Here is a 57,671-nt window from a genome sequence, read left to right on the forward strand (position 1 = left end):
GGGGTCGGATGGTCCTTACATTGGGGGACCCGTGGTGCAAGCCGTGCGCAGTTTGTTACCTCATCAGCGCTGATGAGGTATCAAACTGCGCACGGCTTGAACTCACACTCCCTACGACGACGGCGCCCCTCACCTTCCGCGCGGAAGGTGAGGGGCGGCGTCGTCGTGAGTGAGGTGTGGGCCAGTGGGTTACTTGCCGGCCATCAGTTCACGCATGAGCTCAGCGGTTTCGGTGGGGGTCTTGCCCACCTTCACACCGGCAGCCTCCAGGGCCTCCTTCTTGGCCTGCGCGGTCCCGGAGGAACCGGAGACAATGGCGCCGGCGTGGCCCATGGTCTTGCCCTCCGGTGCGGTGAAGCCAGCCACGTAACCGGCCACCGGCTTGGTCACGTTGGCCTTGATGTACTCGGCGGCACGCTCCTCAGCGTCACCACCGATCTCACCGATCATCACAATGCCCTCGGTCTCCGGGTCAGCCTCAAAGGCTTCCAGAGCATCAATGTGGGTGGTGCCGATCACGGGGTCGCCGCCGATTCCGATGGCGGTGGTGAAGCCCAGGTCACGCAGCTCGAACATCATCTGGTAAGTCAGGGTGCCGGACTTGGAGACCAGGCCCAGTTTGCCCTTGCCTGTGATGTTGGCCGGGGTGATGCCCAGCAGGGACTCCTCCGGGGAGATGATGCCGGGGCAGTTGGGGCCGATGATGCGGGTAGTCGGCTTGCCATCGGCACCGGTCTTGGCCTTGGAGTAGGCCCAGAACTCGGCGGAGTCCTGTACCGGGATGCCTTCGGTGATCACAACCACCAGCGGGACCTCGGCATCAATGGCTTCGATCACGGCGTCCTTGCAGAACTTGGGCGGAACGAACACGATCGAGGCATTCGCACCGGTGGCCTCAACGGCTTCGGTCACGGAGCCGAACACGGGCAGTTCAACGTCGTTGCCGTCCTGGTCCTTGTGCGCCACGGTGGTGCCGGCCTTACGGGCGTTGACGCCACCCAGCACATTGGTGCCGGCTGCGAGCATCCGGGCGGTGTGCTTGGTTCCCTCGCCGCCGGTGATGCCCTGAACGATGACCTTGGAGTCCTTGTTCAAAAAGATGGACATGAGTGTTTCCTCTACTTTGTCTTGTGTGAGTCCGGCGGGGATCAGTTGGCGGCGGCAGCCAGTTCGGCTGCCTTGTCCGCGCCACCGTCCATGGTGTCCACGGAGGTGACCAGCGGGTGGTTGGCCTGCTCCAAGATCTGGCGGCCTTCCTCCACGTTGTTGCCGTCCAGGCGCACCACCAGGGGCTTGGTGGCGGAGTCGCCCAGGATCTCCAGAGCCTTCACAATGCCGTTGGCCACCGCGTCACAGGCGGTGATGCCGCCGAACACGTTGACAAAAACGGACTTGACGTCCTCATCACCCAGGATCACGTCCAGACCATCGGCCATGACCTCAGCCGAGGCACCGCCGCCAATGTCCAGGAAGTTGGCGGGCTTGACGCCGCCGTGGGCCTCACCGGCGTAAGCCACCACATCCAGGGTGGACATCACAAGACCGGCGCCGTTGCCGATGATGCCAACCTGACCGTCCAGCTTGACGTAGTTGAGGTCCTTTTCCTTGGCCTTGGCCTCCAGCGGGTTCTCCGCAGCCTTGTCCACCAGACCCGCGTGATCGGGCTGGCGGAAGTCGGCGTTCTCATCCAGGGAGACCTTGCCGTCCAACGCCAGGATCTGACCGTCTCCGGTCTTGACCAGCGGGTTGACCTCCACCAGGGTGGCGTCTTCCTTGGTGTAGACCTCGCCCAGCTTGACCAGGACGGGGACAACCTTCTCGGCCGTCTCGGAATCGAACTTGGCCTCGGTGACGATCTGGCGGGCCTTTTCTTCGGTGATGCCCTCATTCGGGTCCACCTCAACGCGGGCCAGCGCCTCCGGGCGCTCCACGGCCAGCTGCTCGATCTCCATGCCGCCTTCCACCGAGCACATGGCCAGATAGGAACGGTTGGCACGGTCCAGCAGCAGGGAGAAGTAGTACTCCTCGGCAATGTCTGCACCCTGGGCGATCATCACGCGGTGCACGGTGTGGCCTTTGATGTCCATACCCAGGATCTGCTGTGCGTATTCGTACGCTTCATCAGCGGTCTTGGCGACCTTCACGCCGCCGGCCTTACCGCGGCCGCCCACCTTGACCTGTGCCTTGACGACCGTGACGCCGCCAATCTTCTCTGCGGCTTCCTTGGCTTCTTCTGCGGTGGTGGCCACGTATCCCTGCAGCACGGGAACCCCGTGCTTCTCGAAGAGATCGCGCGCCTGGTATTCAAACAGGTCCACGGGTGAGAGTCCTTCTTCGTCGAAGTTTGTTGGCCGCTGCGCTACCCGGCAGCGGCCGTGTTCTCAAGGGTGCAGTGACAGCCGACTTCCCCGGCCGTCACTTCAGGTGACACTTCAGGGCATCACAAACGCACTCCTCGATAGCCAACCTTAACGGACTATTGGCCACAACCGGGGCTCGCCCACATCAGCTGCAGCCGACATGACAGCACACTGGTGAGACGCATGGGCCAAAACTTGGTTGACTGTCCCTTATGCAACCAGCGGAGCAGCACGCACACCCCACCCCGGAACGGGGCCGGGATGGCATCAATGCTCCCCGGGGCCGCACCGCGGGTAGGCGAAACGCTGCTCCCCGACGACGACGCCAGGCCTCCTCCGCCCGACTGTTTCTGGCCCTGCTGGGTTGCGCAGTGCTGGCCGCCATCCAACTTCCCGTCGCGGGAGTTCCCGATGTCCTGGATCCCCCCGGACGTCTGTGGAGCCTGTGGCCGCAGACCATCACGTGGGTGGTACTGGGTGGCATCTGGTTGGCTGGCGCGCGCAGTATCTATCGGGCACTGGAACGGGCCACCCACCGGGCTGAGGTGTTTGAGGGAGCCAGCCCACCGCCGTCGTTGATGGAGGACCACCGGCACGTGGCTGCGGCCCTGTGGTTTGGTGTTGCCGCGGTGCTGTGCGCTGTGATTCTTCCGCCCATGCTGGTGGGGCAGTGGACGCTTCAACCGGTCCAAATGTGGCAGGGACTCTACGGAACCTATGGGATGACAGGCATTGTGGCCGCGGTGGGACTTTTGGCCTATCACTGCGGATTTGCCGTACTGACAGCACTGGCTTTGGCCACCACCCAGTCCGCGGCGGAGTCTTTGACGTCCTCCCAGGTGCTGAGCAAGATTCCCGTGGGTGGCCTGCTGGTAGGTCTGGTGGCTGCCGCCTACCAGAGTGTGACCGGTGGATGGCCGCTGTTTGTGACCACCCTGATTTCTTTCCTCCTGGTGGGTGCGGTGCACCTGCTCACCGGGCGACGTCTGCGGTGGACAGCCCCCGCCACAGCTCTGGTGTTGGTGTTCCTGTAAGGATCAGTCCGCCACCTTGGACAACGGTGCCGAGCGCACCAGCAGCCGTTTTTCCTCTGCACCGGCCCCGGAGCCAAAGCGGACCTTGGCAATCACTTTGTCCCCTGAGCCTTCCAACTGGATGACCGTGCCACGGCCAAAAGTTTTGTGATCCACCTGCTCCCCCACCGTCAGGGCAAGCACTTCACGCTCAGGTTCAATACGGCCGGCCTTTTGCCTGCCACCGGCACCCATCCGCTGGAATCCCCCGGCAGCCCCACTGGCGGCACCGGCGCCCCACCAGGAGCCGGACTCGCCACCACGGCGTCCACCGCCGCCGTACGTTCCAGAGCCACCAAAAGCACCTGCCCCGTAGGATGCCGAACCCCACCCACCGGGTGCGGAAGAGCCCTCACGTTCCCAGTGCACCAGTGGGCTGGGAATCTCCTCCAGGAATGGACTGGGCGGGTTGTACTGGGACTGTCCCCACTGCTGGCGCATCTCTGCACGGGTCAGATACAGCCGTTGCCGAGCACGGGTGATCCCCACGTAGGCAAGCCGCCGTTCTTCCTGCATCTCCTTGTCATCGGTCATGGAGCGTTGGTGGGGGAAGATCCCGTGCTCCATGCCGGTCAGGAACACCACGGGAAATTCCAGGCCCTTGGCGGTGTGGAGCGTCATCAAGGTGACCATGCCCGCGTTCTCCGGGTCCTGAGACGGGTCCGGAATTTGATCCGCGTCTGCCACCAGTGCCACGTGTTCCAGGAACTCCGGCAGACCGGCATTGGGATTTTCACGTTCGTATTCGCGGACCACGGCCACCAATTCGGCCAGGTTTTCCACGCGCGATTCATCCTGCGGATCATCCGAGGTGCGCAGTGCCTCCAGGTAGCCGGTCTGCTCCAAGACGGCTTCCAAGACCGCCGCCGGGCGGTTGCCCTCCGCCACCGTGGTGAGGTCATCCACCAGCTGAACAAAACCCTTGACCGCGTTCACCGAACGTGTTGCCATGCCCGGAGCCTCATCAGCGCGACGCAGTGCCGCCATGAAGGAAATCCGTTCACGGTCTGCCAGCGCGCTGACAGCACCCTGCGCGCGGTCCCCAATTCCCCGTTTGGGTTCATTGAGAATGCGGCGCACCGTGACTTCATCATCCGGGTTGATCAGGGTCCGCAGGTAGGCCAGGGCATCCTTGATTTCCTTGCGCTCATAAAACCTGGTGCCACCCACCACGCGGTAGGGCAGGCCCACGCGCATCAAGATTTCCTCCAGGGAACGTGACTGCGCGTTGGTGCGGTAGAACACCGCAATGTCACCCGGCTTCACCTGGTGTTCGTCCTGGAGTCGGTCAATCTCCTCCACAATCCAGCGAGCTTCTTCATGGGCGGATTCTGCCGCGTAACCCACAATCTGGGCACCGTCCCCGGAAGAAGTCCACAGACGCTTGTCCTGACGCCCGGAGTTCTTGGCTATCACGGCGTTGGCCGCAGTCAGAATGGTTTGGGTGGAGCGGTAGTTCTGCTCCAGCAGCACCGTGCGGGCATTGGGATAGTCCTTCTCAAAATCCACGATGTTGCGGATGTCCGCCCCGCGGAAGGCATAAATGGACTGATCGGAGTCACCCACCACGGTGAGCTCTCCCGGTGCCGACGCAGCTGTGCCGTGATCCTCAGCGGTAGCGCCACCCACAATCTCCTTGACCAGTGCGTACTGGGCGTGGTTGGTGTCCTGGTATTCGTCAATCAGCACATGGCGGTAGCGGCGACGGTAGTACTGGGCGATTCCGGGGAAGGCCCGGAGCATGTGGACGGTCTGGGCAATGAGGTCATCAAAATCAAGGGCGTTGGCGGCCCGCAAGCGTTCCGTGTACCCGCGGTACACCGCAGCCACAGCGGACTCCCACGGGTCCGTGCCGGAGGCTCGGTTCAGATACGTTTCATCATCAATGAGCTCATTCTTCAACCCTGAGATGGCGTGCTGAATGGCCTTGGGGGCAAACCTTTTGGGGTCTAACTCCTGCTGTTTGGCAACAGCTGTGATCACGCGCAAGGAGTCAGCCGAGTCATAGATGGAGAACGTGGATTTCAGCCCGATGGAGGTGGCTTCCCGCCGCAGAACCCGCACGCAGAACGAGTGGAAGGTGGAGATGCTCATGGACTTTGCTTGTGAACCAACCAGCTCCACCACGCGTTCGCGCATTTCCGCCGCAGCTTTGTTGGTGAAGGTGATCGCCAGGATTTCCCCGGGGTGAGCGCGGCCCGTTGCCAGCAGGTAGGCAATGCGGTGGGTGAGCACACGGGTTTTGCCGGAGCCTGCACCAGCCACGATCAGCAGCGGTGACCCCGCGTGCTCAACCGCCTGACGCTGGGGTTCGTTGAGTCCTTCCAGCAAAGCGGCTGGATCTGCGGACACGGTTGATGGACCGGTCTGATCCATTCGAGGGGATGCAGCGGCCACTGAAAGCAGGGGGTTGTCCGTGAGGAAATCCATGATCCCCGCAGTTTACGTGGGCCCGCAGACATCACACGGGGGCCACCTCCACGTGATGGCGTCCGTTGTCATCCACCGCCCACAACTCGCCGTCGGCCACTTCCACCAGGTAGGGACGTTCCAGGCGGATTCCGTCCTCAAAGTCGATCTGGTCCTCCGTGAGCTCTGGGCCCCCCGCCACGGTGCGCACCTCCATGGATTCCTGGTCCAGCACCCTGATGGCTTGATTTCCCGTATCTGCAATCACCACGGAGCCGTCGTAGAGAATGTTGACCGATTCCGGTGCCAGTAACTTGGCGTGTTCCGCCTCCCCGTCCTGGAACCCTGAACCGTGCTTGCCGATCACCGTGACCACGTGAGGATCGCCGTCGACCTTGTCTGTGTCAAAAGTGAGGTAACGCAGGGAAGAGGAATCCCGGTCCACCAGCCAAACGCGGCCGTTGGAATCCTCCACGGTCCCGCAGGTCCCCGCGAACTTGGCGTGGGCAACCTTGCCGTCCCGCCGTCCCGATTCTCCGGTTCCGGCGAACTCCACCAGTGCGTTGGTGTAGGCATCCCACCGGAAGAGTTGGTTGCGTTCCGGAACTGCCACCACGGCTGCCAAGAGTTTGTGTGACCAGGTGACATCCGAAATCTGCGCACCGTGCAAGACGGACAAGTCAATGTGACGGCGGACGGTCTTCCAATCGTCTTCGTACAGGGTGAGTTCCCCCTGGGAGAGCCGCAGAAGCAGTCCCTCCGGGAGGCCGATCGACAACTCCACGGTGCACCTCCAAAGCATCACGTGCGAGCCCCGTTGCTCGCCCGGTCCCGCCCGGCAGAGTCCCGTTCGGGATGTGACCCAGCTTACTCGGTTGCGTCTTGGGCGCCCCGTCACCTGGCCGACCACCCATAATGGAGCCATGGGTTTGACGCGTGCGCAGAAGATCAAAAAATACGGGGTGAAGGCCGGTGAGGCACCGGTCGGCAGCCGCGATCTGCGGAGTGCCCCGAGCCCCGCTGCGTCCCCACGCAGCACGGAGCTCCCCGCTCCCGAACCCACCAAGACCAAACGCCAACCCGGGATCCTGATTGCCGTGATCATGATCATTGGGGCCCTGCTCATGTTCTACGTCAACGTCCTGATCCTGCCCGAGTTCGCAGCTTTGGTGGCAGATGGCCACGGCGTCCCGGAGCTTCAGGTCACCGGATACAGCCAGGAATGGATGGCGGAATTCGCCCGGATCATTGGCGACGACGGCGCCCAGCTCTACGCCTCCGTCCACTGGACCACAGGCCTGCTGGCACCGCTGGTCATGGCCGTGGGGTGGGGCCTGTTCCTGGTGATCTATGCCAAGCGCGGCTATGAGCGCATCAGTGGGTTGGTGGCCACGGGACTGTTCCTGGCTGTGAGCCTGGTGGGGAGTGCCGTGGTGGATGCCGCCGTGGCCACTCCCACCAACGCAGCCCTGGTGGCGTTGTCTTCCGTGCTGATCTCCACCCGGTGGGTGTTGCTGGTGGTGCTCATGTTCGTGACCTTTGGGATCTTCCTCCGCAAGATGCGCGAGCGCCTGCAGAACTTTGATCCTGTGGCTGCCAATCAGGAACGCAAGCGGAAGTTCGGACGTAGGTGAGCCGCCGACACCAGCCATGATTCGCCGCGCAGTCTCAGAAGGGCGGGGGATCATCCTGGCTTGGTGGCTCCGCGCACGGTTCATGGTCACCGTTGCCTGCGCCCACCAGCCATCGAGTGGTGGCAGGAGTTGGCGATCCTGGAACAGTTCGGCGCACCACCCCCGTTGGCGATTTCCACTCCAGCACACCCGTCCCCGGTGGAGCAGCTGAATCAACTACTGCGTGAACTATCCAGGTACCGAGTGCTGCGTCTGGGTCGTGTTTGATGCGGTGATGGTGCCTGCACAAATGGCCCAGATTCTGGAGATCCGTGGTGCCACCGTTCTCCCAAGCAACTGTGTGGTCAAGGTCGCAGTTGGTGGCCTGGCGCCGGCACCCCGGGAATCTGCAGGTTTCATCCCGAACAGCCAGCAGACTGCGCAAGCCGGCAGGCACACGATAGGTGGACCGCCCGTATTCTGTGACCACCCCTGAGTCCGGGTGGGTCAGCAATCGCCGCCAAGATCCAGCACCAGCCGCGATCCGCAACGCATCCACCGTAGAAATGGGCCCGTATCCCACAAGGTTTGCTGCGCTCTGACCATCCGGGACATCGGCTGTGATTGATGCCCGGGACATGATTACCTCATCACGCCTCTTAGAGCCCCCGCACGCCGGGGCAACAGGTGCCGGATGGTCAGCCAGGTCGCCGTATGCGGGGTCCGCTGCCGCAGAACCAACGGCAGCGGACAAGGCAGGTGCAAGTTGAGGATCGTGAGCAACCAGTTCTATGGCGGGCACGGTGATCGAAACTTGCCCCCTGATACCTCGCGGAATCCGGGACCCTTCAGGAAGTTCGCCATCCATCAGGAGGTCACCCAAGACTTCGGCTCGCTTTTCACCAGTGCATCTTTGGGGATCATCCAGGGTTTGGGCCAGAGCATTGACACGCGAGACCACTGCGGTGGCGGTGGCGGCATCCAGAACTGCTGTGAGCCTGGCCAGGCCATCATCCTCCGGGGACATCCAGACATCCCGCTGTTTAAGGGCCACGGCACACGCCCGCTGATGGGCCGCAGCCCCCATGCGTGCACGACGCCGCCGCGCAAACGCCCCCAACTGACTCGCTGTCACGTGTGGCGCACGGACGATCATCTCCTTGACCAGTTTTGCTGCCTTGGTTTCAACCTCTACCTCCGTGCAGTCCATGGGCAATTCTCCGCCGACCAGGACAGCCTGTTGCATCAACTGATCATGGCGCTCGGTGGTGGGCACCTGCTCCACCAATGCGCGCCACTCTTTCAGGACCAAACTGGCCTTGGACCACGTGATCTCCCCACGTTCCAAGCCCGTCAACACATCCGGAAGGTCTCCAGCGAGCACCAGCGCTTGTTCAACCAGTGCGCGGGCGGTGCCTGCCGGAAGCATCAGGGCAACACCAACCTCTGCAGCAACATCACGGAGCACACTCTTCTGAGAGCTTTCGGCCAAAGCTGAGGCAACATGAGCGGAATGTACGCGCGACGATTCCCCCAATGTCCACGGAGTTGTTTTCAACATCAATTCACGGGCCTGCGCACCGCGAGATTTCAGAGCGACGGCATAGAGACGCGCAACATTGCGCAGTAAAAATCCACGGGCAGCTGATTCCGCTTCAGCATTCCGTTGAATTTCCCCTACGATCCCTGCCGCCGTAACCCCTTCCAAGAAGGTCAGGTCATGGGTTTCACTCGGCATGTCAGCAGAGGCGCGAGCCGCACGTTGTGCAGCTTCCTCACCGAACTCTCCACTGATTTGACCGTCCATGACTTCAGACTTTCATGGGGGTCAGACAACACAAGCTCGTTTTGCGGCCTAAATGGCAGTCCTCGTGAGAATATTTTTCTCACGAATGGATAACTTGATGAGATCTAATACGACTCAAGCAACCCATGGCACCCAACGGCACCGACCCCGTTCAAAGCGCTCACAACGTGGGAACGTCCGCCAACAACCTTTGGGTGTACTCGTGGGTGGGGGCCTCCAAGACCTGATCCACCGGCCCGGAGTCCACGATCACTCCTTGATTCAGCACCAGGATGTGATCCGCAATGTGCCGCGCCAGCGTGATGTTGTGCGTGACGAACAACAACGCCAGACCGCGTTCCTCCCGCAACTGATTCAGCAGCGCCACAATGGATGCCTGCACGGAAACATCCAACGCTGAGGTGATTTCATCACAGACCAGCACGTCAGGTGCGTTGACCAGTGCACGGGCCACGGCAGCACGCTGGCGTTCACCACCGGAGAGATCCCCCGGCCGACGATCATAAAAACTGCGACCCAGCCGCACCGCGTCCAGTGCCTCCTCCACCGCACCACGCCGCTCCCGCGCGGGCAGTTTGCCACTCATCTCCAGCGGCACGGTCAGGGACTGCCCAATGCTGCGGCGCGGATTCAGGGATGAGTACGGGGACTGGAACACATACTGCACGGCCTGGCGCTGATCATTGGTGCGCTTACGGGTGGAGGCAGCCAACTCATGGCCCCGCAAGGCAACACTGCCCTGGTAGTCCTCAATCAAACCGGCCACGCACCGTGACAGTGTGGTTTTACCGGACCCGGATTCTCCCAGCACCATGGTTGACTGCCCAGGTTCCAGCGTGAAATTCACACCTTGCAAAATGGTGTTCTGCCCGTAGGACTTCTTCAGGTCCGTGACGCGCAGCAGCGGTGACGGAGCACCACCTCCCACAGACGACGACGGCGACTCACCCGCCACCGTCCCGGACAGCTGGGCGCCACGCGCAGTGTCCAGCTGTGGGTCTACCCCGTCCACCACGGGCATCTGCCCGGTGTGCGCAAGCTGTTTGCGGCCCGCCAGGTCTGGCACGGCGTCCAACAGCTTCCGGGTGTAGGGGTGTTGGGGCTGAGTCAGGACTGCCTGCACGGAGCCTTCCTCCACCACGTCACCGCGCAACATCACAGCCACCCGGTCCGCCAGTTCCGCCACCACTGCAAGATCGTGAGTGATGTAGAGGCTGGCCACGTCATGCTGACTGGTCATGGCACGGATGGTCTCCAGCACGTGGGATTGAGTGGACACGTCCAAACCGGTGGTGGGCTCGTCCAGGATCAGCACCTCCGGAGTCATGGCAAAAGCCATGGCAATGCCGATCCGTTGCTGCTGACCTCCGGAAAGCTCATGGGGCCACCGCCGCTGGTAGGCCGCCGTGCTCGGCAGTCCAACGTCCTCCAGCACTTGGCTCACCCGGTGAGCGCGGTCTGCAGAGGACGCCCCAAAGCCGTGGATGTCCAAGACTTCCCGGATCTGCTCGCCCACCCTCATGGCCGGATTCAAACTCAACGCAGGATCCTGCGGAATGTAGGCCACGCGGGTTCCCCGTAGGGCACGCAGTTGCTCCTGCCCCAGGGCGGTGATCTCAATCTCCGACATCGCATCCGCTGCTGCATGACGCTGCTTGGAGTCTTCATCCGCTCGGGGTGTGGCAGAGGCAGCCAGTTCCTGGGCTCGGTCCGTCAGCACCGTGATCTTTCCGGAGGTGTAGCGCAGCCCAGCCCGGAAATGTCCCAGACAGGCCAATCCAGCAGTGGTTTTGCCCGATCCGGACTCCCCCACCAGCCCCAGGATTTCTCCGCGGCGCAGTTGCAGATTCACGCCATGCAAGATTTCTGTCCCACCTACGGTGGCCACCCGCAAGTCATCCATGCGTAGGGCAAGGTGGGGCGTCGTCGTCGTGGCCCAGGGTGCGGAGGTAGCGGCGGCGGGGCTCATGCGGACTCCACGGTGGTTGATGCGGTGGCTCTGGCAATGGCATCTGCCAGGAGGTTGGTGCCCACCGTCAAAATGGCTATGGCGATCACCGGCAACAGCACACCCCAGGGCTGGATGCTCAGGGCAATGCGGTTTTCGTTGATCATCAGACCCCAGTCCGCGGTGGGCGGCTGCATGCCCAATCCCAGGAAGGACAGGGAGGCAATGGCCCCAATGGAATACGTCAGGCGCAGGCCGGCCTCCACACTGAGGGGACCGGTGATGTTGGGGAAAATTTCGCGCGCCAGAATACGGGTTCGCGGCACTGCATACATTTCAGCGGCCCGGACGTAATCCTCGTTGACCACACCCAGCGTGGCCGCTCGGGCCACCCGGGCAATGCGCGGGGCGTGAGTCAGCCCGATCACTGTGACCAGAACCCACCCGGCAGGGCCCAACACCACAATGGCCAGCAGGGCCAACACCAGCTGCGGGAAGGCCAAGACGACGTCGTTGAGGCGCATGAGCACGGAATCCGTCTTGCCACCGGCGTATCCGGCGATCATCCCCACAATGCAACCGACCACCATGCCAAGGGCTGTGGCCAGCAGCGAGTAGGCCAACAGGAGCAGGCCACCGGCCAGGAAGCGGGAGGCCACGGAACGGCCCAGGTTGTCCGTGCCGAACAACCCCTCGGCTTGGAACGGCCGCCCCACAAACTCCGTGGGGCCATACCCGGTGATCACCGGTGCCAGCAGCGGTCCACACAGGGCCAGCAGTACGATCACGGCGGTGAGAACCGCGCCCACCTTGCCCTGTTTCTGAGCCCACACGCGGCGCAGCAAAGAGGAAGGGCGGGTGACGGTGGCTTGCGTGCTGCTCATGCCGCGCTCCTGAGCTTGGGGTTGGCCAGAATGCCCACGATGTCCGCCAGCAGATTCACCACAACGTAGACCGCCGCAATGATGATGGAGATGGCCTGCACCACCTGCACGTCCCGGTAGGTCACGGCGTCAATGAGTGCCTGACCAATGCCCGGATAGCGGAACAGGTACTCCACCACAACGACGCCGCCGGCCAACCACGCCAGCTGAATGGCCACCACTTGGGCCACCGGACCGATGGCGTGCGGTAATGCGTGACGCAGAATCACCCGGCGTTCGGGCACACCTTTCAATCTGGCCATTTCAACAAATCCTGAATCCATCACCTCCGCCATGGTGGCCCGCATCATGCGGATGATGTACGGGATCACCACGAGCGCCAGGGTCACGGTGGGCAGGATCAGTTGGGTTGGCAGTTGCCACACCTGCTGCCCAGGTGGGCTCATGGTCACGGCCGGCAGAATGCGGAACGCGGAGGTGGCGAACAGCGTGACCAGGGCAATGCCGATCACGAACTCCGGCAGTGCAGCCAGTGCCAAGGTGGTCCAGGTGACGGCTTGATCGGCACGTTTTCCGCGATGCAAGGCAGAGAAGATTCCGATGGCAAGGCCCACCGGCACCGCAACCAAGGCCGCGCAGATCATGAGCACCAGGGACGCACTCAAGCGATCCCCCAGCAATTCCGCCACCGGTCCGCCCGTGGACGTGGACGTCCCAAAGTTTCCGGTGAACAAACCGCCCAGCCACAGGAAGTACCGTTCCACCGGGGAGCGGTCCAGGTTCATCTCCGCCTGGAGGGCCGCAATACGTTCCTCAGTGGCCTGCTGGCCCAGGATGGCCCGCGCGGGATCACCGGGCAGTAGCAAGGTGGCGGCAAAAACCACCACAGATACGGCCAACAGGATGAACACACTGACCAGAAGGCGTTTGAGAACCAGTTTGGCAATCATAACACTTCCCCCAACCACACCCGGCGGAACGTGTAGCCGGACAGCGGCAGCCCCGTGGAGTTCTCTTCAAGTCCCAGGACATAGCGCTGGTAGGCATCCACCTGGTTGGCAAAACCCCAAATGATGTACCCGCCACGGTCGTAGAGCATTTCCTGTGCCTGTTGAATAAAATCCCCCCGGAGGTCGGCATCCAGTTCCTCCTGGGCCTGATCGACCAGAGCGGTGAACTCCTCATCCACCCAGGCGGTTTCATTGAATGGCGCATCTGCCGTGGCGCAGTTGCGGGCCTGCGGGATGAAGTTGCGGGTGTACCAGAAACTCTGGGCAAAGCTCCACTGCAGATACTGTTCGCCAAAGAAGGTGGTGGTGTCCACCCTGCGGATATTCACCGTGATCCCGGCTTCCCTGGCCTGTTCGGCAAACACCTGTGCCGCTTCCACCACACCGGACTGGATGGGTGCGGTGACCAGTTCCACCGTCAGACCGTCCGGGTGGCCTGCCTGAGCCAGCAGTTCCTTGGCTTGAGCAATGTCCTGCTCCCGCTGCGAAAGCTCCTGCGGGTAGAACGGATCAAACGGAGAAAACATGTCATTTCCCAGTTCCCCGTTGCCGGAAAGCACCTGCTCGATCATCTGCTCACGGTCCACGGCAAGGCGAAAGGCTTGGCGCACCCGAACGTCGTCGAACGGCGCCACGTCAACGCGCATGGTGAACGGCAGCCACATTCCCGTTGGGGAGTTCAGCACCGCCATGCGTTCATCCGAGTTCAGAACGTCCACCAAGGACAGCGGGATCTGGCCCACGCAATCCACCTGGCTGGAGAGCAGCGCGTTGATGAGAGCATCCGTGTCATTGAAGTTCAACAGCTCCACTTCATCCAGATGAGGCGACTGGCCCCAGTAGTGCGGGTTGCGTTCCAGCGCCGTGGATAGCCCCGCTGTGAAACTCTTGAGCTTGAACGGGCCGGCGCCGATCGGGTTGGCCGGGTCATAACCCCGGGGCACCACACCCATGGAGTACTGGGCCAAGGAGTCATCCAAGATGGCATTCGGCGCGCTCAGGTAAATCCTGACGGTCCGGTCATCCACCGCTTCCGCCCGGTCAAAGGTGGAGAGGTTGGAGGCATTCGTCTTGGGGTCCGCCGGATCTGTGACCCGCTCGAAGGTGAACACCACGTCATCTGCCGTCAGATCAGAGCCGTCGGAGAACTTCAGATTTTCGCGCAGACGGAGGGTCCACACAGCGCCGTCGTCGTCGGGCTCCAGGGACTCGGCCAAGCGGTAGGCGATCTGGTAATCGTCGTCGCGCTCCACCAGAGGTTCGTAGAGGTTGATCACGCGCGCTGCGTCACCGGAGTTGACGGGGATGTGGGCGTCCAAGGTGTCAGCGGAGGAGCCGCCGGTCAGCCCCACGCGCAGGGAACCACCGGTGGTGGGCGGGGCGCTGGTGTCGACGTCGAACCCCGCCGTGGTGGAGCAGGCGGTCAGTGCACTCAGTGTGCCCAAGCCCATGACGCTTGCCAGCACCCGCCGTCTGGGAATTGGAGACCTCCCCCACGGCTGCAGTCCAGATCTGTCAGTCATGGAAGGTCCTTCCGAGAACATTTAGTTTCATTGCCGCTCCAGCCTCTGCGGCCGGTGCAAGATAGTGACTCGCCCCAACCAGCGAGCGTCTTCATTGTGGCGTATCTAACAATGCTTAGGGGTTCAGGGCAAGCCACAAGGCGGTTCGTCGGTCACAATCCGGTCCGCCCAGACAGAAAGTGCTAGGCCATGGCGCAGCAACAGATTCAGGTTCGGCAAGAATCAGCGGAGGACGCCGACGCCGTGCGCACCGTTCTTTTGTCAGCTTTTCCCACCGCGGAGGAGGCTGATTTGGTGACGGCATTGCGTGCCGATGCCGCGTGGCTTCCGGAGTTCTCCCTGGTGGCAGAGGCTTCCGAGAGCGTCATCGGACATGTCCTGATGACCCGCTGCACCGTTGATGGCCAACCTGCACTGGCGCTGGCGCCCGTGAGCGTCTTGGAGAAGTTTCAGCGTCAGGGTGTGGGCACGCAGCTTGTGGAGGCTGTTCTGGAAGCAGCCCGGGCTGCCGGTGAAAACACCGTGGTGGTGGTCGGGCACCCGGAGTACTACCCCAGATTCGGCTTCCAGCGAGCCAGTGACCACGGCGTGACCGTTCCGGTTGATGCCCCGGATGACGCCGTCATGGTCCTGGCGCTGAGTGATGAACCGATCCCGGCAGGCATGGTCGGCTACGCGGAGGCCTTTGGGCTCTGAGCCGCGGCACAGTCATCACGTAGGAAGAGAAAGTGCTCCCCCACTAGACTCAAAGCAAACGTGCTGCAGCGGTTCGATCGGCTAGAAACGGTGCGGAACTATGCAAAGCTGGGTATCCGCGACGGCGCCACGTCCCCGCGGGAGGACGACTCAGAGGTCGTCACAGAGCCAAACAGACCGCCTGGAACGCCTCCCACGCCGAAGAACTAGATGCTATTAGAACCGCGGAGCCCAGCGGTGAGAACGTCCGCTCCATCGCCGAGCGGTTCGACAAGCACCGGAGCACTGTGTGGCGCTACACAAAAGGTATTTGATAGACGGAGCACCCGAGCCACGCCGGACGGGTACGGACGGCCTGCGACTTATGTACTACTCACGGGAGGGGTACTGCGGGGAGTTGTCCTCTGCGATGTCCTGCTCTTCACGCTTGAACGCATCCCAGAGGAGATTCGCGACGATTACGAGAGAAAGCGCAACGTAAGCAAACGCACCAGCGCTAGCTCCACTCAGTACCCAGCAGATGACCCTCATGTACAGCCGTGAGGAGGCCGTCACCTCAACGTTTGCAAGCACGAAAACAGCAGCAGTAACGATCACTGACATGACCAAGGAGACGAGCACATGAGCACCTGCCTCATTGAGAGCGCGAACTTTTACGCGTTCAACCTCTCGGTTCCGGTGGAGGATGCGTTCGCGCCAGGAGACTATCTGAGCGAACGCTCCGATCAGCGCCGCAGAGAGCAGCGCAGCCCCTGCGAGAAGCTGGTCCGCGTGCTTCAGTTCTACCTGAAAAACGATCATCCCAACGAGAACGACCCCAGGAATCCCGAAGAGCAAGATTCGCGACCACACATCGCTTGTCTCGCTACCGACGTCCGCGCGACGCATGCGCAAGCCATCGAGTAGTCCGTTGATCAGCGGTCTGGGATCAAAACGCGCAGACACTCTTCAACCTCATCCGGATCGATCGGATTGAGATGGAGTCCATCCTGCATAGCGATCGTGTGCAGTCGTGCTGCAACCTGCTCGTAGTAGAACTTAATGCCAGGTGATCCATCTGAAACTGGGTAGGTGAACACGTCCCGCAGGGTGTCAACTGCGATCGTTGTAGTCTCGTTGGAAGCACTTCGGATGCTGAGCGACACCTCGTCATAGCGATCTCCTTCGTGCTCGTCTAGAAGGTTCTCCGACTCAAGCAAAGCAGAGACCTCCGACACTCCCTCTTTAGTGCTCGTAGCGTCTCCGCGCCTCTTGCGCCCCATCCAAGTGCGCCCAACCTGCGGTGCGATCTCGCGTTGCTTGTCGTCTACAAGACTGATCTTGAGTGTCCTGCCGACGCGGTCGGGCTCCCCTCCGCGGTTCGATCCAAGCCTGCTCGTGAACGTGGCTGACGCAGACTTTGCGCCCTGAAGAATCTCGTCAAGGAATGCGTTGTCAGAGGCCTGGTTCGCATCGAACAAGAGACGAGACTCTGGCCGCCTCGTTGGCAGTGGGTGGCGTGCAGTCTTGGCTGCTTCACGAAGGACCTCCTGAGCAACACGGCGCTCATTTTTCCATACGATGCCCTCTTGAGTGAGCATCGACAGGAACCTCCGGAGTCCATCGCGTCGGTGCGCGGTTTGGGCCACGATGACAAAGCGGTTTGCGGTCTGTGGCGAGAACACAAGTGTGATCAGGTACGGCCGCTCTGCTGACCTGTCCGCGATGTTCATAGCCGGTTCGACCGGGTGCGTGGCGAAGCCGTGACTTCCGGTCTCTCCGGTCGCGATCTCGAGATGAATCACTTCCTGGTTGACGACGACCGGCGCTGACATCGTTGCAGTCTGAGTTGGTTTGTCCGGCTCGCCGTCCTTGGGCGCTCGCGGAGGGAACCGCATGGTGCCTTTGGCGTGCAATCGCTCGATTAGTTCCAACGTCTCGTTGCGAACACTAGAAGACGACGAACAGTCGAGTGGGGTCTGATCCTTCTTACGATTCGAGTACGCTTCGACGATGAAGACCCGGAAACCATAGGCGCGCGGCATAGCAGCATCATATCGAAACTCATAGACTTTCCGAGGCCTGGACTGATTGGGAATGCCGCCGACATGACCGAGGCGGCCCAGGCCATGTCGTCTCGCAGTCATCTATAAACCAGGTTGCTCGCTGACTTCCACCGGTAGCGCCAAACAGTGAAGAACGGCCCGCCACGGACGGCTACTCGTATTTGAGCTGGAGCCTGGGGTTGCTGCCAATCACGTTGACCGACTTCCTGGCTCTGCTGAGTGCTACATAGAGCTGTCTGGGATCGGTGAAGTTCTGGACGTTCGCGATGATGACGTGGTCGAATTCCAGACCCTTCACCAACAGAGTCCTGGAAGCGACGCGCTTTCGATTGCCTCGCCCGCCGTGACGTAGCCGGTCTCGGATGATCGCCAGGCCTTCCTGCGGAGAGGTTCCTTCCTCAATGCTCCTCTCGACTGCACGGAACGTATCATCCCAGGCTTCTTGTCGGTAAAGAGTCGCTCCCGCTACTGCTCGGATCGCGGCAGCCGACATACACAGCTGGCCGTACGTCGGATTCGTTACTAGACAGTCAAGAGCAGTCTGCACCGAGGTCAGTCCCTTGCGCTTCAGATCTGACACCAGTCGCCCCCGCTCAAGCCGCCCCTTCACTGTTTTATCTAGACCAGATAGACCGACAAAACAGCTCTTGGCCACGTCAACGAGCCACGAAGCGAGAAGCCCGTTTTCAGCCGGAAGGTTAGCAAGATGATTGGCCATGAAACGCCCGGCCATGTCTTCCATCACGGCATACGAACCACCGAGACGACTTGCATGGTTCGCAACTTGTGGCGGCAACTTGTCCAGCAGAACAACCGACTCACGGTTGTTCGATAGACCATGCGCTGCCTTGTTAACCGCCTGCACAGCAGTTCTGCAGTCACTCTGGCGCCACTCAAGCCCGTCGACGGAGTGCGCCGAAAAGTCGAACGATCCTCCGTCGACCAAGGACGGCCGAGTATCAAGTAGCCATTGCCCGAGCGCAACGTTGTGGTCGCGCCAGCGCTGCGGAACGTGCGGCACAAGCTTCGGTGCGAAGTGAGGCAATACATGAGCATCCCAGTCCATCAGAGGGTGTTTCTTATCGAACCCAAAGATGGCTTGGAGACGATCGCCCAAGATCACAGTTCGAGGCACGGCCTGGGAGATTGCGACTACTAATTCGTGTTGGTCGATCGTGCAGTCCTGGTACTCGTCCACAAAGAGATAGTCGAAGCTCACTGCGTGAACCTTGCGAACCGCTGCTGCCTGAGCAACTACGGCTGCACCATTGACGTATGCCCCTGAGTCGTCCCAGTTAGGGACTTCAGGCACATCAATACCAGCAAGTCCTGGATACGACCTTGAGAGCGTGAACGCCCAGCTGGTGACTGTCTCGACTCGCGCTGCGTTCAATGGGACGCCGAAGCGCCGCAATCGCTTACGTATGGCGTCAACACCGGCGTTGGTGTGGGTCAAGACGAGTGACCGCTGCCCTTTCCCTCCTGCCGTGGCGACGCAAGCTGCCAGAAGCTCGGTTTTGCCGGTTCCGGCGGGCATCTCTAAAGAGCATGGAGCTGCGGCAATGACCTCGGCAGCCAACCTGCCCAGTTCGTCACTACCCATTTGTGTCACAAGGTTCTGCGGCAGCAGCTAAAGCTGGAGTCCCGTACACGAACGTCTTGATCTGGTTGAGCCTTGTGAATACGGCTGTGAGGTTCGGGGAGGTGGACCGTGCTAACACCCATTCTCCCAGTGCGCGTCCGGCATCGACGTCCTTAAACCAGCCTCGTTTGATCGCCGCGAGAGCTACAACGTAGCGAGCATCCTTGATCCCGTATGTCTCGAGCCAGTCCAAGACCGTTAGGTTCCTGACTTGCACCTTCCCCCGGCTGTTGATGTCGTCAAGCACCGTGCTTTCAGCCCCCCGATGTTCCACACCGAGTGAGATAAAGGCTTGAAGTTCATCCGCATCGAGCTGGGAGCAGATCTGCGATTCGATGCAGTGGCCATCTTCCCAACGGATAATGGTTGCGCCTGCTTGCTGGGCTTTGAGCACATGAGAGTCGGCTGTTCGTACATCGTTGTCAATCAGAGCCAGCACCGAACACCCGAGTGGAGCCATCGCCTCGGCCCGGTTAGCAGCCTTTTCGCCGCCGTTGCCGTCCTGAATGGCTAAGCCCTCGCCGGCTGAATTCGCAAGTCCCCTTGTGACGCGTTGCTGGTCCCACATATCGAAGCAAGCCATCAAGACACCATGTTCAGTCTTCCCCTCGCCGATGACCACTTTGCGTGCTAGTAGTGAAGAGGGAACCGCTCGCCGGAGAGCCTGCATTACTTCACCCGCCCCGCCGAGCGGGGTAATCTTCACTGCACCATTCGATGCCTGCACTATAGATAGGCTCTCGATGGGAGCTTGTTCGACCACCACTGGAGAGTGTGTGGTCACGAAGACCTGAGAGTACGGATTTTTGTTGAGGTAGTTGAGCAGCCGAACAGCGCGGTGTGGTTCGAGGCCGCTCTCCAACTCGTCGATCACCGCGATTGCACGTTCACCCGCCGCCATCTGCTGTACGGCCAAGCTCACTAGTCGGCGGCTACCGAGACCGTAGGCCATGAGCGGAACCACAGCTTCGTAGAGAGCTAGGTTGGCTCCCATCCCGGAGCGTGAGGCATCAAGTCCAGCACGAATGGCCTTGAAGTCGCTTCCTCCAATCTCGTTGGCGTGGTCCTGGACTTGTTTAACCAACTCGTTCAGCGCAGGGCTGTCGTGTCCGTTGAGCGCTTCGCGGGCAGCTCGCTCTGCGGCGGCCAAAGCCTCCCGCTCTCCGCCGTCTTTCGCCGACATCCGTCCCAGAGCTGATGTGCGACTCCAACGCAACTGAGTATCAGTTCGGTCATCAATTCGGAAGGTCGAGAAGCCACGGCGCTGGCTGGAAGTGATCCTTCGACCTTCACCATCGGCGCGCATAATTTCCCACTGTGGCTCGAGGGATTCGTCCACAGATAGGCACACGACGAGACATGCCTCAAGACCGTCCTCTGGTTCCTGATGAATCTGGCCGTCAGATGCGAGGCCGCTCTGCCAGAAACCGAACGTATCGTCTTTGAGGAGCAGTCCAGGAACGTCGGTCACGATGGCCTTGATCTGGATCGGCTCCGAGGTATCGACACCGTGAAAGTCAAGGTCTGAGAAGGAGACGTTCCAGCGGTCACCAAGCAATAGATATATCGCTTCGAGAATCGTGGACTTGCCACTGTCTCCCGGACCGATCAGGGTGATGAGGCGCTGGTTGTTCGGTAGGGTCCAGTCGAGCTTCTTGAGGCCGCGAAAGTTCTCGATGCTGAGTCGACGGACCTTCATTGTTGCTCCCCAATCTCCTCCACGCCGTCACTGGCGCAAGTTGGTTATTACCCTGGAACCTCCGTTCTAAGGTTAGCCGGGCAGCCTGACAACGTAACTGAAAGCACGACACTAGCCAGACATATTTGACGGCTCATGGCGGTTGGGTAGCGCCAAGACCTACAACCTGCTGGCTAGTCTTGAAATATCGCGTGGCGGCTGCCCCTCGACGTCAGCGGTCCGGCGAGTGACCTGGTTGGCGCGGGCCTGAGCTTGCGCGCTCGGCGCTGCGGGCATCGTCATGATCAACAGTGGTCTCCGCACCATACTGGACCGCTGCCTAATATGGGCGAGTCGCGGCCTGGTGTTCGCGACGTCTGTCATCCTGGCGAGCCGTGCAGAATGCGTTGCCTTCATCCGGAAAGAACGGCTTAAGGTCGCTGCGCTTTCGGTTGATGCAGCGGAACCACTCAGCGCGATCCGCGGGGTCAATGAACGTCTCGCGCTCGTCCTCGGAAGTGAGAGGGACGGGCTCTCCGCCGAGTTGAACGACTTGACCACCTACCGCTACACGATCCCCATGAGCCCGAAGGTCGAGTCACTCAACGTGTCAGTCACCGCCGGGATTGCTCTCTACGAACACAGCTTCCGGTAATGGCAGCAAGTTTGACTGTGGCTCTGTGGCCCGACAGCTCTCACCGATATCGTTTCAGAGCTGCCAGCACTTCCAAAAAGTGCCCCCGAATGGATTCGAACCATCGACACCGGCTTTAGGAGAGCCGTGCTCTATCCCCTGAGCTACGGGGGCAACGCGGACCATCATACGGCCCACTTGACGCAGCCCAAGTCACGCACCGGCGCGGGCCGGATAGATTGACCACCATGCCCGTCTACATCGACCCTCCCCGCTGGCCCGCCCACGGCACCGAGTTCTCCCACCTGATCTCGGACACGTCCTTGGTGGAACTCCATACCGCCGCTGAGCGGATAGGTCTGTCTCGCCGAGCCTTTGACCGCGACCACTACGACCTCCCCCGCGAGCGCTACGACGACGCCGTTGCCGCCGGAGCCATTGAGGTGGATGGCAAGGAGTTGGTACGGATCTTGGTGGCCTCCGGGCTGCGGATTCCTGCGGCGAGGCGCAATGACAAGGTATTGACGGCGCTGCGTCGTCGTTGGAACACAGCTGTGGGTGACACGGAGCCGTTACAGCGGTTGCGGGAGACGCTGCTGGCGGGGTGGGGCGAACCGCACCGGCACTATCACGACCGCACGCACCTGCTGGCCACGCTCACAGCGTTGGACGACCTCACGGACGGGCAGCCACCGCTGGAAGTGGCCCTGGGGGTTTGGTTCCACGACGTCGTCTACGAAGGCCAAGCCGGTGCCGATGAAGAAGCCTCAGCCCAGTTCGCGGAAACCACCCTGCCACAGGTTGGAATGGAGGAGGCCACCACACAGGAGGTGGCGCGGCTGGTGCGGATGACCGCCCACCACAACCCCGCACCGGATGACACCAACGGGGCGTTGCTCTCGGACGCCGATCTGTCTGTACTGGGCAGTGAACCTGCCCGCTACGCCGATTACGTGCGGCGGGTGCGGGCGGAGTATCCACAGGTTCCGGAGTACGAGTTCGTTCACGCTCGGCTGCTGATCCTGGAGCGGTTGGACCCGGCCGCCATCTACAAAACTGAACGCGCCCGCACCCTCTGGGGCCGGCAGGCGCGGGAAAACCTTGCGGTTGAGATCGACGAGCTGCGCCTGGGCTCGCTGGCCCGTGTCCAGGCGCCGGACTGGTGCAAGGTGCTGCCGATTGTGGGCGTCTGCTTTGTCCGGGACGGGCAACTGCTCACGGTACGCAAGCGCGGCACCCGCATGTTCATGCTGGTGGGCGGCAAGATCGAGCCGGATGAGTCCCCCACAACCGCCGCGCTACGGGAGATCCGCGAGGAAGTGGGGCTGTCCCTGACCGCCGCCGATCTGGAGTCCCTGGGCCAGTTCTCTTCCCCAGCCGCCAATGAGCCCGCCACCTGGATTGACTCCACAGTTTTTCTGGCCCCGGCACTTTCCGCAGCACAACACAACAACGACGACGCCGCTAACCCGCTGCCCCTGACCGCCCAAGCGGAAATTGCTGAACTGCGTGAGCTGGACCTGGCACCGCAAGCTGTGAAGGAGGCGGAAGACACGCTGGCCCCTCTGGTCCGCCGGCAAGTGCTGCCACTGCTACGCAGGCGAGACAGCCGCTTCTGGTCTGCGCACTGCGGGCCACTGGGGCCCTACACCCTGGAGACTGAACCGCAGTCCTGAGCTAATACCGCGCGCGGTGCTGACTCAGCTGCGTGTATTGGGGCCGGAGTCCTTGGGCTTGCGGCGGTACAGGACGGCCGCCACCACCAGACCCACCAGAATGCCCACGCCACCTGCAACGGAAACCCACATGGCGGCATGGCCCAGCGGAATGGACATGAGCAACCCGATGATCACTCCCGGGACGGCACCGGCCACCATCCCCACCGCCAGGTAGGTGTACTCCTGATCGGCGCGGGTGCGCGAGGAGGCGCTGTAGTCACGCGGGGGCTGGGCGGTGGGTCGGTTGTTGGAGGCCATGACTCCACACTATCCACCCCGGTTGATCCCCGTAGGGGCCACGTTGCCCATGCCACACAGCTGCGGCCTGCCAGGGACGGTCAGCACAAAATCACCGATAGGTGTAAAAACCATCCACAGGCATGGCATGGATGGAATGCACCACCGTTCCCTCCTGCGGATTGAGCGCAGAAATCATCTGATCCCCGCCCAGGTAAATCCCCACATGGCTACCACCGTTCTGAGACACCAGATCCCCCGGTTGTGGTGTGGCAGTGGGAGTGGCTGCTGCGAACTGGTCCCAGGTGACCCGTGGAATCGTGATGCCGTTCTGGGCATAGACCCACTGCGTGAAGCCCGAGCAATCCCAGGCCATGTAATCGGTTCCACCCCACACATAAGCCCCGCCCAAGCCTTGATGGGCAGTATCCACAAGAACCGCATCGGAGACCGCATTCGATGCGGGACTCTGTGCGGCAGAGGCCGGCGGTTCCGCAGGTGGAGCAGCTGGGGAAGGTGTTTGTGGTGCAGACACTGCGGGCAATTCCCCGCCGAATGGGGCGGCGGCCACTGCCGCCAGGTCCCCCATCCCCGGATCGGTCACTGCAGCAGGACTTTCCCCCGGACTGGTGCTGGTCCACAAAGCCGTGGGAGTGGATTGCACAGTCAGGCCGGGGTCCGCTGTGTCCGTGCTACGGGCCGGGGCCCCAGGTGTGGCGGAACTGCTGGTACGCCCATCGGCATAGACAAACGTGACCACACCGTCAGCATTCGTGGACCAGGAAAAGGTCCAGTTGTTTGCATCAGCGGCAGCACGATCAAAACCACTGTCATCCGGAACGGTCCCCGTCACCGTGGCCCAATCCGGGAACTCCACGGGTGCCGCTTGGGCCGGCGCCACGCTGAAAGTGGCAGCACCCACAGCACCCAAGCCCAGCATTCCGCCCACCCACCATGGATGTTTGACCGGCCCCCAGGTGGTCAAGACACCAGATTTACGCTCCGCGCGCCCATCTGCCCCGGGGGCGGCACCACGGGACGGGTGCAAGGAACTGCCGATGGTGGTGTCACTGGGCGGTGCAACAAAGCACCAGCTGGTGGCGCCCACGGCCGGGAGATTCAGAGTTCGGCGGGATGGCACGGTTTGACGGGATGGTTCAGCTTGGTGGGCTGGCGCGGTTTGACGGGCTGGCACAGTTTGGCCGAGCGGCAGAGTTTCACAGGGCGGCATGGCTGAGTCCTTTGGCAGTTCGGGGTGGCTGCGCTGCCACCCGGGCGGATCAATGCCTCACACGCTAGGCCGTGGCATTTTCTGGACCGCCCCAAGCAGCTCCTCAAACAACCTTTTGATAGCCCCGAGTTGATCAATCCACTCTGCGACCCGCTTAAAACTCACTCAATAAAGGTCACGCCTCAGCCTGTGGAGGGCCCACCGACCCGCAGCACGTCGTCACCAGGCACAGGCACACGGGTACACAGGTACTGCTTCAGGAAAACTTCAGACCTGGGTCACACACAGGGCCTGCGCCACCTTGTTAGACACGCGCACCTGCGCCCCGGCCTCGGAGGTGTCTGCACGCTGGATGACCACCCAGTCGTCGTCGTCAAGCTCGGCGGTGAATGCCGCGCCGGTGAGCACCCCAGCCTCTGCCAAGGCGGGTACGGATTCGCCATCCGCTTGCACCACCTCCGGCACCCCCAGCAGAGTGAATGGCCCCGTGGCACCATCCCTCAGCATGGTCAGTAGGCGTGGCAGGTTGGCCAGCGCTCCGGACGGTGCAGCCAGGAGAGCGTTGATGGCCGTCTGCTCGTCCTCGGCAGTCAAACCATCCAGGCCCGGGATGGGCATGCCGTACGGGGAAGCCTCCGGAGCGTCCAGAAGAACCATCAGACGGCGCTCCACGTCTTCGCTCATCACGTGCTCCCAGCGGCAGGCTTCGTCATGCACTTGGGAGAGCTCCAGCCCAATCACATCTGCCAGCAGGCGCTCCGCCAAACGGTGCTTGCGCATGACCTTGACGGCAGTTTCCCGGCCGTCATCCGTGAGAGCAATCCGGCGGTCCGGCAGCACGGTCAACAAACCGTCGCGTTCCATGCGGGACACGGTTTGGGAGACCGTGGGACCGGAATGATCCAGGCGTTCCACAATGCGAGCGCGCATGGGAGGGATACCCTCCTCCTCCAACTCCAAAACGGTGCGCAAGTACATCTCCGTTGTATCAATCAGATCAGTCACGAACTTCTCCTGCACGCGTTGGGGGAATCGGCCAATGAACAGTGGTGCATTCATCCGGGTGGAACGCATGTGCTGCGATGAGCCGCAAGATGAACGGACACAGCCTAACCAGGCGCCGTGGATTCATTGTATCTGCCTGCTCGCGGGCGCACTTGTCCACCGCTGGTGGTGGCTGTCTGCCCGCGCTGGTCACGCAGCCAACGGAACCGGTCAACGCAATCCGCGGCATGCACCCCACTGGTCGGCTCCCGGGTGGGGCACAATGGCCGCAGGAGTTAACGCATCCTGCGGTACACCCGGGGATGCCCTCCACCTGCCACGCGGCTGCGCTCTGATTGCAAAGCCCACCTGGTAGTACCCCATACAGCTCACGTCCGATGAACTGTATGGGTACTGTCCCTGTTGAATCGTCTGATTGATCCCGCTCGGAGGCCTCTGTTGTCGCGTCCCATCTCCATCCCCGACCACATGCTCCCTGCCGATGGCCGCTTTGGTTCCGGCCCGTCCAAAGTCCGGGAGGACCAGGTAGGTGCCCTGGCGCGGGCCGGACGCAATCTTTTGGGGACTTCCCACCGACAAGCACCGGTCAAGGACATGGTGGGCCGCATCCGCAGCGGCTTGGGTGAGTTTTTTGAGCTCCCGGACGGTTACGAAATCCTGCTGGGCCTGGGCGGTGCCACCACGTTCTGGGATGCCGCGGCTTGTGGGCTGGTCAACCGCAAAGCCCAGCACGCCACGTTCGGTGAGTTCGGCGCCAAGTTTGCCGCAGCCACCCATAAAGCTCCGTTCTTGGAACCGTCCACCATTCGCACCGCGGAGGCCGGCACCCGTACGGATGTGGTGGCGGAAGACGGGGTGGATGTCTACGCCTGGCCCCACAACGAAACCTCAACCGGCGTCATGGCCCCCGTACGCCGCCCGGACGGTGTTGACCGCGCCCAACCTGGCACTGATGATCCGCTGATTCTGGTGGATGCAACCTCCGCTGCCGGCGGCACAGCCGTGGACATCTCCGAAACGGACGTTTATTACTTCTCCCCGCAGAAAAACTTTGCCTCCGACGGCGGCCTGTGGTTCGGTGCGTTCTCACCGGCAGCCATTGACCGTATCCAGCGCATTGCCGCTTCCGATCGGTGGATTCCGGACTCCCTGTCCCTACAGGCGGCGGTGGAGAACTCGCGCAAGAACCAGACCCTGAACACCCCGGGATTGGCCGGACTGGTCATGTTGGATGACCAGGTGCGTTGGCTCAACGAACAGGGCGGCATGACCTGGGCCGCAGCACGCACCAAGGAGTCCTCTGACCGGGTCTATGCCTGGGCGGAGGCGCAAGATTTCACCACTCCGTTCGTAGCCCGCCCGGAGGACCGCTCCACCGTGGTGGCCACCGTGGATTTCAACGACGACGTCGACGCCGCCACCATCAGCTCAGCCCTACGTGCTCACGGTGTGGTGGACATTGAGCCCTACCGAAAGTTGGGCCGCAATCAATTGCGGATCGCCACCTTCAGCGCAGTGGAGCCGGACGATGTCTCCGCGCTGCTGGCCTGCATCGACCTTGTCGTCGAACAACTCTGACCCGTGGAGATCGCGGCACTCTTTGGGGAGATCCCCCTTGGCGTTGTGGCACTGGTGCTCCTGGCTGCGCTGGCGGCCGGGTGGATTGATGCCGTGGTGGGTGGCGGTGGGTTGATTCAACTTCCGGCGCTGCTGCTGGTGCCTGGGATCTCCCCGGTGCAAGCCCTGGCCACCAACAAGTTGGGGTCTGTGTTCGGCACCACCACCAGCGCCATCACGTGGTTTCGCCGGGTCAAACCGGACTTACGCACGGCATTGCCCATGGCGATCATTGCCCTGGTGGGCAGTTATTTTGGGGCCAACCTTGCAGCACTGCTGCCCTCCACCATTTTCAAACCCATCATTGTGGTGGCGCTGATTGTGGTGGCTGCCGTGACCCTGGCCCGCCCCACCTTGGGTGCTGCCCTGAAGTACCAGGGCCCCAGCCGCAAGCACTACACGGTGGCGGCGTGCATTGGGCTGGCCATCGGCTTTTACGACGGTCTGATCGGCCCCGGAACGGGCACATTTTTGATCATGGCGTTGATTGCCGCCGCCGGCTACGACTTCCTGATGGCAAGTTCCACCGCCAAAATCGTCAATGTGGCCACCAACATTGGTGCCCTGGCCTACTTCATCCCGCAGGGCCACACCCTGTGGGCATTGGGCCTGGCCATGGGGGTGGCCAACATGGTGGGTGGCTACACGGGCTCACGCATGGCCGTTGCCCGCGGCAATCGGTTCATCCGGATCGCTTTCCTGGTGGTGGTCGCCGCTCTGATCATCAAGGTCGGCTACGACGTCTGGGTGGAGAACCTGACTCCCCTGCTCAGTTGATTCCGCAGCTGCATCGTCGTCCGTGGACTCCTGGGTCTGCGCGTCCTCGCTGTCAGAATCGTGCTCATCGGGTGCGGAGCCGTGTTCGTCCTCGTCGCGTTCATCCTCGCTGCGTTCATCTTCATTGAGCCGTTCAGACCACGGCACCCACTCAGGCGCCAACAAAGCATTGTCCGAAGGCAGAAGACCGGTCTCACACACCGTGGGCACGGTTTGGCGCGGCGCACGCGCCAAGGTCACGTACCACTCCCAGTCCCGGTAACCACGCTTGGTCGAGGGGAAATAGTGGGTGACCAGGCGGTCGTCGTCGGCCACCACACGGTGCCCGTCCCCAATCTCCTCCGCAGGGACCAGTGCCTTCAAGGCCTCCAGCGCAAATCCCTGCGCCTTGGCCAATTTCTGGTCCAGGGCTGGTTTACGACGCCGGTGCTCACCCGGGGCGCTCGCACTCACCTGATCGCGGCTCTTCTGCCCAGGCGTGGTCTGCTGAGGTTCCACCTGGGCGCTGGGTTCACATGCAGCATTGGGCTCAGGTGCGGTGCTGGGCTCCGTCCTGGTATTGGGCTCAGGTACGGCGTCGTTGAGGTCAGGGGTGTGGGACATGGCAGTTCGGTGCTTCTCAGACGTCCAGATTGTCCGCGACCGTGCGCAGGATGGTGGCGATCTTCTTGCCGTGGGCCCGATCCGGGTATTTGCCGTGCTGCAGGCCGCCGGAAATATCGTCCAGGAGCTTGATCAGGTCTTCGTTGATCACAGCCATCCGCTCGGCCGGCATGCGGTTGTTTTTGGCCACGGACGGCGTGCGTTCGATCACGGTGGCGGACAGGGCGGAAGGCCCCTTACGGCCATCCGCAATGCCGAACTCCAGGCGGGTTCCGGGGCTGACGGTGTCCATCCCGGCGGGCAGGGCGCTGCCGTGCAGGAAGACCTCTCCGCCGTCGTCACTTGCCAGGAAGCCGAATCCTTTGTCGGCATCGAACCACTTGACCTTGCCAGTGGGCACTTTCTTGACCTCAGTTCTTGTGGTGCTTGGGGTGGGTGCAGCAGGCAACCCGCTTTGTGTGAATCGTGGATGAATCACGGGCCCCTGGTGCGCAAATCCTTAGTTTAGTCGCTGACCGCACCGGGTGGGCATTCGATCAGAGCGGATCGGGACGCTGACGGCGAACGATGGGGCGGTATTCTGGTGGGCATGTCTGCCAGCAAGTCCCCCGCCACCACATCCGCGTCCCACTCCACCCCACGGCCCCAAAATTCGCAGGGTTCACAGGCAGTGCGCTCGGAGTCCGGTATGAGCCTGTGGGGCTGGCTGGCCGTGGTGCTGTTTGTCACCTCCGGTATTGCGCTGACGGTCATGCTCATTCTGAAGTGGGGCACCGGTGGCGGAGAAGTGTGGCCCTGGTTCACCCGCTACTTCTACTTTGCTTTCCCCGCAGCCTTCCTGTGCTTGATCTTGGCGCTGTTGCAAACCTTGATCCAGCGCCGCCGCGCGTGACGGTGCTTCCTCCGCAATTCCTGGCTGACCTGAGCCAACGTAACGCTGAGCAACTTTGCACACTGCTCACCCGCCGGCCCCAGGTGGCGGCGGCCACCCCTGTGACCGTGGCTGAATTGGCTGCCCAGTTGAGCACTCGGGCCTCAGTGCATGCTGCCATCCAGGAGTTGAACCGAGCCCAGCTGGACGCCCTGGAACGTGCGGTGATCCTGGGCTCGCACACCCTCTCCCAAGACCGCGCCACGGCTTCACTGCACGATCTGGCTCTGGTGTATCCGACTGAGGATTCCTGGCGGTTGGCCCCGGAGGTGGGTGCGGGCCTGGGCCGTTATCCGGCGGGTCTGGGGCGCCCCTACTCGGTGCTGGCCACAACCCGAGACAGTGATTCCCCGGCGGTACCCGCACCACCACGTGCCACACCGGATCTCTCCCTGCTGGCCGATACCCCGGAACGTCCAGCGGAAATCCTGGCCGAGTTCGCCTCACGCCCGCTGGGATTTCTGCGCAATGCCCGGCGTGAACCGATTGCCCATGATCCCCAGAACCATCCCGTGGACTGGCTGCTGGCACACCGCCTGCTGGTCCCCGTGGACGGTCAGCACGTTGAAGTGCCGCGAGAGGTGGGGTTGGCGCTGCACGGCGGTGACCCCTGGGCGCAGCACGCACCAGCGGTCCCGCAACACAACGGCGCGGCGGTGAAGCCCCTGATTCGGGACAACGCCGCTTTGGCAGCCATTCCGGAGCTGGTCCGCGACCTCACAGAGGTGCGCTTGGCACTGGGGCAGCGCCCCGTGGACCCCTTGCGCGACGGCGGAATTGGGGTCCGGGAGCGACGGCGCCTCACAGCCGAACTGGAGCTTCCGGGTGAGCGCGTGGACCTGTTGTTGGGCTACGCATTCTTGGGTGGCTTGATCCACCCCTCAGATGCGGACGGATCGTGGCGCCCCGCGCCGGTCCCGTGGGAGGCCCTGGGCCTGGCTGATGCTTACGGGGTGCTGCTCAGCGCATGGTGGGGCTCACGCTGCCTGCCATCCTCCGTGGGCACCCACCGACGCGACGGGTCCGTGGTGGCCCCGCTCATGGAGTCCTCCCAGGTCACGGAGGCTCCGGCATTGCGGGCCGCCGTGCTGTTGGCTCTGTCCCAGGCCAAAGATGGTGCGCCCTCACCGCAGTGGGTGCTGGAAGCCGCCACGTGGTTGCGTCCTCGGTTGGCTCCGCTGTTGACACGGTATGGCCCAGGGTTGCTGCAGGAGTGTGCCGATCTGGGTCTCACGGGTGCGGGAGCCCCCACTGACACGTTGCAGGAACTCCTGACGTCCGGGCCGCAGGCCGCAGCACGGACCGTGGCTCAGCATCTACCGCCGGCCAGCACCTCAGTGATGGCCCAGGGCGATCACACCGCAGTCTCCCCCGGGCCGTTGGCGCCTGCCACCGCTGCACTTCTACGGCTGGTGGCGGATTCGGAAGGCCGCGGCCCAGCTGCCACTTTCCGCTTCACGGTGGGCTCGCTGCAACGCGGTTTGGCTGCCGGCTACCACACGGGAGACCTGCGCCAGATTCTCCAACAGCTGTTGGGAGGTAGTGTTCCCCCATGGCTGGAGAACCTTCTGGAAGAGGCCCAACGGACCCACGGCGCTTTACGCATCCACACCGCGCACCGGGTGGTCACCGGGCGTGCTGACCTGGTGGAGGTCATGGCTCGCTCCTTGGAGTCACAGCAGTACCACGCCGTTCGTGTGGCCCCGGAAATTCTGATCCTCACGCCTCGTGCGTCCAGCTCCAGTGCCGCCGCCTCTCGGAGCCATGCCCGCCGCGATCCTTTGGACACGGCCCTGTTCAAAGCTGCCGAGAAAGCCGGAATTCAACCCACCACAGCAAGCACCGATTATCGCCCGTTACGGGAGATCACCGGTCCCCTGGCTGAACTGATGGAGTTGATTCCACCGGGGGCACCGGCGTCGTCGTCCGTGGACCCTGAGCACGTGAGCACCGTGGCCGAGCGGCTGGCCCGCGCTGGAGGGGGAAGTGATGTCTGAACAGCCCGCGCAACCGGGCCCTCTGGTGGTGCAGTCGGACAGGACTGTGCTGTTGGAAGTGGATCACCCGCAGGCTGAGGTCGCTCGGCGCCAACTGGCTGTCTTTGCTGAACTGGAACGCGCTCCGGAGCACATCCACACCTACCGCATCACGCCTCTGGGGTTGTGGAATGCGCGTGCCGCGGGGGTGGATGCGGAGTCTGTGGTGAACACCCTGCTGGAGTTCTCCCGCTACCCCGTGCCGCATGCCTTGCTGATGGATGTTGATGAAACCATGACTCGGTGGGGGCGTCTGGTTTTGGAGAAGGACCCCGTGCACGGTTTGGTGCTGCGCTGTGACGATCCTCCCGTCTATGCCGAAATTGCGCGTGCCACAAAAATTGAGCCGCTGTTGGGGGGGCGGATTGACCCCCGCACCACGGTGGTCCACGCCCAGGCGCGGGGTGAGCTCAAACAACAGTTGCTCAAACTCGGCTGGCCCGCTGAGGATCGGGCGGGTTACGTGGACGGCACCCCGTATCCGATCACGTTGTCGCACGTGGATACCCGAACCGGTGCGCACTGGGAGTTGCGGCCCTACCAAGCTGCGGCAGCTGATGCTTTCTGGGCCGCGGGGGCCGGGACCGTGGTGTTGCCCTGTGGCGCCGGCAAAACCGTGGTGGGTGCCGCCGTACTGGCAGCTTCCTCCACCACGGCGCTGATCCTGTGCACCTCAGCGGTGGCGGCGCGCCAGTGGCGCCAGGAACTTTTGGCCAGAACCTCGCTGACCGAAGACGAGGTCAGCGAATACACGTCCCGCTCCAAAACTGTCCGCCCGGTCACCATTGCCACCTACCAGATGCTGGCCACCCGCCGCGGGGAGTTCTGGCCGCATCTGGAGTTGTTGGATGGTCAGGACTGGGGTCTGATCATCTATGACGAAGTTCATTTGCTGCCCGCCCCCGTCTTCCGCCGCACAGCTGAGATCCAAGCCCGGCGGCGGCTGGGACTGACGGCCACGTTGGTGCGCGAAGACGGCCGGGAGGGAGAGGTGTTCTCTCTGATCGGCCCCAAACGATTTGAGGCTCCGTGGAAGAGCATGGAAGCTCAGGGATGGATTGCACCCGCCGAATGCGTGGAGGTTCGCGTGGATCTCCCCGAATCCGACCGCCTGGTGTACGCCACGGCCGAGGATGCCGACCGCTACCGGCTGGCAGCCTCCTCCCCGTTGAAAACCCAGGTGGTGCGCCAGCTCCTCCACCAGCATCCGGGCGAACAAGCCCTGGTGATCGGGCAGTTCGTGGAACAACTCGAAGAACTCGGGGAGGCCCTTGACGCCCCGGTGCTCACCGGCAAAACCCCGCCCAAAAAGCGGCAAGTCCTCTACGATCAATTCCGCTCCGGGGCCATCCCCGTGCTGGTGGTCTCCAAGGTGGCCAACTTCTCCGTGGACCTGCCATCGGCCACCGTGGCTGTGCAAGTTTCCGGTACCTTCGGTTCCCGGCAGGAGGAGGCGCAACGGTTGGGTCGGCTCCTGCGTCCCGCACCGGATGGACGTCAGGCCACCTTTTACACCGTGGTGGCCCGGGACACCGTGGACACCACCTTTGCCGCCAAGCGCCAACGTTTCTTGGCCGAGCAGGGGTATTCCTATCGGATGGTGGACGCCGGGGAGCTACCCGCCGTCGTTGTTGAGAACCAGCCACCCGCTGAGCCTGCAGAGGAGAACTGAACCAGTGGCCAAGCTGTATTTCCGCCACGGAGCCATGAACTCCGGCAAGTCCACGGCGCTGTTACAGGCCGCGTTCAACTACGAAGAACGCGGTCAACGTGTGCTGCTGGCCAAAGCCCAGGTGGACACCAAGGGGGACGCCCAAGTGGTCTCCCGTTTGGGGATTTCCCGCACCGTGGACCTGCTGATTGCCCCGGACGACGACGTTCGCGCCCGCTTCCGCACGCTGGCTTCAGGAGAGGAACCCGAAGCTCTGGTGGGAGGCCTCCAGCTTCCCCCGGTGGCCTGCTTACTGGTGGATGAAGCCCAGTTCCTAGCCCCCGAACAGGTGGAGGACCTGCTGCGCATAGCCGTGCTGGACGGCGTACCTGTGTTGGCCTACGGCATTCGCACGGACTTTCGCACCCGGTCCTTCCCGGGCTCAGCCAGGCTGCTTGAACTGGCCCACTCTCTGGAGGAACTGAAAACAATTTGCCGCTGTGGACGCAAAGCCATGTTCAATGCGCGTAGCGTGGACGGCACGTTTGTGTTCGCCGGTGACCAGGTGGCCATTGACGGTGAGGTCAATTACGAATCGCTGTGCGCGGCCTGCTATCTGCGCTTCTCACACGGTCATCTGGGATAGGGCAGACTGGCCTCACAACCGAAATTGCCGCGCAGCCAGCACACAGGCGGGACATGCAACCGTCACAGTTGGCTCACAGAAAACGTGGAGAGAATCAAGCCTGTGAATACTAAAACTCCTGAAGCAAAACTGCTGGTTGTTGACGATGAACCCAACATCCTTGAATTGCTGGCCACCTCCCTGCGCTTCGCCGGGTTTGATGTTGTCACCGCCGCCAACGGTCGGGACGCCATCACCAAGGCTGAGCAGGAGAACCCCGACCTGGCAGTCCTGGACGTCATGCTGCCGGACCTGGACGGCTTTGCCGTGACCCGCAAGCTGCGCGCAGAGGGCCGCAGCTTCCCCATCGTGTTCCTCACCGCCAAGGATGACACGGACGACAAGGTCCAGGGCCTCACCGTGGGTGGCGATGACTACGTGACCAAGCCGTTCAGCCTGGATGAAGTGGTGGCTCGAATCCGTGCCGTGCTGCGCCGCACCCAGCCCGCGGAGGACGACGACTCCCGCCTGCGCGTGGACGATCTTGTCCTGGACGACGACGCCCACGAGGTCTTCCGTGGCGAACGTGAAATCGACCTCTCCCCCACGGAATTCAAGCTGCTGCGCTACCTGATGCTCAACCCCAACCGGGTGCTCTCCAAGGCCCAGATCTTGGATCACGTGTGGGAATACGACTTCAACGGGGATGCCTCCATTGTGGAGTCCTACATCTCCTACCTGCGCCGCAAAATCGACAACGATCCCGAGCTGCCCCCGTTGATCCACACCAAGCGCGGGGTGGGTTACCTGTTGCGTACGGGCAACAAGCACTGAGGTCGGTGGGAATCGAGTGGGTCTGGGACTTCTCTAGCTGTGTGGAATCTCTCTAGCCATTTGGAACTTCTCTAGCCGCATGGGAAACCTTTAGCCCCGTGGAAACTCTGGCCGCCCGCTGGCGAGCGTCATCACTGCGAACACAGCTGATGGCGCTCACCGGCATGCTCTTGGCCGTGAGCATTGTGGTCACCAGCTTTGTGGCCATCTCCGTGCTGCGGGATTCGCTGATCAACTCCATAGATGACAGCCTGCAGGGCTCCTTGCATTCGGTGTCCACGGCTTTGATGTCGGAGATGAGCGGAAGCCCCACGGAGACCGTTCCCCATCAGGGGTACTTGCTCTCGGAGGACGGCCAGGTGGTGACTCATGTGGATGCCACCGGCAGAACCGCAACGGATGCCGGCTCCGCACCGGACCTCTCCAAATTCACGCGGGAGATGGCGGAACAATCAGCTCAGGTGGGCATGACCGTGTCCTCCGCAGACGGTGCCGAAGGTTCCTGGCGGGTCGTGGCGGCACCGCAAGCCAGAACCAGCTACACCGTGGTGGTGGCGGAACCGCTGGGCGACACCAACGGGCTGGTGTCTGCCATTACGTTGTTGACCCTGAGTTTTGGTGCCGCCACCTTGATTGCTGCCCTGGTGGTGGGGTGGGTGCTGATCACCCGGGCGTTCCAACCGCTCAAAAAGGTGGAACAGACCGCCGCCAAGATTGCAGAAGGCGATCTGTCCCGGCGCATGGTGGGCTACAACTCGGAGACCGAGGTAGGCCAGCTGTCCATGTCCCTGAACCGGATGCTCGGGCACATCGAGGATGCCTTTGACGCCCGGAAGAACTCTGAGGCCAAGCTGCGCCAGTTCGTGGCGGACGCCTCCCACGAACTGCGCACCCCGCTGGTGTCCATCCGTGGCTACTCGGAGCTTTACCGCCACGGGGCCTTACGGGATGAAGAGCAGGTGGGGCAGGCCATGGGCCGCATCGAGGCCGAATCCACCCGAATGACTCAGCTGGTGGAAGACCTGCTCTCCCTGGCTCGGTTGGACAGCAAGCGGGAGTTGTCCACGTCCGACGTCGATCTGTTGGTTCTGGCCCACGATGCTGCCGCTGACTTTGCAGCCTCCAGCCCCGACCGCAAGATCACGGTCACCGATCTGGATGATGCACCCGCAACCCCCGTCTGGACCTGCGGGGATGAGGCCAAGTTGCGCCAGGTGGTGGCCAACCTGATGACCAATGCCGTGCGTTACACCCCCAAGGGCAGTGATCTTCAGATTCTGATTGGTACCGTCCCCGTTGCCGGGGTGCCGCAGGACCAGCGGCCCGCCGCACCTCAATCTGGGCCGGCACCCGAACATCTTGCACAAATCAAGGTTCGGGACCACGGCCCCGGCATCAAAGGTGCAGACCGTGACAAGGTCTTTGAGCGCTTCTACCGCGCGGACACCTCCCGCACCCGTGAAACCGGCGGTACGGGTTTGGGGCTCTCGATTGTCTCCGCAGTGATTGACCAGCATGGCGGCACCGTGACGCTGGAGGACACCCCCGGCGGAGGTGCCACGTTTGTGGTTTCCCTCCCAAGAGTCTCCACCCCTGAGCCACCACCGGAAACTCCGGATGACCTGCCCGTGGTCACGGCACCTCCCGCGGTCCCGGAGACCTCCGGTGCCTCTGGTCAGGAGACCTCAGCCACCCCCTGGCAGCAATCGCAGGCCACACCTTCACAGCCCACCACGGCCGCCCGCGGCATCCGGCAGTTTGCTCCCGAACCTGATCTGGACGCCGGTCCACCCACCGAGGACAATCTCCCACCCATCCCGGAAATCGACGATGACGACCCCGACATCATCGACGACACCACCTCATCCCCCCGCGCCTAACCTCCCCCTCCTCTTGCTGCCGAGTGTCCGAGTTTGGTCATTTTCTGCTATCTGTGGCGACCAAACTCGGACACTCGGCAGTAGGGGTGGGGGTGGGGGTGGGGCGGGGTGGTCAGGATTCCGGGGTGACCTGGTGGTGGCGCAGAAGCCAGTCGCCCAGTTCATTGCGGGAGTCCTCCCGGGTCCACAGTGCAGCATGGACGCTGATTCCTTGGCTATCTGCGCTTCCCACCATGTGAGTGGAAACCATCACTGCATTGCGGCCCAGCGGCAGAGATTCGATCACGTGAATGTCAGCTTCCGGGTCCCCATCAGCCAACTGATCGGCCTCCGCGGGTCGGCCGTCAGTGCCGATCAGGACTGCTTCCGGATGAACAGCAGCAGCGGAAAGTCCCTGCCGCAGACGGTGCAGTTCAAGTCCCAGAACCTCTTGTTCCACGGTAGCGCCGACAGCCAGGGAATCCTCCTGAGCACCCAGTGCCACCAGCAGATCAGGGTCCTGGTCCTCCGCCTCTTCCTGGGGGCTGTAGGTTTCTTGGTCCGTCCCATCAGAGCCACGGGTGACAGCCGAACCGGCATTGCCAAGCCCGGGACCGGCGTCGTGATCCTGCCCTGATTGGAAGGCGCGGGCAGCCGCATTGGCGCGGGCATCAGCGGCTTCGTTCAGCTCGTGCCCGGCGTGGCCCTTGACCCATTCAAAGGTGACGTCGCGGCCTTCCATGGCGGTGTCCAGCGCCTTCATGAGCTCGACGTTCAGGACCGGCTTGCCGTCCTTCTTCTTCCAGCCCTTCTTCTTCCAGCCGGGCATCCACTTGGTGATCGAGTTGATCACGTACTGGCTGTCGCACAGCACCAGCAGAGGTTCACCCAGGTGAGCGGTGGATTCCAACAGGTCAAGAACAGCTTTGAGTTCACCCATGTTGTTGGTGCCATGGGGCCAGCCACCGGCCCGCCAGGATTCATCATTGATGTACCAAGCCCACCCCGCCGGACCCGGATTGCCCAGTGCGGAGCCGTCCGCTGCTGCAGTGATTGTCATGGGCACAACTTTGTCATGCCCCACGGACACCACAGCATGCTCCACAAACAACACAGCTCGCCGAAATCATGGGGAACGTAGGATTTCCGGCCGGAAATCCTACGTTCCCCATGATCTCGGCACTGAACAACGACGACGAAAGGGGCCACCCGCCCTCTCGGACGAATGGCCCCTTCACGATCAGTCAATGATCGAGCCGGTTGGCTCAGATCACATCATGCCGCCCATGCCACCCATGGGGTCCTCGCCACCACCGGCAGCGGCGGGCTCGGGCTTGTCGGCCACAACGGCCTCGGTGGTCAGGAACAGACCGGCAATGGACCCGGCGTTCTGCAGAGCGGAACGGGTCACCTTGACGGGGTCGTTGATGCCAGCGGCCATCAGGTCCTCGTACTGACCGGTTGCGGCGTTCAGGCCGTAGCCCTTGTCCAGGCCGCGAACCTTGTCCACCACAACACCCGGCTCCAGGCCGGCGTTCAGGGCAATCTGCTTGAGCGGGGCGTCAATGGCCACCTTGACGATGTTGGCACCGGTGGCCTCGTCACCGTCCAGAGCCAGCTTCGCAAAGGCGGTCTTGCCGGCCTGGATCAGAGCCACGCCGCCACCGGCCACGATGCCCTCTTCCACGGCAGCCTTGGCGTTGCGCACGGCGTCCTCAATACGGTGCTTGCGCTCCTTGAGCTCAACCTCCGTTGCGGCACCGGCCTTGAGCACTGCCACGCCGCCGGCCAGCTTGGCCAGGCGCTCCTGCAGCTTCTCGCGGTCGTAGTCGGAATCGGAGTTCTCGATCTCGGCACGGATCTGGGCCACTCGGCCTTCGATCTCTTCCTGGGTGCCTGCGCCGTCCACAATGGTGGTCTCGTCCTTGGTGACAACCACCTTGCGGGCACTACCCAGTTCATCCAGGGTGGCGGTCTCCAGGGACAGGCCAACTTCCTCGGTGATGACCTGGCCGCCGGTCAGGATGGCGATGTCAGCCAGCTGAGCCTTGCGGCGGTCGCCGAAACCGGGAGCCTTGACGGCCACGGACTTCACGGCACCGCGGATCTTGTTCAGCACCAGCATGGCCAGCGCTTCACCCTCGACGTCCTCGGCGATGATCAGCAGCGGCTTGCCGCCCTGCATGACCTTCTCCAGCACGGGGACCAGATCCTTCACGGCGGAGATCTTGGAGTTGACGATCAGGATGTAGGGATCCTCCAGGACAGCTTCCTGGCGGTCGGTGTCGGTCACGAAGTAACCGGAGAGGTAGCCCTTGTCAAAGCGCATGCCCTCGGTCAGTTCCAGGTCCAGCCCAAAGGTGTTGGACTCTTCGACCGTGATGACACCTTCCTTGCCGACCTTCTCCATGGCTTCGGCAATCAGCTTGCCGATCTCTGGGTCAGCGGCAGAGATGGATGCGGTGGCAGCAATCTCTTCTTCGGTCTCGATCTCCTTGGCGGAGGAGAGCAGTTCCTCGGTCACGGCGGCAACGGCCTTCTCGATGCCGCGCTTCAGAGACAGCGGGTCCGCACCGGCAGCCACGTTGCGCAGGCCCTCGCGGACCAGTGCCTGGGCAAGGACGGTTGCGGTGGTGGTGCCGTCACCTGCGACGTCGTCGGTCTTCTTGGCGACCTCCTTGACCAGCTCGGCGCCGATCTTTTCGTAGGGGTCTTCCAGCTCAATTTCCTTGGCGATGGAGACACCGTCGTTGGTGATGGTGGGGGCGCCCCAGGACTTCTCCAGGACCACGTTGCGGCCGCGCGGGCCGAGGGTGACCTTGACGGCGTCGGCCAGGGTGTTCAGGCCGCGCTCCAGACCGCGACGGGCCTCTTCATCGAATGCGATCAACTTTGCCATGTGTTTCGTCCCTCCTGGACGGTCAACAGACTGTGCGCCGAACCCGGTGCCCGCGACGGACGAGGCACGCACGCGGGATGGCCCACGCAGCATTGCCTCTCACCAGGTGCAGCTGAAGTTCACTCACTGCGTTGAGTCCGCCCGTGGCCGCAGCATGGCCACTTAGCAGTCCACTCAACTGAGTGCTAAACACATTATTGGCACTCAAGGATGGAGAGTGCAAACCCCTTGAGCCGGTTGGGCTCATCTGTTCGCCTTGGGCTCACCGCCCCTGGTTCACAACGACGACGACGCCGCGCCCCCTGCGCGCGCAGCCTCCCATTCGGAGCGCAGGAGCCCGTAAATCATCCGGTCGAACAGCTCACCGCGGACCTTGCGCGCCTGCCGAATGCGGGCTTCCTCCGTGAAGCCAAGTTTCTGCGCCACGCGACACATGCCGATGTTTCCGCTCCACGTTTCAAGATCCAGGCGGTGAGAGTCCGAATGCAGGAACAGGTAGTCGATCCACAGGCGCATGGCTTCAGTGCCGTAGCCGCCTGACCAGTACTGGGGCGGATACACGGAGACCCCTAATGAGCGCAGCGGCAGTACATGACTTCCAAACCCGTCATCCTGCGATGGTGGCTCCCAGTGGTACCAGGAGACCTGCCCCATGAAGGAGTCGTCCTTGGCATCTGCAATGACCGCCGTGGAGCGCGGTGTGGGCCACTCTCCTGACTCCACCTGAGTGCGCAACTTTGCCAACCAGCCCTGGGCACCTTCAGCTGTGAAGTTGGGGTAGAACGGTCCGTCAAAGTGCTGCCATTCGTGTTCCCCACCGCCTGGTGGGGGCATGATCCACGATTCGTAGATCGGCAGATCCTTTGCTTCCCAGTCACGCAGCCGCACGCGCTGGCCGGTGACAGGCCACGGGGACCTCTCCGATTCTGCAGCCGTGTGATCCATCAGAATCCTGCGTAAGGATCGGTCACCGGTTCCACGTATTCCTGCACCGGTGCTTGTTCCACCGGCACCTGGTCAACAGGCACCTGCTCCACGGGTACTTCTTCGACGGGGGCTTGCTCCACCGGAGCCTGTTCGACCGGTGCCTGTTCCACAGGAGCCTCCTGCACCGGTGCTTCTTGCACGGGCTCCGCAGTGGGACCGCCGGCAATGTCCGTACCGATCACCACCACAATGGGATAGGAGACGGCGTCTTCCTCCACCACCATGTCGATTCCAAGTTCATCGGCTATGGCCTGGGCTTGTTCGGATTCGTCGTCGGCGTAGTAGACCACACTGTTGTTGACGCCAACACCCCAGTTGTCAATGGAAGCCACGTTCCACCCGGCGGCGCTGAGCTGCTGAGCGGCCTGTCCTGCTGCCCCGTCCACGGAAGCAGCGTTGTAAACACCCACCTGAAGGGTGCCGTCCGGCGCCACGGTGGCACCTGGCAAGGCGGTAGTTGCCTGAGCAGTTGGGCTGCTGGTGGCACTCGCACTGGCAGTCCGGGTGTTCGGGTCAACGCCCACCAGATAGGCCACGGCTCCCACAGTCAGTGCCACCGCTCCGGCAACCAACAACGCCAAAATCTCTTTGGTGGCACGCGGGTTGGGTGCGTCCAAGGCGCGGTGAGTACCGGCACGGGCGCCGTCTTCGGGGACGTCGTCGAAAATATCGTGCCCGAACCGGGATTCCCCCGCAGCGGGCTGAGGGGAAGAAGCCGAGGTGCAGGGGGTCTCAGGCTGACTGGGTGAGGTCATGACGCCTATCTTTCCATTGACCTGCGGCCCGCACCGAACCCCCGCGCGCAACAACACCATGCGCAGGCAGGCCCGGGTGCCGCGTGACGATCCCGCTAAAGGGCCGCACCATCACGGTGATCCCGCAAGCGACGCATCAACGCGGGCTGCGCTGCCCATGCCGCCGGGGTGTCAATGAGCTGATTGAGTTGTTGGTAATACGCCGTCACCGGGAGCTGGATTTCAGCACGAATAGCCCGCTCCTTGGCTCCCTGGTACTTGAATCTGCGGGATTCCATGTCCAGGATGGCCCGTTCCAGGGGACCCAGTTCACCGGGAACAGATGATGCTGCAGCGGTCATCCTCAACCTTTCTGCTCCACGCGTGGCCGTACCGAAACCGTGGTGATCTGAACATCCTGCCCAGCCTCCACCACAGTACGCACCGCCTGGGCCACGGATTCCGGCCGAATGTACTCCTCCGCCTGGTACGGCTTGTCCATGGAGGCGTAGATCCCCCGCAACATCTGAGTGTCCACGGGCCCCGGATGCACAGAAGCCACGCGAATGCCGTCCGGTTCCACTTCTTGCCGCAAGGCATCCCCGAGCGCGCGCAAAGCAAACTTGGAGGCCGCATAGATGGCATTCCCCCCGCTGGCATTGAATCCCGCGCCCGAGTTGATCAGCACCACGGTGCCACGCGAAGCCCTCAGCAACGGCAAGGCTGCACGCGTGAGTTCAGCGGGAACCATCACATTGAGTTCCAGTTGTAGGCGCCAGTCCTCCGGCCTGGCGTCCGCAAAAGCCACCCGGTGGGCCACCGCGGCAGCATGAACCAGAACGTCCAGGCGGCCCAACCCGTCCACCAACTCCGGCAGTGCTGCAAAGTCCAGGAGATCAGCGCTGACGGTTTGAATCCTGGGGCTCAAACTTTCCAGCTCCGCCAAACGCCGCTGATCCCGACCCACCGCAATCACACGATGATCACGGGCCAGATCCTCCGCCACACACCATCCGATACCACCGGTGGCGCCAGTGACCAGAGCAACAGGCAGGGAGCTGTCAGCGGCATCTGACCCCGCGGATGCGGCGGCTTGGGCGGTGCGGTGTGCGGGCGTCGTCGTCATGGTTCCCACTGTAGGGCCGGTGGCAGACACCGTAAGGGCCACGGGCGGTGATCGCGCCCGTACCGGAGAGCCATCCGGCAACCCCACTGACCACCCCGTTAACCCACTGGCCAGCCTGCAAATCATGCCACCCGCCACCACACCTTAGATTGGTACCCATGACCAAAGCGGAGCTTGCCCACATCATGGCCCCCGACTGGGCCCAAGCCCTACAACCCGTGGAGCCCACCATCCGGCAGATGGGCGATTTCCTGCGGGCTGAGCACCAGGCGGGCTTCCAAACCTTCCCGCCCGGCACAGAAATCTTCAGGGCCTTCCAAGAGCCCATGTCAGAGGTCAAAGTCCTGATCGTGGGCCAGGACCCTTATCCCACTCCGGGCCACGCCATGGGACTGTCCTTCTCCGTTCGCCCGGATGTCAGGCCGCTGCCCCGTTCCCTGCAGAACATTTACAAGGAACTCCAGGATGATCTGGGCATCCCCCCAGCCACCCACGGAGACCTCAGCGCCTGGACGCGCCAAGGAGTGTTGCTGCTCAACAGATGCCTGAGTGTGCGTTCCGGTCAGCCCGCCTCCCACCACAACAAAGGTTGGGAAACCGTGACCGAATGCGCCATCAAGGCCCTGGCCGTACGGCAGCAACCCCTGGTGGGTCTGCTGTGGGGACGCCCGGCACGATCCACCGCGGCCTGGCTGGGTGCGGCCCCGCGAGTGGAATCCGCCCACCCCTCCCCCCTCTCTGCAGCCCGCGGGTTTTTTGGCTCACGCCCATTCTCCCGCGTCAATCAGCTCTTGGAGGAGCAGGGTGTTGCACCCATCGACTGGCGCGTAGGCTGAATTAGGTGACACCAGTGATACCTAATTCAACTCAGCCCAACGACGACGCCCGCCCCGCCAAGCCGCGCAAACCTCAGATCAACCTGACCGTACGGGAAAAGCAATGGTTGTCCCCCTCCATGGTCCGGGTGATTGCCGACATTGCCGAGCCGGCCTTGTTCCAGGACATTGCGGCCCCGGAGAAGTACGTCAAGTTGGTGTTCTTCCACCCGGATTCACAGCTAGGGCCGCACCCGGACTACTGGGAGCTCAAGGAATCGCTGCCGCCTGAGCTGCAACCAGTCACCCGCCACATGACGTTGCGCCGGGTGGAGCCAGACCTGGGACAGGTGTGGATTGACATTGCCACTCATGGTGACACCGGTTATGCAGGCCCCTGGGCCATGAATTGCCAACCCGGGGACACTTTGGTGGCCCTGGGCCCCGGTGGAAAATGGATTCCGGACCCGACAGCCAGTTGGAACCTGTTGGTAGGTGACGACACCGCCATCCCCGCCATCATGGCCAATGTGGAAGCGCTGCCCGCCGACGCTCGCGGAGAAGTCATCCTGGAGGTCCAGGGGCCCGAACATGAACAGAATCTAGAGCTCCCACCCGGCATGATCCTGCGCTGGTGCCACCGTGATGCCCAGGAGCAGGACACCCGAGCCTTGGTGGAGGCGGCCAAAACAGCAGCCTGGCCGCAGAGCCCCCAGGGGGTACAGGTCTTTGCCCACGGTGAGCGCGAGGCCGTGAAACTGCTGCGCCCCCTGTTATTTGAAGTGCACGGTTTGAACCGCGATCAGGTCTCCATCTCCGGGTACTGGGCTCGTGGCCGTACGGAAGAGGTTTTTCAGGCAGAGAAGCGGACCCCCATCGGCAAGGTCTGAGACACGCCCGTTCCCGGGACCCAGACATCCCGCTGGCTCCGGCAGTCGGTGAGACAACCGTCAGGTGCAACCACTCACCGGCGTCGGTTGCGGTCCACCCCAAGGTCGTGGCTCTGCTGATTGAACGGGCGCATGAGGTACTGGCCCAGCACCAACCCGGCAGCCATGGTGACAATGGTGGTCATGGCCGTGACCAGGGAAACCACCCCGTCGCCGGTGGTCTGTCCCTGAATGAACATGGCGTACATGCCGCGGAAGATGGAGAGCCCGGGCAGCAAGAACGTCATGGCCGGCACGGCGATCACCAGGGACGGAATGCGCAACCGTCCCGCAGCAAAGGCGGCAATGCAGCCCACGGTCACTGCCCCAAAAACCGCTTGAAGGCGCACGTCCAAACCGATATACCCCGCCGCGTGGTACAGCAACAACCCACCCAGAGCAGACAGCAGCACCGGGAGCAAAAAGCTCACGGAGGCTTGCAACGTGATGGCAATGAACACCGCGGCCACGGTCATGAACACCAGATTGATGACCACTCCGGGCGGTTCAAAATGACTTTGGGCCGGGTCCAATGCCGTGAGACCAAATAATCCGGCAGTCACAATGCCCGCGTAAATACCTGCCACAATGCCGGCAAAGGCCATACCGGTGGACACAATGCGGCCCGCCGCGGTGACGGGGAAACCGCTGATGGCATCGTGCATGGTGGACATGAACCGGGTGGTGGGCATGAGCATGATCAAGCCCGCGGCAATCACTCGCGGTGGTGAGATGTCCAAGTCCGTGTGGGCAAACATCATGGCCAGCCCGGTGAGCACAAATCCGGACAGGATCATGGTGAAAAACTCTGGATAACGCCGTTTGCCCATCCAGATCCCGATTCGGGACACAATCAGCCCTGAGAGCGCTGAGATTCCGGCGCCCACCACGCCGCCGCCAATTCCCAGGGTGATGGTGAATGCCGCAGCCATCATGGCCACGGTCACTATCCAGTTGGGAAAGGTTTTGGGGCGGGAATTGATGGCTTCCAACCGGGCGCTGGCCTCCGCCCGGGACATCTCACCTTCAATGATCTTGGTGACCAACCGGTGGGTGTCTGCCAAACCCGCGTAATTGTCCGTCCAGGAGCGGACCACCCGCATGACCGTGTGACTGGTCATGTTGTTGTCCTTGAACACGTCCTCCCGCGTCATGCTGGCGGTGGCTGCGGTGTCCGGAACGTAGTTGATCATGACCGCCTGGTTGGTGATGTCCACCTCCAGGTTTTCCACACCGTACGTGGCACACACGGCCACAATGGCGTTTTCCACCTCCAGGGCATCGGCCCCGTAGTGAAATAAGGTCTCCGCCAACCGCAGCGCAAAATTCAGGGTCCGCCGCGCTTCCTTTTCCCCGGCGTCAGTGTGTCTGCGCAGGTGGGCAAAGGGGCTTGCTGCCAACCGGTCCACCAACGCCATGGGGGCTGTCATGCCGGTGTCGCGTTTCATCAGGGAACGCAAGACGCGTTTGGAGCGGGGCTGGGTGGTGGTCGCGGTGGATTCTGAGGACGGATAGGCAGCCGGAAGTACCGTGGTGGAGGGCCCGGCCACGGACGGCGCTGCCGCCAGCATGGTGGTGTCCGGCCTGGCCACTGCGGCTGATTCTGTTGTGGCCCGGCGCCGACTGCTCACCGTGACCGGCTGAGTCAGCGCCGGAGACTGACGACGACGCCGGTCGGTTTCGATCTCCTCCGGGGTCAGCACCGGGATGGGAGCCACCGCAGCTGTGAGGACTTCGGTTCGGGCACCCTCCTCACGGGCACGTGCCCGCTCAGCCTGGGATTCCGTGGCCACAGCTTGCGCGAAAACGCCTCCGGCAAGACTCTGATCCAAGTTCAGGTGAGTCTCCGGCCCAAAAACTCCCACCCCGGTGTCTGCGACCTCCGGGGCCTGGGACCACCCGGACACGGGGTAGCGCCGCGCCCCGTCCAGGCTCAACGCCAAGCCGGGCAGGTCCTCCGGCCCAACGCGGTCCGGCTGCTGCGGGGCCGCCGCGGTGATCGGCTCAGTAGAAGGGCTCATTGCGGGACCGGACCCACAGCTGGCGGGCGACTTTTTCCCCAATGCGGTTCCACACAGTCACCTTGGTGGGGTTGATCTCCTGATCCCAGACGCCCACGTAATCCACCACGGCGCCTTTGGTGAAGGAGGTTTTGAACATCCCCATGCCGTGGAACTGGTGGTCCTCGTTCTTGAGTTGATCAGAAGGTGGCGTGCCGCAGAGGTCGTAGTCCTTGATGCCGTGTTCCGTGATCAGGTCATTGATGGCGGTCCATTGCACCAGGTGGGCATCCCCGCGCTGCTTTCGCCGCGGCTTGGAACCACCGTCCTTGTAGGTGGCGTGCGGTCCGTAATTGACCACAAAGGCCCCCACGGATGGTTCGCCGTCCTCGTAGGCAAAGTACAGGCGGCCCTGTCCTTGGGAAGCAAAGTTTGACCAGAAGCGGCTGTAGTAGGAGAACGGGCGCAGGGTGACGTTGAGCTGTCCCTGTTTGGCCGTGGACATCAAGGAGTACATGCTTTGCATGTTTTCCTGGTTGACCTCCACGCGCTCCACCACGGCTTCTTCCTTGATGGCGCGGCGCAGCTTGTTGCGGCCGTTGGACTGCATGCCCTTCATGATGTCTTCCGGAGACTGCTCCGTGTTGAGCACCGCCGTGTGGTCATTGGGTTGAATGATCAAGGTCTGTTTCAGACCAGCCTGGCTCAGTGCATCCCGTGTTTCCGGAGAATCCGGGATCACGGGTTCCACCTTGACCAGAAAAACATTCTTTGCCGCGGTGCGCACAAACTGCCGTGTTGCCGCAGCAAATCCCACCATGTCCTGGACGGACTCCAGAGCCGGGCCCTTGACCATGTACCAGAGCCGCCCCAAACCGGGCACGGACTTTTCCAGAACCAGCGTGTAAACAGGTTGGGAACCGTCAGTGGGTTCGTGCACCACATGCACGGGCTTCCACCCATGGTGCTTTTTGACATCGGCAAATGAGGCCGATTGCAACATGTCTCCCCCGTGGGGGTTGGCGATCACGTGTGCATCCCAGTCGGCCACTTCCGCGGGGGTGGCAAATCGTGCTGTGAACTCTCGCAAAGGTACTCTCCCGGTCACGTCTCGAAGATCAAAAGGTTATTGCCTGGGTCAGCTCCGTGGGCTCAGTCCCCACCATGCCGCTCAATACCAGTTCTCACCGGTTCGTTTGAGGTGAACCCGCAACAGTGCACCCTCACCGCCTGCTGTCCAGGCCTTGTACTTGACGGAGTTCAGCGGCAGATCCCAGCAGCCCACAAAATCGGTGACATGTTCATTGAACCCGGTCTTGAACTGCCCCACACCGTAGAGCGCGTGGTCGGAGTCCTTGATCTTCTCCGATGGCGGGGAGGCGCACAGGTCATATTCCGTGGCCCCGTGGTCTTTGAGCCAGCGAATGCTCTCCACCACCGCCAACGCAGGAACACCCCGGATGGGTTGCTTGCGTAGGGAGGCGGCGTCCTTCCGGGAACCCTTGTGCCCCAAAAGCATGACAAAGTCGCAGCAGACCACTTTCATGGCGCGGGCGACGTCGGCCTCCTCCTGCCCGTCCACGTCACCGGTGTCTGCGGCCCCCGGGTCCGGCACGTAGCCGAACACAAAACACCCCTGCCCGGCCTGTTCATGGCGCTTCCACATGGATTTGTAGTAATCCCGATTGCGCATGCTGAAACGGCCCTGAGCAGTTTCCGCAAAAAGGTCCAGGAAGATGTCACAGTTTTCATCCGTCATGGGAACCACTTTGGCCACAGCCCCGCCCTTGCGCGCCTTACGGATGTTGTAGCGCGTCCCGCGGCTGAATCCCGCTTCAATTTCTTCCAGGTCATCGGTGATGTCCAGAATGACCGTGGAACCGTTGGGCTGCACGTTCCACGTTTCTTCCAGCCCGGCGTGGGCCAGGGTGGTCCGGTTGGCCACGGTGTCCAGCAGCTCCGGCTCCACCTTCAACAGGAAGGCGCCGTTGCTGCGGGCAAGCTCGCCCAAGGCTTGCACCACCTCCGCCGCGTGGGCCGCAGTCACAGTTCCCGGCCCCTTGGGCGCGTACCAGACCGCACCAAAGCCCGGGATCCACCGTGACAGCACGGTGACCGCCACTTCGGCCTGTCCCGGGACGTCAACGACGACGTAGTGCGGCTTCCATCCGAATGCCCCCTTGTGCTCCGCAAAGGCGGGGCCCTGAAACACATTGCCGCCGTCCGGATTTTGGGTCAGCCGCTCGCTCCACTGTGCAGGGCTGGTTTCCACCACGCGGGCTGTGGCACCCGCGTTCCCGCTGGACCGCTGGCCAGTGTTTCCCGACAGGCGGCCGGTGTCTCCGGACAGGTGGGCACCCCTGGATGATGCGCGCGGGATCTTGGGCAGTGGCATGGGAGATCTCACCTTGGTTGGAGGACAGCATTCTCAAGCTGTAACCGTACCGGGTTCACTCTGAACTCACCCGGGTTGTGGCTTGAGATGCGCTGTGATTCTTGCCCTGCGGCGCAACCATCCCGGCCTGTTCAGTGACCATGCGAGCCAGTCCAGCAACCAGACGGGTCAGTCCAGCAACCATGCCCGTCAGGCAACGATCACCCGAACACCACCATCCGCCAATGCTTGGGCCAACGCACCCTTCGGTGCGGCATCGGTGATCAAAACGTCCACCTGGGTAAAAGTGGCAAAGCGGGCCAAGTTTTCGTGGTCGTGCTTTTCGGCATCGCACAGCACCACCACCTGGCGGGCGGAGTTCACAATGGCGGTCTTCACGGCAGCTTCCGGCAGCTCCGGTGTGGAGAAACCGAATCCTGCCGCCACCCCGTTGCACCCCAGGAACGCCACGTCTGCCCGGTACCGGGCATACTGCTCGGCAGTGAACACCCCGGAGGCTGCCCAGGTCAGTGTGCGGACTCGTCCACCCACCAGTTCCAGGGACACTTCCGGTTGATCCGCCAGACGCCCGGCCACGTGCAGTGCATGTGTCATCACCAGCAGGGGATTTTCTGCGGAACCAGTGCGACGTGCTGCCAGAGCATCCGCCACGGCCTCCACCGTGGAACCGGCATCCAGGACAACGCTGGTGGCCTCCGTGGCCTCCAGAAGTTCCAGAGCTGCGGCGGCAATCCGCCTCTTGGCTGGAGTCTTGAGGGTTTCGCGGCTGTCCAAGGATTGCTCCACGGAATCTGTACGGTCCACAGACACCGCACCGCCGTGCACACGCCGTAGGACACCGGCAGATTCCAATGCCGCCAAGTCGCGCCGGATGGTTTCCATGGTGACGGCAAACCGTCTGGCCAGATCCGCGCCACTGACTCTGCGGGTGGTTCCCACCAACCGCGCGATCTCAGCCTGGCGCTCTTCGGCAAACATTGAGCCTCGTTCCCGTTCTTGCATGCTCTGTATTCTCCACCCCGTGCAGGCCGTCAAGGGACATCAGCGCTCCGCAGGCGGATCCAATGGTAAAACTGAAGCCGAAATCTCCGCCCAGGTCCAGCGCGGTAGAGTGCTGCCAGCGGCCGTTGCCACCAACGGCCCATTCGCCAACAGACCTAGCGCGCACAATGCCTCCGTGTACCGGCTGTTGCGCCCACATTCTCAGTTCATCTTTTTCTGTCCGACCCAGTCCCTTCACGGTCAGGGTTGCCCCGACTTTTCGGAGTTTCTGTGCTCATTCGTTTGATCCGGCGCTACACCGGCCCCTACTGGCCGTGGGTGATCGGAGTGGTGCTCCTGCAATTGATCACCTCTTTGGCCATCTTGGTGCTGCCCGCCCTCAACGCCCGCATCATTGATCAAGGTATTGCCCAGGGCAATACCCAGGTGATCGCCAACAACGGTCTGCTCATGCTGGCCGTGACCCTGGTGCAAGCCATTGCCGCCATCACCGCCGTGTACTGCGGAGCCAGGGCAGCAATGGGTACCGGGCGTGATCTGCGCCGTGCCGTGCAGCGTGCTGTGGCCGGTTTTTCGGACATGGAGGTGGAGAAGTTCGGGGCGCCGTCGTTGATCACCCGCGGCACCAACGATGTCCAGCAGGTCCAAATGCTGGTGCTGATGGGGCTCAACCTGATGGTGGCGGCACCCCTGATGAGCGTGGGCGGAATCATCATGGCGGTGCGGGAGGACCCCGGGCTGTCCTGGCTGGTGTGGGTTTCCGTGCCGCTGCTGGGTGCGGTGATCGGGGTGCTGGTGGTGCGCCTCATGCCCATGTTCCGCACCATGCAGTCCCGCATTGATGACATCAACGGTGTGCTGCGTGAACAAGTGGTGGGGCTGCGGGTGGTGCGTGCCTTTGTGCGCGAGGATTACGAACGTCAACGATTTGCCACCACCAACAACGCCTTGGCCACCATTTCGCTGCGAATTGGCGAGCTGTTCGTGCTGATGTTCCCGCTGATCATGATGATCCTGCACGTGGCCACGGCCGCCGTCGTCTGGTTCGGTGCCCAGCGCATTGACGCCGGTCAGCTGGAGGTGGGCGGGATGACTGCGTTCATCCAGTACCTGCTGCAGATTCTCATGGCGGTCATGATGGGCACTTTCATGCTGATGATGGCCCCGCGCGCCATGGTCTCTGCGGAACGTATCGGTGCCGTGCTGGACACTCACTCCAGCCTGCACGAACCCGCCACACCCCAAACTCCGGCTTCCGCAGACGGTGTGGTCGAATTCCGTAATGTCACCTTCTGCTACCCGGGGGCTGAGCGGCCCGTTCTGGAGAATCTGAGCTTCACAGCCACCCCCGGTACCACGACGGCGATCATCGGCTCCACGGGTTCCGGCAAGTCCACGCTGCTCAACTTGATCCCCCGCCTGGTGGACCCCACCGGTGGCCAGGTGCTTCTGGACGGTGTTGCTCTGCCGCAGATGGCTCGTTCCGAGATTGTCAGCCGGGTGGCCGCCGTCCCTCAGAGGCCCTATCTGTTCGCCGGGACCGTGGCCTCCAACCTGCGTTTCGGCTCCCCCGATGCCACGGACGACCAGCTGTGGGAGGCTCTGGAGGTGGCCCAAGCCGCCGATTTTGTTCGCCGGATGCCGGACGGGCTGGAGAGCAACATTTCCCAGGGCGGTACCTCCGTGTCCGGTGGCCAACGCCAACGCCTGTGCATTGCGCGCGCCCTGGTGGCACAGCCTGTGATCTACCTGTTCGATGACTCTTTTTCCGCATTGGATGTCAGCACGGATGCCCGGTTGCGGGCAGCACTTGAACCGGTGACCCGGTCCAGCACCGTGCTGGTGGTGGCGCAGCGCGTTTCCACGGTGATCAATGCGGACCAGATTTTGGTCTCGGAACACGGACGCATTCAGGACCGTGGCACCCATCAAGAACTCCTTGAACGCAGTCATACCTACCGCGAAATCGTGGAATCCCAACTCACCCCGGAGGAGGCCTGAGCATGAGTCACCCAGAGAATCCTCCCCAGGAAGACAACCAAGCTGTGGATGAGCCCAGTGACGATCTTGAAGTTTTGGGCGAAGGCGTACCGCCCGGCAAGAAGGCCAAGCACTTCTGGCCCACGGTGGGGCGCATGGCCGGCCTGTTCGGCGGGCACCGCGTAGGCATGATCCTGGTCACCACCTTCATCACGGCCTCCGTGATCCTGGCGGTCCTGGCACCGCAGTATTTGGGGCGAGCCACCGACGTCGTTTTTGCCGGGGTTCTCCAGCGGGACCTCCCAGCGGACACCACCCAGGAGCAGGTGGTCAGCAACCTCCGGGCCGACGGTGATGATTCCCTGGCTGATGTGTTCAGCACCATGGATTTGGTGCCCGGCGCGGGAATCGACTTCCAGACGTTGGGCATGATCATCCTGCTGGTGCTGGCCATGTACGCCGGTTCCTCGGTGCTGCAGTGGGCCCAGGGCTATCTGCTGAACAAGATTTCCGTGGTCATCATCCGGGACCTGCGTAGCCGGGTGGAGGACAAACTGCACCGGTTGCCGCTGAGCTATTTTGACACCAGGCGCCGCGGTGAGGTGATGTCCCGGGTGACCAACGACGTCGACAATGTTCAGACCACGCTGCAGCAAACCTTTTCCACGCTGCTGGAATCCACCATGCGAGTGGTGGGCATTGTGATCATGATGTTCATTCTGTCCTGGCAGTTGGCTCTGGTGGCTCTGGTGGCCCTGCCCCTGTCGGCGCTGGCCGCCGGGGTGGTGGGCTCCCGCGCTCAGAAACACTTTGGGCGGCAGTGGGCGGCCACCGGCGCACTGAACGGGCAGATTGAGGAAGACTTCTCCGGTCATCGCCTGGTCACGGTCTTTGGGCGGCAATCGGCCATGGCAGACCAGTTTGATGAGCGAAATGCCGAGCTGTACGACGCCACGTTCAAGGCCCAGTTCGTGTCCGGCACCATCATGCCGATCATGCAGTTCATCAGCTGGTTGTCCTACGTGGGCATTGCCGTGGTGGGTGGTCTGCGCGTGGTGTCCGGGCAGATGACTTTGGGCGAAGCCACTGCGTTCATCCAGTACTCCCGGGAGTTCACGCAACCTCTGTCCCAGGTGGCAGGCATGGCCACCCAGTTGCAATCGGGCGTGGCCAGCGCGGAACGTGTGTTTGAACTGTTGGATGCTGAGGAGCAAGAACCTGACCCTGCCGCTGCCACCTTGCCGCAACGCACGGAGGGACGTGTTCAGTTCGAGGACGTCAGCTTCTCCTACGCCCCGGATGAGCCCCTCATCCAAAACCTGTCCTTTGAAGCCCGCCCTGGCCACACCGTAGCCATTGTGGGCCCCACCGGTGCGGGTAAAACCACTCTGGTCAATCTGGTCATGCGGTTCTACGAACTCACTTCCGGTCGGATCACCCTGGATGGCACAGACATCACTCACATGACTCGTGCCCAGCTCCGTACCCGCGTGGGGATGGTGCTCCAAGATGCCTGGCTGTTTGAGGGCACCATCCGGGAGAACATCCGCTACGGCCGTCTGGATGCCACCGATCAGGAAGTGGAGGCAGCCGCCGTGGCCACCTCCGTGGACCGGTTTGTCCGCTCCTTGCCAGATGGCTATGACACCGTGATCGAAGACGACGGCGGCAACGTCTCCGCCGGCGAGCGCCAGCTGATCACCATTGCCCGTGCGTTCTTGGCAGCGCCCGCCCTGCTGATTCTGGATGAAGCAACGTCATCTGTGGACACCCGAACCGAGGTGGCTGTGCAGAAGGCCATGGCTGCCTTGCGTGAGGGGCGCACCTCCTTTGTGATTGCCCACCGGCTCTCCACCATCCGAGATGCAGACACCATCCTGGTGATGGAACAGGGGCGGATTGTGGAGCAGGGCTCGCATGAGGCGCTGCTTGAAGCCCGCGGGGCGTACTGGGAGCTCTACCGCAGCCAGTTCAAGCAGGGGACGGTCTGATGTCCGCCATGTGATGGGCAAGTACCAGGAGGCTTGCTGGAAACCGTAAGTTCCCTACCGGTGACGCTCGCGCTACCGTGGAAGGGACATACTGATGCACCACACAGGCATCAGCGACACCCACCAGCCCGTTGGGGCAGAGGAGTCACCGTGACCAACTTCGCCGTCGTCGAACGCCGCCATCTGGCAGCCCTGCTGCGCCGCGTAGGACCTGACGCCCCCACGCACTGTGAAGGCTGGAACACCCGCGATCTTGCGGTACACCTGGTGGAGCGTGATTCGCGTCCGGACATCTTGGTGGGAAAGTTTGTCCCCAAACTCCCGGTGCTCGGCAAACGGGCGGAGGCTGAGGACAATGCGCTCTATGAGCTGCCCTGGAATGAGCTGGTGGCCAAGGTGGAGAAGCCCGCACTGTTCTCCCCCGCCCGCATTGGCCCCGTGGACAAGCGGATCAACACCGCTGAGTTCTTTGTGCACCATGAGGACGTTCGCCGTGCTCAGGACACCTGGCACCGCCGCCAGTTGCTGCACGATGAGGAGAAGGATCTTTGGGGCTCCCTGCAGCTGATGGCAAAACCACTGCTGCGCAATGAACAGGATTCCATCCTGCTGGTGGCCTCCGGGTATGGCTCCATCAGTGCAGGCAAGGGCAAGTCCAAGCGCGTTCAGCTGATTCGGGGCAACCCCTCCGAGCTGCTGCTGTGGGCCTTCGGTCGTCGTGACGCCGCAGAAGTGGTCATCACTGAGGAGTGAGTCCTATATCACCTGAACATCTTTCTGTCCAACAAGTAGAAACCCTTATGATGGGAACATGCTTGTTGATCGGAGTTCAGAGCTAGATGTGGTGACCTTGCTGCGCGAACTTCACATCGAGATTACTGAGGGCCACAGCAAGTCGACGTGGCTGCTCAAAACCTCCGACAACCACTGGCATCAAGTCACGCCAATGCCCGCCGTCCAGCGTCTGAACGCGCATTCTCTACGTGCTTCACAAGGGTTCTCTCACCCCCTGTACATCGGAGCCACAGCCACCGATGGCGTCAGGACCCAGGCGGAACATGGCCGGATCAACATCCTGACGTCGAATCCTCTGCAGCTAATCATCGGCGGGCATTCCTACCAACCAGCCGGCGCATCGGATACGCCGGCCCCCACCAGGAAGCATCGTCCCGCATGGATCAAGTGGGGAGTCATGCGGTATTTGCTCCTCGCCACCCAGCCCACTCGGCACCATTACATTGCCGCGGTTCTAGGCACCTCGCAGCAGTCTGTATCAAACTCGGCCCGCTCTTTGGGCCCACTGGTTGAGCAGACCGCTCAGGGGCTTGTTGCCGCTGACAAGTCCGCGCTTCTGGCCCACTGGGTGTCTGTCTACCCTGGGCCGGGAGGACAACCGTTCGGCTGGTACAGCGTTGAGACGCCGCGGGAGCAAGCTTCCAAAGCCCTTGAGCTGGCACAGCTGCTCGGTGACAACGCACTTCTCAGCGGCGACATGGCAGCTGACCACTTGGCTCCCTGGAAAACACCCACGCACAGCATCGTCTACACCCATTCGCCGGTGGGCCTTTCCGAGGACGGATTTGTACCCGCACCAGTTGACCAAGCCACGCTGGTGACCTGCACTCCAATGGATCCCACGGTGTGGAAACTGGCTGCGTTGATGAATGATTCAGGTGCCGAATCGCTTTCCTTGGCAGACCCCGCACTGATCTACTGGGATACGCGCAACGGAACAGACCCAGACAGCCAAGAGGCCGCAGATCAAATTGCCCGTCTCCTGTTGAGTCACCGCGATGAATGACATCGCCAAACTGCATCTGGTGGCTACCAGTAACGCTGATGCACTGGGTTACCAAGCCCAACAAGCCGTAGCAAAAGCCATGGGTGACAGCACAAACTATCGGCTCATCGGCGGCCACATGGTTCGGCTCCTGCTGGGGATCTATCCATCCTCCCGGGCCGTGGTTCGCTCTACTTTGGATGCAGACGCCGCAGTAGAACAGGTCGTCGTCATTGCACCGGTAGCCCAAGACCTGATGGGCCACGGTTTCATGAAAGTACGCTCCAATGCCTTCACCAAGAAGACCGCCGACGGTCAGACCTTGGAAGTCAACCTCCTACTGTCTCGCACCGGCCCAAAACCCGGCCTGCGGACCCAAACGGTAGAAGGAGTCGGGCAGGTTGATACCCTGCCCGAACTAGATTTTGCTCTGAATAATCCGGGGCTGTTGGTAGACGTGACTGCTGAAATCAGCACCACCGTGGTGATTCACTACAAAATCCGCATACCGAGCCTTGAGGCTGCAGTCGTTCTGAAAGCCCACGCTTGGCACCAGCGGCGAGCATCCAAAGACCTTGCCGATCTTTACTCTTTGTTCGAGATCCGCCAAGAACATGGTGAAGTGTCGTGGAAGCTCGATGCGCCTCAACTCATGGGGCGTCGCATGGATGCCGCTCGAATCCTTCGACCCCTGGCGGACAGGATCATCAAGCGTCATCCTGAGATTGAGATGCCGCCAGCAGTCGATCGAATCCGTATGTCCGCTCTCATCAAGCAACACATCGCCACCCCAGGCTGAACGCCACACAACCTTGAGTGAACCACTGAGGCCGAAGCGCATCGCTCGGCTCTGACACCGGCGGGCACAAAAGAGCCCCCTACCGGAATCGAACCGATGACCTGCTGTTTACAAGGCAGCTGCTCTACCAACTGAGCTAAGGAGGCGTGTTCCATTTTTTGGAACCTGCCCATAGTAGCGGCTGCCGGCCCAGGGTTCACATCCGGCGTTTCAGCCCTCCATCCGGCTGGTGGGACTCCCTTGGCGCCGCCCACTTCCCATCACACAGCCAGCCCCCACGTTATAGCGTGGGGGCTGGCTGCATTTGGGGGATCTCGACGATCCAGTGGGGAGTGAATCAGCCCTTGGCTGCCTCCACGGTCTCCTTGATGCCTTGGCTCTGATCCCACACGTTGCCGTCAATGATCACCGTGGGGGTACCAGCCACACCGTTGCTCTGCGCCACGGCAGTGGTGTAGTTGACCATGGTGCGCCATTCGCCGTCGTTGACAGCATCACTGATGTCAGCACCGTGGTTGGAGGCAATGTCAATGATTTCCTGGTCGCTGATTCCACCGGTGCCCTGGTGGGTGAACATCTCCTTCTGGAACTCCAAGGCATCTGCGGTTCCCACCTGCTGCGCCACGGCGTAGTAGGCGTTGGCAGCCCGGGAAGAGTAGTAGGTGGCGTTGTCCAGGAAGTTCACGGTGCGGTATTCCACCGTGGCATCGCCGTTTTCCACCAGCTGCTCAATGTCATCGCCGTAGGTCTTCTCCAACTCGGCGCAGTGGACGCAGTCAAAGTCCTGCCAGATCACAATCTGCACGGGATCACCGGATTCAGCGGCAGTTCCGGGGTCAACAATGCCTTCTGCGGTTGGCTCCTCCGGGGCGGTTTCCGGGGGCGCCGGCACATCGTTGACGTTGACCTCTGAAACATCAGAAGTGTCCTGCTCCACGCCATCGGCAGTCAGCACAATTCCGCCGTACTGATTGGACGATGGTGGCACGGGCCCGGAGTCGGCCACCTGCTGTGAACGGATTTGCCAAATCACCAGCCCGATGATCACCAGGATGGCAACCACCAGCACACCAATACCGCCGATCAGCAGCTTGCGCTGACGGGCGTCCGACTTGGCGTGCTTGTCTGCGATCTGGCGCGCCTGGGCGCGGAAGTCCTCTTGGTTGGTCTTGGCTGCCATACATCCTCTTCTGCTGTTCTGGGGCCTGGTTCCGGGTACAGGCGCGCGCTGTAGGGACAGCGCACGCGCCAAAGCACAGTTGGGCACCAGAGCCGTGTGTTTCGCTAGCAAGAATAACTGTGTTCGTTATACAGCCGTTACCCAGGAAGAGGGTGAACACCCCCACAAGGGCCCGGATCGCCACTCACATTCCCGAGTTGCCCGCAGACCGGGGCCAAAAACTCACGCCCAGTAGACTGATCAGTGAACAACCCCACAGTCGTTTGGAGGAGTCTGCCATGTGCCCCACATCCCGCCAAGACGATGACCCCGGAGACCTGTACGACTTTGTGGTGGTCTCCAATCGGCTTCCGGTGGATCGTGTGACGGAAGAGGATGGCACCTCCACTTGGCGCCGCTCCCCAGGCGGCTTGGTGTCAGCCTTGGCTCCCGTGATGGCCAACAACGACGGCGCCTGGGTGGGCTGGTCAGGTGGCGCTGACGAGTCTTTGGAGCCGTTTGATCACGATGTCTTCCACCTGGTCCCCGTGGACCTCTCCGCACGGGAGGTGGAGCAGTTCTATGAAGGGTTCTCCAATGCCACCCTGTGGCCGCTCTATCACGATGTG

General features: G+C 62.3%; 49 protein-coding genes, 2 tRNA genes and 2 pseudogenes (1 of these 53 running past the window's edge). 22 read left to right on the top strand and 31 right to left on the bottom strand.

Annotated features, from left to right (window positions below; genetic code table 11):
* Window positions 1–189: 189 nt before the first annotated feature.
* Together sucD and sucC are read right to left on the bottom strand one after the other, a co-directional pair.
* Window positions 190–1,107: a succinate--CoA ligase subunit alpha gene (sucD, locus tag Q4G32_RS12180; protein WP_303351761.1), complete on the bottom strand. Its 918-nt coding sequence runs from the start codon at window positions 1,105–1,107 to the stop codon at window positions 190–192.
* Window positions 1,108–1,148: 41 nt separating this feature from the next.
* Complete coding sequence (gene sucC, locus Q4G32_RS12185) at window positions 1,149–2,318, bottom strand: ADP-forming succinate--CoA ligase subunit beta (RefSeq protein WP_303351762.1); 1,170 nt, start codon at window positions 2,316–2,318, stop codon at window positions 1,149–1,151.
* A gap of 254 nt (window positions 2,319–2,572) precedes the next feature.
* Here sucC and Q4G32_RS12190 point away from each other — a divergent pair, with 254 nt between their 5' ends.
* Window positions 2,573–3,394 carry a hypothetical protein gene (locus Q4G32_RS12190; protein ID WP_303351764.1) on the top strand — a complete coding sequence of 274 codons (822 nt, stop codon included), beginning with the start codon at window positions 2,573–2,575 and terminating at the stop codon, window positions 3,392–3,394.
* 3 nt (window positions 3,395–3,397) lie between these two features.
* On the opposite strand, the gene pcrA is transcribed toward Q4G32_RS12190, so the two are convergent.
* Both pcrA and Q4G32_RS12200 read right to left on the bottom strand, forming a co-directional pair.
* Window positions 3,398–5,863, bottom strand: a complete 2,466-nt coding sequence (pcrA, locus tag Q4G32_RS12195) for a DNA helicase PcrA (protein WP_303351765.1) — start codon at window positions 5,861–5,863, stop codon at window positions 3,398–3,400.
* Window positions 5,864–5,894: 31 nt separating this feature from the next.
* Window positions 5,895–6,626, bottom strand: a complete 732-nt coding sequence (locus Q4G32_RS12200) for an integrase (RefSeq protein ID WP_303351766.1) — start codon at window positions 6,624–6,626, stop codon at window positions 5,895–5,897.
* A gap of 139 nt (window positions 6,627–6,765) precedes the next feature.
* Here Q4G32_RS12200 and Q4G32_RS12205 point away from each other — a divergent pair, with 139 nt between their 5' ends.
* Window positions 6,766–7,476 (top strand): hypothetical protein, encoded by a 711-nt coding sequence (locus tag Q4G32_RS12205; RefSeq protein ID WP_303351768.1) that lies wholly within the window; start codon window positions 6,766–6,768, stop codon window positions 7,474–7,476.
* Between the two features lie 34 nt (window positions 7,477–7,510).
* Here Q4G32_RS12205 and Q4G32_RS12210 read toward each other — a convergent pair whose 3' ends face one another.
* The 5 genes from Q4G32_RS12210 to Q4G32_RS12230 all read right to left on the bottom strand — a co-directional run bounded on the left by Q4G32_RS12210 (window position 7,511) and on the right by Q4G32_RS12230 (window position 14,627).
* A complete protein-coding gene (locus Q4G32_RS12210) occupies window positions 7,511–9,262 on the bottom strand; it encodes an HNH endonuclease signature motif containing protein (RefSeq protein ID WP_303351770.1) in 1,752 nt (583 codons plus the stop codon).
* A 160-nt stretch (window positions 9,263–9,422) separates the two neighbouring features.
* On the bottom strand, window positions 9,423–11,231 hold the full coding sequence (locus Q4G32_RS12215) for an ABC transporter ATP-binding protein (protein ID WP_303351771.1): 1,809 nt from the start codon (window positions 11,229–11,231) through the stop codon (window positions 9,423–9,425).
* Entirely contained in the window at window positions 11,228–12,094 is an 867-nt protein-coding gene (locus Q4G32_RS12220; protein WP_303351773.1) for an ABC transporter permease, read from the bottom strand. The genes Q4G32_RS12215 and Q4G32_RS12220 overlap by 4 nt, the downstream gene beginning before the upstream one ends.
* Window positions 12,091–13,044, bottom strand: a complete 954-nt coding sequence (locus Q4G32_RS12225; protein WP_303351775.1) for an ABC transporter permease — start codon at window positions 13,042–13,044, stop codon at window positions 12,091–12,093. Before Q4G32_RS12225 ends, Q4G32_RS12220 begins: the two co-directional genes overlap by 4 nt.
* Window positions 13,041–14,627, bottom strand: coding sequence for an ABC transporter substrate-binding protein (locus Q4G32_RS12230; protein WP_303351776.1), 1,587 nt, complete (start codon window positions 14,625–14,627; stop codon window positions 13,041–13,043). The genes Q4G32_RS12225 and Q4G32_RS12230 overlap by 4 nt, the downstream gene beginning before the upstream one ends.
* A 189-nt stretch (window positions 14,628–14,816) precedes the next feature.
* Here Q4G32_RS12230 and Q4G32_RS12235 point away from each other — a divergent pair, with 189 nt between their 5' ends.
* The gene (locus Q4G32_RS12235; protein ID WP_303351778.1) at window positions 14,817–15,323 is read left to right on the top strand and encodes a GNAT family N-acetyltransferase; all 507 of its coding nucleotides are present in this window, start codon (window positions 14,817–14,819) and stop codon (window positions 15,321–15,323) included.
* A gap of 369 nt (window positions 15,324–15,692) precedes the next feature.
* Here the strand turns inward: Q4G32_RS12235 and Q4G32_RS12240 are convergent, their stop codons facing one another.
* Complete coding sequence (locus tag Q4G32_RS12240; protein ID WP_303351780.1) at window positions 15,693–15,944, bottom strand: hypothetical protein; 252 nt, start codon at window positions 15,942–15,944, stop codon at window positions 15,693–15,695.
* On the opposite strand from Q4G32_RS12240, the gene Q4G32_RS12245 reads away from it, so the two are divergent.
* Window positions 15,945–16,229 (top strand): hypothetical protein, encoded by a 285-nt coding sequence (locus Q4G32_RS12245; protein ID WP_303351782.1) that lies wholly within the window; start codon window positions 15,945–15,947, stop codon window positions 16,227–16,229.
* 8 nt (window positions 16,230–16,237) lie between these two features.
* Here Q4G32_RS12245 and Q4G32_RS12250 read toward each other — a convergent pair whose 3' ends face one another.
* The 3 genes from Q4G32_RS12250 to Q4G32_RS12260 form a co-directional block, all read right to left on the bottom strand.
* On the bottom strand, window positions 16,238–17,347 hold the full coding sequence (locus Q4G32_RS12250) for a hypothetical protein (RefSeq protein ID WP_303351784.1): 1,110 nt from the start codon (window positions 17,345–17,347) through the stop codon (window positions 16,238–16,240).
* A gap of 172 nt (window positions 17,348–17,519) precedes the next feature.
* Window positions 17,520–18,971, bottom strand: coding sequence for a UvrD-helicase domain-containing protein (locus Q4G32_RS12255; protein WP_303351786.1), 1,452 nt, complete (start codon window positions 18,969–18,971; stop codon window positions 17,520–17,522).
* Window positions 18,964–20,709, bottom strand: a complete 1,746-nt coding sequence (locus Q4G32_RS12260) for an ATP-dependent nuclease (protein WP_303351788.1) — start codon at window positions 20,707–20,709, stop codon at window positions 18,964–18,966. Before Q4G32_RS12260 ends, Q4G32_RS12255 begins: the two co-directional genes overlap by 8 nt.
* A gap of 268 nt (window positions 20,710–20,977) precedes the next feature.
* On the opposite strand from Q4G32_RS12260, the pseudogene Q4G32_RS12265 reads away from it, so the two are divergent.
* A pseudogene (locus tag Q4G32_RS12265) lies at window positions 20,978–21,343 on the top strand (TrmH family RNA methyltransferase); the annotation flags it as partial.
* An 80-nt stretch (window positions 21,344–21,423) separates the two neighbouring features.
* On the opposite strand, the gene Q4G32_RS12270 reads toward Q4G32_RS12265, so the two are convergent.
* Window positions 21,424–21,496: transfer RNA gene (locus tag Q4G32_RS12270), tRNA-Arg, on the bottom strand.
* Between the two features lie 74 nt (window positions 21,497–21,570).
* Here Q4G32_RS12270 and Q4G32_RS14005 point away from each other — a divergent pair.
* Window positions 21,571–22,998 carry a DUF4031 domain-containing protein gene (locus tag Q4G32_RS14005; RefSeq protein WP_368660398.1) on the top strand — a complete coding sequence of 476 codons (1,428 nt, stop codon included), beginning with the start codon at window positions 21,571–21,573 and terminating at the stop codon, window positions 22,996–22,998.
* A gap of 24 nt (window positions 22,999–23,022) precedes the next feature.
* Here the strand turns inward: Q4G32_RS14005 and Q4G32_RS12285 are convergent, their stop codons facing one another.
* The 3 genes from Q4G32_RS12285 to Q4G32_RS12295 all read right to left on the bottom strand — a co-directional run bounded on the left by Q4G32_RS12285 (window position 23,023) and on the right by Q4G32_RS12295 (window position 25,513).
* Entirely contained in the window at window positions 23,023–23,298 is a 276-nt protein-coding gene (locus Q4G32_RS12285; protein WP_303351790.1) for a hypothetical protein, read from the bottom strand.
* 91 nt (window positions 23,299–23,389) lie between these two features.
* Window positions 23,390–24,418 carry a C40 family peptidase gene (locus tag Q4G32_RS12290; protein WP_303351792.1) on the bottom strand — a complete coding sequence of 343 codons (1,029 nt, stop codon included), beginning with the start codon at window positions 24,416–24,418 and terminating at the stop codon, window positions 23,390–23,392.
* A 357-nt stretch (window positions 24,419–24,775) separates the two neighbouring features.
* Window positions 24,776–25,513: a metal-dependent transcriptional regulator gene (locus Q4G32_RS12295; RefSeq protein ID WP_303351794.1), complete on the bottom strand. Its 738-nt coding sequence runs from the start codon at window positions 25,511–25,513 to the stop codon at window positions 24,776–24,778.
* Window positions 25,514–25,981: 468 nt separating this feature from the next.
* Here Q4G32_RS12295 and serC point away from each other — a divergent pair, with 468 nt between their 5' ends.
* Together serC and Q4G32_RS12305 are read left to right on the top strand one after the other, a co-directional pair.
* Window positions 25,982–27,091: a phosphoserine transaminase gene (serC, locus tag Q4G32_RS12300; RefSeq protein ID WP_441327511.1), complete on the top strand. Its 1,110-nt coding sequence runs from the start codon at window positions 25,982–25,984 to the stop codon at window positions 27,089–27,091.
* 9 nt (window positions 27,092–27,100) lie between these two features.
* Window positions 27,101–27,907 (top strand): sulfite exporter TauE/SafE family protein, encoded by an 807-nt coding sequence (locus Q4G32_RS12305; protein WP_303351844.1) that lies wholly within the window; start codon window positions 27,101–27,103, stop codon window positions 27,905–27,907.
* Window positions 27,908–27,943: 36 nt separating this feature from the next.
* On the opposite strand, the pseudogene Q4G32_RS12310 reads toward Q4G32_RS12305, so the two are convergent.
* Both Q4G32_RS12310 and Q4G32_RS12315 read right to left on the bottom strand, forming a co-directional pair.
* Window positions 27,944–28,510, bottom strand: a pseudogene (locus Q4G32_RS12310) (DUF3027 domain-containing protein); the annotation flags it as partial.
* Between the two features lie 16 nt (window positions 28,511–28,526).
* Window positions 28,527–28,910 (bottom strand): cold-shock protein, encoded by a 384-nt coding sequence (locus Q4G32_RS12315; RefSeq protein WP_303351798.1) that lies wholly within the window; start codon window positions 28,908–28,910, stop codon window positions 28,527–28,529.
* A 189-nt stretch (window positions 28,911–29,099) separates the two neighbouring features.
* Here Q4G32_RS12315 and Q4G32_RS12320 point away from each other — a divergent pair, with 189 nt between their 5' ends.
* The 6 genes from Q4G32_RS12320 (at window position 29,100) to Q4G32_RS12345 (ending at window position 36,467) form a co-directional block, all read left to right on the top strand.
* Window positions 29,100–29,402: a hypothetical protein gene (locus Q4G32_RS12320; protein ID WP_303351800.1), complete on the top strand. Its 303-nt coding sequence runs from the start codon at window positions 29,100–29,102 to the stop codon at window positions 29,400–29,402.
* A 107-nt stretch (window positions 29,403–29,509) separates the two neighbouring features.
* Complete coding sequence (locus tag Q4G32_RS12325) at window positions 29,510–31,438, top strand: helicase-associated domain-containing protein (RefSeq protein ID WP_303351801.1); 1,929 nt, start codon at window positions 29,510–29,512, stop codon at window positions 31,436–31,438.
* The gene (locus Q4G32_RS12330) at window positions 31,431–33,149 is read left to right on the top strand and encodes a DNA repair helicase XPB (RefSeq protein ID WP_303351803.1); all 1,719 of its coding nucleotides are present in this window, start codon (window positions 31,431–31,433) and stop codon (window positions 33,147–33,149) included. Before Q4G32_RS12325 ends, Q4G32_RS12330 begins: the two co-directional genes overlap by 8 nt.
* 4 nt (window positions 33,150–33,153) lie before the next feature.
* Window positions 33,154–33,774 carry a thymidine kinase gene (locus tag Q4G32_RS12335; RefSeq protein ID WP_303351805.1) on the top strand — a complete coding sequence of 207 codons (621 nt, stop codon included), beginning with the start codon at window positions 33,154–33,156 and terminating at the stop codon, window positions 33,772–33,774.
* A 102-nt stretch (window positions 33,775–33,876) separates the two neighbouring features.
* The gene (locus tag Q4G32_RS12340; protein ID WP_303351807.1) at window positions 33,877–34,587 is read left to right on the top strand and encodes a response regulator transcription factor; all 711 of its coding nucleotides are present in this window, start codon (window positions 33,877–33,879) and stop codon (window positions 34,585–34,587) included.
* A gap of 98 nt (window positions 34,588–34,685) precedes the next feature.
* Window positions 34,686–36,467: a sensor histidine kinase gene (locus tag Q4G32_RS12345; protein ID WP_368660399.1), complete on the top strand. Its 1,782-nt coding sequence runs from the start codon at window positions 34,686–34,688 to the stop codon at window positions 36,465–36,467.
* 112 nt (window positions 36,468–36,579) lie between these two features.
* On the opposite strand, the gene Q4G32_RS12350 is transcribed toward Q4G32_RS12345, so the two are convergent.
* The 6 genes from Q4G32_RS12350 to Q4G32_RS12375 form a co-directional block, all read right to left on the bottom strand.
* Complete coding sequence (locus tag Q4G32_RS12350) at window positions 36,580–37,506, bottom strand: RNase H family protein (protein ID WP_303351808.1); 927 nt, start codon at window positions 37,504–37,506, stop codon at window positions 36,580–36,582.
* 210 nt (window positions 37,507–37,716) lie between these two features.
* Window positions 37,717–39,345, bottom strand: coding sequence for a chaperonin GroEL (groL, locus tag Q4G32_RS12355; protein ID WP_303351810.1), 1,629 nt, complete (start codon window positions 39,343–39,345; stop codon window positions 37,717–37,719).
* Between the two features lie 276 nt (window positions 39,346–39,621).
* Window positions 39,622–40,290 carry a GNAT family N-acetyltransferase gene (locus tag Q4G32_RS12360; RefSeq protein ID WP_303351812.1) on the bottom strand — a complete coding sequence of 223 codons (669 nt, stop codon included), beginning with the start codon at window positions 40,288–40,290 and terminating at the stop codon, window positions 39,622–39,624.
* Complete coding sequence (locus Q4G32_RS12365; protein ID WP_303351814.1) at window positions 40,290–41,087, bottom strand: LytR C-terminal domain-containing protein; 798 nt, start codon at window positions 41,085–41,087, stop codon at window positions 40,290–40,292. Before Q4G32_RS12365 ends, Q4G32_RS12360 begins: the two co-directional genes overlap by 1 nt.
* 95 nt (window positions 41,088–41,182) lie before the next feature.
* The gene (locus tag Q4G32_RS12370; RefSeq protein WP_303351815.1) at window positions 41,183–41,428 is read right to left on the bottom strand and encodes a DUF3263 domain-containing protein; all 246 of its coding nucleotides are present in this window, start codon (window positions 41,426–41,428) and stop codon (window positions 41,183–41,185) included.
* A 2-nt stretch (window positions 41,429–41,430) separates the two neighbouring features.
* Window positions 41,431–42,192: an SDR family oxidoreductase gene (locus Q4G32_RS12375; RefSeq protein ID WP_303351816.1), complete on the bottom strand. Its 762-nt coding sequence runs from the start codon at window positions 42,190–42,192 to the stop codon at window positions 41,431–41,433.
* A gap of 158 nt (window positions 42,193–42,350) precedes the next feature.
* On the opposite strand from Q4G32_RS12375, the gene Q4G32_RS12380 reads away from it, so the two are divergent.
* Window positions 42,351–43,028 carry a uracil-DNA glycosylase gene (locus Q4G32_RS12380; protein ID WP_303351817.1) on the top strand — a complete coding sequence of 226 codons (678 nt, stop codon included), beginning with the start codon at window positions 42,351–42,353 and terminating at the stop codon, window positions 43,026–43,028.
* A 5-nt stretch (window positions 43,029–43,033) separates the two neighbouring features.
* Window positions 43,034–43,897, top strand: coding sequence for a siderophore-interacting protein (locus Q4G32_RS12385; protein WP_303351818.1), 864 nt, complete (start codon window positions 43,034–43,036; stop codon window positions 43,895–43,897).
* Window positions 43,898–43,971: 74 nt separating this feature from the next.
* Here Q4G32_RS12385 and Q4G32_RS12390 read toward each other — a convergent pair whose 3' ends face one another.
* The 4 genes from Q4G32_RS12390 to Q4G32_RS12405 all read right to left on the bottom strand — a co-directional run bounded on the left by Q4G32_RS12390 (window position 43,972) and on the right by Q4G32_RS12405 (window position 49,309).
* Window positions 43,972–45,957: a threonine/serine ThrE exporter family protein gene (locus Q4G32_RS12390; RefSeq protein ID WP_303351819.1), complete on the bottom strand. Its 1,986-nt coding sequence runs from the start codon at window positions 45,955–45,957 to the stop codon at window positions 43,972–43,974.
* Window positions 45,941–47,026, bottom strand: coding sequence for a lipid II:glycine glycyltransferase FemX (locus Q4G32_RS12395; protein ID WP_303351821.1), 1,086 nt, complete (start codon window positions 47,024–47,026; stop codon window positions 45,941–45,943). The genes Q4G32_RS12390 and Q4G32_RS12395 overlap by 17 nt, the downstream gene beginning before the upstream one ends.
* A gap of 81 nt (window positions 47,027–47,107) precedes the next feature.
* Complete coding sequence (locus tag Q4G32_RS12400) at window positions 47,108–48,331, bottom strand: lipid II:glycine glycyltransferase FemX (RefSeq protein WP_303351822.1); 1,224 nt, start codon at window positions 48,329–48,331, stop codon at window positions 47,108–47,110.
* A 189-nt stretch (window positions 48,332–48,520) separates the two neighbouring features.
* A complete protein-coding gene (locus Q4G32_RS12405) occupies window positions 48,521–49,309 on the bottom strand; it encodes a DeoR/GlpR family DNA-binding transcription regulator (protein ID WP_303351845.1) in 789 nt (262 codons plus the stop codon).
* 294 nt (window positions 49,310–49,603) lie between these two features.
* Between Q4G32_RS12405 and Q4G32_RS12410 the strand changes: the two genes are divergently transcribed.
* The 5 genes from Q4G32_RS12410 to Q4G32_RS12430 all read left to right on the top strand — a co-directional run bounded on the left by Q4G32_RS12410 (window position 49,604) and on the right by Q4G32_RS12430 (window position 55,883).
* Window positions 49,604–51,334, top strand: a complete 1,731-nt coding sequence (locus Q4G32_RS12410) for an ABC transporter ATP-binding protein (RefSeq protein WP_303351823.1) — start codon at window positions 49,604–49,606, stop codon at window positions 51,332–51,334.
* 2 nt (window positions 51,335–51,336) lie between these two features.
* Window positions 51,337–53,304 carry an ABC transporter ATP-binding protein gene (locus Q4G32_RS12415; RefSeq protein WP_441327509.1) on the top strand — a complete coding sequence of 656 codons (1,968 nt, stop codon included), beginning with the start codon at window positions 51,337–51,339 and terminating at the stop codon, window positions 53,302–53,304.
* 150 nt (window positions 53,305–53,454) lie between these two features.
* Window positions 53,455–54,057, top strand: coding sequence for a TIGR03085 family metal-binding protein (locus Q4G32_RS12420; RefSeq protein ID WP_303351824.1), 603 nt, complete (start codon window positions 53,455–53,457; stop codon window positions 54,055–54,057).
* Between the two features lie 439 nt (window positions 54,058–54,496).
* Entirely contained in the window at window positions 54,497–55,105 is a 609-nt protein-coding gene (locus Q4G32_RS12425) for a hypothetical protein (RefSeq protein ID WP_303351825.1), read from the top strand.
* Window positions 55,098–55,883 carry a nucleotidyl transferase AbiEii/AbiGii toxin family protein gene (locus Q4G32_RS12430; protein WP_303351826.1) on the top strand — a complete coding sequence of 262 codons (786 nt, stop codon included), beginning with the start codon at window positions 55,098–55,100 and terminating at the stop codon, window positions 55,881–55,883. Before Q4G32_RS12425 ends, Q4G32_RS12430 begins: the two co-directional genes overlap by 8 nt.
* Before the next feature lie 73 nt (window positions 55,884–55,956).
* Here Q4G32_RS12430 and Q4G32_RS12435 read toward each other — a convergent pair.
* Window positions 55,957–56,029: transfer RNA gene (locus Q4G32_RS12435), tRNA-Thr, on the bottom strand.
* 191 nt (window positions 56,030–56,220) lie between these two features.
* Window positions 56,221–57,063 carry a DsbA family protein gene (locus Q4G32_RS12440; protein WP_303351828.1) on the bottom strand — a complete coding sequence of 281 codons (843 nt, stop codon included), beginning with the start codon at window positions 57,061–57,063 and terminating at the stop codon, window positions 56,221–56,223.
* A gap of 278 nt (window positions 57,064–57,341) precedes the next feature.
* Between Q4G32_RS12440 and Q4G32_RS12445 the strand changes: the two genes are divergently transcribed.
* Window positions 57,342–57,671 carry the 5' end (the start) of an alpha,alpha-trehalose-phosphate synthase (UDP-forming) gene (locus Q4G32_RS12445; RefSeq protein WP_303351830.1) on the top strand. It continues 1,227 nt past the right edge of the window, so only the first 330 of its 1,557 coding nucleotides appear in the window; it begins with the start codon at window positions 57,342–57,344; the stop codon falls past the right edge of the window.

The sequence above is a fragment of the Kocuria sp. genome (genome assembly GCF_030538595.1).
Taxonomy (GTDB): Bacteria; Actinomycetota; Actinomycetes; order Actinomycetales; family Micrococcaceae; genus Kocuria.

Bases quoted from the DNA above. Each gene is read 5' to 3' on its own strand.
- sucD (WP_303351761.1), bottom strand. From the start codon at position 1,107: ATGTCCATCTTTTTGAACAAGGACTCCAAGGTCATCGTTCAGGGCATC.
- Q4G32_RS12190 (WP_303351764.1), top strand. From the start codon at position 2,573: ATGCAACCAGCGGAGCAGCACGCACACCCCACCCCGGAACGGGGCCGG.
- pcrA (WP_303351765.1), bottom strand. From the start codon at position 5,863: ATGGATTTCCTCACGGACAACCCCCTGCTTTCAGTGGCCGCTGCATCC.
- Q4G32_RS12205 (WP_303351768.1), top strand. From the start codon at position 6,766: ATGGGTTTGACGCGTGCGCAGAAGATCAAAAAATACGGGGTGAAGGCC.
- Q4G32_RS12210 (WP_303351770.1), bottom strand. From the start codon at position 9,262: ATGGACGGTCAAATCAGTGGAGAGTTCGGTGAGGAAGCTGCACAACGT.
- Q4G32_RS12215 (WP_303351771.1), bottom strand. From the start codon at position 11,231: ATGAGCCCCGCCGCCGCTACCTCCGCACCCTGGGCCACGACGACGACG.
- Q4G32_RS12220 (WP_303351773.1), bottom strand. From the start codon at position 12,094: ATGAGCAGCACGCAAGCCACCGTCACCCGCCCTTCCTCTTTGCTGCGC.
- Q4G32_RS12225 (WP_303351775.1), bottom strand. From the start codon at position 13,044: ATGATTGCCAAACTGGTTCTCAAACGCCTTCTGGTCAGTGTGTTCATC.
- Q4G32_RS12230 (WP_303351776.1), bottom strand. From the start codon at position 14,627: ATGACTGACAGATCTGGACTGCAGCCGTGGGGGAGGTCTCCAATTCCC.
- Q4G32_RS12235 (WP_303351778.1), top strand. From the start codon at position 14,817: ATGGCGCAGCAACAGATTCAGGTTCGGCAAGAATCAGCGGAGGACGCC.
- Q4G32_RS12245 (WP_303351782.1), top strand. From the start codon at position 15,945: ATGAGCACCTGCCTCATTGAGAGCGCGAACTTTTACGCGTTCAACCTC.
- Q4G32_RS12250 (WP_303351784.1), bottom strand. From the start codon at position 17,347: ATGCCGCGCGCCTATGGTTTCCGGGTCTTCATCGTCGAAGCGTACTCG.
- Q4G32_RS12255 (WP_303351786.1), bottom strand. From the start codon at position 18,971: ATGGGTAGTGACGAACTGGGCAGGTTGGCTGCCGAGGTCATTGCCGCA.
- Q4G32_RS12260 (WP_303351788.1), bottom strand. From the start codon at position 20,709: ATGAAGGTCCGTCGACTCAGCATCGAGAACTTTCGCGGCCTCAAGAAG.
- Q4G32_RS14005 (WP_368660398.1), top strand. From the start codon at position 21,571: ATGCCCGTCTACATCGACCCTCCCCGCTGGCCCGCCCACGGCACCGAG.
- Q4G32_RS12285 (WP_303351790.1), bottom strand. From the start codon at position 23,298: ATGGCCTCCAACAACCGACCCACCGCCCAGCCCCCGCGTGACTACAGC.
- serC (WP_441327511.1), top strand. From the start codon at position 25,982: ATGCTCCCTGCCGATGGCCGCTTTGGTTCCGGCCCGTCCAAAGTCCGG.
- Q4G32_RS12320 (WP_303351800.1), top strand. From the start codon at position 29,100: ATGTCTGCCAGCAAGTCCCCCGCCACCACATCCGCGTCCCACTCCACC.
- Q4G32_RS12330 (WP_303351803.1), top strand. From the start codon at position 31,431: ATGTCTGAACAGCCCGCGCAACCGGGCCCTCTGGTGGTGCAGTCGGAC.
- Q4G32_RS12350 (WP_303351808.1), bottom strand. From the start codon at position 37,506: ATGACAATCACTGCAGCAGCGGACGGCTCCGCACTGGGCAATCCGGGT.
- groL (WP_303351810.1), bottom strand. From the start codon at position 39,345: ATGGCAAAGTTGATCGCATTCGATGAAGAGGCCCGTCGCGGTCTGGAG.
- Q4G32_RS12360 (WP_303351812.1), bottom strand. From the start codon at position 40,290: ATGGATCACACGGCTGCAGAATCGGAGAGGTCCCCGTGGCCTGTCACC.
- Q4G32_RS12365 (WP_303351814.1), bottom strand. From the start codon at position 41,087: ATGACCTCACCCAGTCAGCCTGAGACCCCCTGCACCTCGGCTTCTTCC.
- Q4G32_RS12370 (WP_303351815.1), bottom strand. From the start codon at position 41,428: ATGACCGCTGCAGCATCATCTGTTCCCGGTGAACTGGGTCCCCTGGAA.
- Q4G32_RS12375 (WP_303351816.1), bottom strand. From the start codon at position 42,192: ATGACGACGACGCCCGCACACCGCACCGCCCAAGCCGCCGCATCCGCG.
- Q4G32_RS12380 (WP_303351817.1), top strand. From the start codon at position 42,351: ATGACCAAAGCGGAGCTTGCCCACATCATGGCCCCCGACTGGGCCCAA.
- Q4G32_RS12390 (WP_303351819.1), bottom strand. From the start codon at position 45,957: ATGAGCCCTTCTACTGAGCCGATCACCGCGGCGGCCCCGCAGCAGCCG.
- Q4G32_RS12400 (WP_303351822.1), bottom strand. From the start codon at position 48,331: ATGCCACTGCCCAAGATCCCGCGCGCATCATCCAGGGGTGCCCACCTG.
- Q4G32_RS12405 (WP_303351845.1), bottom strand. From the start codon at position 49,309: ATGTTTGCCGAAGAGCGCCAGGCTGAGATCGCGCGGTTGGTGGGAACC.
- Q4G32_RS12415 (WP_441327509.1), top strand. From the start codon at position 51,337: ATGAGTCACCCAGAGAATCCTCCCCAGGAAGACAACCAAGCTGTGGAT.
- Q4G32_RS12425 (WP_303351825.1), top strand. From the start codon at position 54,497: ATGCGGTATTTGCTCCTCGCCACCCAGCCCACTCGGCACCATTACATT.
- Q4G32_RS12430 (WP_303351826.1), top strand. From the start codon at position 55,098: ATGAATGACATCGCCAAACTGCATCTGGTGGCTACCAGTAACGCTGAT.
- Q4G32_RS12440 (WP_303351828.1), bottom strand. From the start codon at position 57,063: ATGGCAGCCAAGACCAACCAAGAGGACTTCCGCGCCCAGGCGCGCCAG.